The sequence below is a fragment of the Herbaspirillum sp. RV1423 genome (assembly GCF_000577615.1).
In the GTDB taxonomy this organism is placed as follows: domain Bacteria; phylum Pseudomonadota; class Gammaproteobacteria; order Burkholderiales; family Burkholderiaceae_D; genus Herbaspirillum.
Genome location: NZ_CBXX010000024.1, coordinates 1 through 57,671 on the forward strand (window position 1 = coordinate 1; position 57,671 = coordinate 57,671).

The 57,671-nt window shown below is 57.7% G+C and carries 47 protein-coding genes; 26 read left to right on the top strand and 21 right to left on the bottom strand.

Features of this window, described 5'->3' with window-relative positions; genetic code table 11:
* The coding region (locus RV1423_RS18930; RefSeq protein ID WP_051516780.1) for a type VI secretion system Vgr family protein at positions 1 to 2,407 on the bottom strand (2,407 nt) is incomplete at its 3' end.
* Between the two features lie 362 nt (positions 2,408 to 2,769).
* Here RV1423_RS18930 and RV1423_RS18935 point away from each other — a divergent pair.
* Positions 2,770 to 3,930, top strand: coding sequence for an MFS transporter (locus RV1423_RS18935; protein ID WP_034299994.1), 1,161 nt, complete (start codon positions 2,770 to 2,772; stop codon positions 3,928 to 3,930).
* A gap of 318 nt (positions 3,931 to 4,248) precedes the next feature.
* Complete coding sequence (locus RV1423_RS18940; protein ID WP_034299995.1) at positions 4,249 to 4,911, top strand: hypothetical protein; 663 nt, start codon at positions 4,249 to 4,251, stop codon at positions 4,909 to 4,911.
* A gap of 191 nt (positions 4,912 to 5,102) precedes the next feature.
* Here RV1423_RS18940 and RV1423_RS18945 read toward each other — a convergent pair whose 3' ends face one another.
* The 4 genes from RV1423_RS18945 to RV1423_RS18960 form a co-directional block, all read right to left on the bottom strand.
* On the bottom strand, positions 5,103 to 6,257 hold the full coding sequence (locus tag RV1423_RS18945) for an ABC transporter ATP-binding protein (protein ID WP_034299997.1): 1,155 nt from the start codon (positions 6,255 to 6,257) through the stop codon (positions 5,103 to 5,105).
* 157 nt (positions 6,258 to 6,414) lie between these two features.
* Positions 6,415 to 7,314: a carbohydrate ABC transporter permease gene (locus tag RV1423_RS18950; protein WP_051516781.1), complete on the bottom strand. Its 900-nt coding sequence runs from the start codon at positions 7,312 to 7,314 to the stop codon at positions 6,415 to 6,417.
* Positions 7,304 to 8,257, bottom strand: a complete 954-nt coding sequence (locus RV1423_RS18955) for a carbohydrate ABC transporter permease (protein WP_034299999.1) — start codon at positions 8,255 to 8,257, stop codon at positions 7,304 to 7,306. The genes RV1423_RS18950 and RV1423_RS18955 overlap by 11 nt, the downstream gene beginning before the upstream one ends.
* 164 nt (positions 8,258 to 8,421) lie before the next feature.
* Positions 8,422 to 9,675, bottom strand: a complete 1,254-nt coding sequence (locus tag RV1423_RS18960; protein ID WP_034300001.1) for an ABC transporter substrate-binding protein — start codon at positions 9,673 to 9,675, stop codon at positions 8,422 to 8,424.
* Between the two features lie 250 nt (positions 9,676 to 9,925).
* Between RV1423_RS18960 and zwf the strand changes: the two genes are divergently transcribed.
* Both zwf and RV1423_RS18970 read left to right on the top strand, forming a co-directional pair.
* Positions 9,926 to 11,401, top strand: a complete 1,476-nt coding sequence (zwf, locus tag RV1423_RS18965) for a glucose-6-phosphate dehydrogenase (RefSeq protein WP_034300004.1) — start codon at positions 9,926 to 9,928, stop codon at positions 11,399 to 11,401.
* 151 nt (positions 11,402 to 11,552) lie between these two features.
* Positions 11,553 to 13,514 carry a glucokinase gene (locus tag RV1423_RS18970; RefSeq protein WP_051516782.1) on the top strand — a complete coding sequence of 654 codons (1,962 nt, stop codon included), beginning with the start codon at positions 11,553 to 11,555 and terminating at the stop codon, positions 13,512 to 13,514.
* 361 nt (positions 13,515 to 13,875) lie between these two features.
* On the opposite strand, the gene RV1423_RS18975 is transcribed toward RV1423_RS18970, so the two are convergent.
* Positions 13,876 to 14,976: a porin gene (locus tag RV1423_RS18975; protein WP_034300005.1), complete on the bottom strand. Its 1,101-nt coding sequence runs from the start codon at positions 14,974 to 14,976 to the stop codon at positions 13,876 to 13,878.
* 532 nt (positions 14,977 to 15,508) lie between these two features.
* Positions 15,509 to 16,234 carry a GntR family transcriptional regulator gene (locus RV1423_RS18980; RefSeq protein ID WP_034300007.1) on the bottom strand — a complete coding sequence of 242 codons (726 nt, stop codon included), beginning with the start codon at positions 16,232 to 16,234 and terminating at the stop codon, positions 15,509 to 15,511.
* A 562-nt stretch (positions 16,235 to 16,796) separates the two neighbouring features.
* On the opposite strand from RV1423_RS18980, the gene RV1423_RS18985 reads away from it, so the two are divergent.
* From RV1423_RS18985 to RV1423_RS19015, 7 genes are all read left to right on the top strand, one after another.
* Positions 16,797 to 17,879 (top strand): porin, encoded by a 1,083-nt coding sequence (locus RV1423_RS18985; RefSeq protein WP_034300009.1) that lies wholly within the window; start codon positions 16,797 to 16,799, stop codon positions 17,877 to 17,879.
* A 59-nt stretch (positions 17,880 to 17,938) separates the two neighbouring features.
* Positions 17,939 to 19,129: an ABC transporter substrate-binding protein gene (locus tag RV1423_RS18990; protein ID WP_034300011.1), complete on the top strand. Its 1,191-nt coding sequence runs from the start codon at positions 17,939 to 17,941 to the stop codon at positions 19,127 to 19,129.
* Between the two features lie 201 nt (positions 19,130 to 19,330).
* Positions 19,331 to 20,197 (top strand): branched-chain amino acid ABC transporter permease, encoded by an 867-nt coding sequence (locus tag RV1423_RS18995; RefSeq protein ID WP_034300013.1) that lies wholly within the window; start codon positions 19,331 to 19,333, stop codon positions 20,195 to 20,197.
* Positions 20,198 to 20,241: 44 nt separating this feature from the next.
* Positions 20,242 to 21,192 (top strand): branched-chain amino acid ABC transporter permease, encoded by a 951-nt coding sequence (locus RV1423_RS19000; protein ID WP_034300085.1) that lies wholly within the window; start codon positions 20,242 to 20,244, stop codon positions 21,190 to 21,192.
* Complete coding sequence (locus RV1423_RS19005; RefSeq protein ID WP_034300015.1) at positions 21,189 to 21,980, top strand: ABC transporter ATP-binding protein; 792 nt, start codon at positions 21,189 to 21,191, stop codon at positions 21,978 to 21,980. The genes RV1423_RS19000 and RV1423_RS19005 overlap by 4 nt, the downstream gene beginning before the upstream one ends.
* The gene (locus RV1423_RS19010; RefSeq protein ID WP_155835164.1) at positions 21,977 to 22,756 is read left to right on the top strand and encodes an ABC transporter ATP-binding protein; all 780 of its coding nucleotides are present in this window, start codon (positions 21,977 to 21,979) and stop codon (positions 22,754 to 22,756) included. Before RV1423_RS19005 ends, RV1423_RS19010 begins: the two co-directional genes overlap by 4 nt.
* Before the next feature lie 24 nt (positions 22,757 to 22,780).
* Positions 22,781 to 23,488 carry an aspartate/glutamate racemase family protein gene (locus RV1423_RS19015; RefSeq protein ID WP_034300017.1) on the top strand — a complete coding sequence of 236 codons (708 nt, stop codon included), beginning with the start codon at positions 22,781 to 22,783 and terminating at the stop codon, positions 23,486 to 23,488.
* Between the two features lie 155 nt (positions 23,489 to 23,643).
* On the opposite strand, the gene RV1423_RS19020 is transcribed toward RV1423_RS19015, so the two are convergent.
* The 7 genes from RV1423_RS19020 to RV1423_RS19050 all read right to left on the bottom strand — a co-directional run bounded on the left by RV1423_RS19020 (position 23,644) and on the right by RV1423_RS19050 (position 33,307).
* Positions 23,644 to 25,227 (bottom strand): methyl-accepting chemotaxis protein, encoded by a 1,584-nt coding sequence (locus tag RV1423_RS19020; RefSeq protein ID WP_051516783.1) that lies wholly within the window; start codon positions 25,225 to 25,227, stop codon positions 23,644 to 23,646.
* Between the two features lie 129 nt (positions 25,228 to 25,356).
* Positions 25,357 to 26,124: an ABC transporter ATP-binding protein gene (locus RV1423_RS19025; RefSeq protein ID WP_051516784.1), complete on the bottom strand. Its 768-nt coding sequence runs from the start codon at positions 26,122 to 26,124 to the stop codon at positions 25,357 to 25,359.
* Positions 26,124 to 27,914 carry an ATP-binding cassette domain-containing protein gene (locus RV1423_RS19030; RefSeq protein WP_051516785.1) on the bottom strand — a complete coding sequence of 597 codons (1,791 nt, stop codon included), beginning with the start codon at positions 27,912 to 27,914 and terminating at the stop codon, positions 26,124 to 26,126. The genes RV1423_RS19025 and RV1423_RS19030 overlap by 1 nt, the downstream gene beginning before the upstream one ends.
* 10 nt (positions 27,915 to 27,924) lie before the next feature.
* On the bottom strand, positions 27,925 to 28,977 hold the full coding sequence (locus tag RV1423_RS19035; protein ID WP_034300094.1) for a branched-chain amino acid ABC transporter permease: 1,053 nt from the start codon (positions 28,975 to 28,977) through the stop codon (positions 27,925 to 27,927).
* A 229-nt stretch (positions 28,978 to 29,206) separates the two neighbouring features.
* Positions 29,207 to 31,264, bottom strand: a complete 2,058-nt coding sequence (paaZ, locus tag RV1423_RS19040; RefSeq protein WP_034300019.1) for a phenylacetic acid degradation bifunctional protein PaaZ — start codon at positions 31,262 to 31,264, stop codon at positions 29,207 to 29,209.
* Between the two features lie 128 nt (positions 31,265 to 31,392).
* Positions 31,393 to 32,547 carry an ABC transporter substrate-binding protein gene (locus RV1423_RS19045; protein ID WP_034300021.1) on the bottom strand — a complete coding sequence of 385 codons (1,155 nt, stop codon included), beginning with the start codon at positions 32,545 to 32,547 and terminating at the stop codon, positions 31,393 to 31,395.
* A gap of 112 nt (positions 32,548 to 32,659) precedes the next feature.
* Positions 32,660 to 33,307 carry a TetR/AcrR family transcriptional regulator gene (locus tag RV1423_RS19050; protein ID WP_034300023.1) on the bottom strand — a complete coding sequence of 216 codons (648 nt, stop codon included), beginning with the start codon at positions 33,305 to 33,307 and terminating at the stop codon, positions 32,660 to 32,662.
* A 425-nt stretch (positions 33,308 to 33,732) separates the two neighbouring features.
* On the opposite strand from RV1423_RS19050, the gene paaY reads away from it, so the two are divergent.
* From paaY to RV1423_RS19115, 13 genes are all read left to right on the top strand, one after another.
* Positions 33,733 to 34,335: a phenylacetic acid degradation protein PaaY gene (gene paaY / locus RV1423_RS19055; RefSeq protein WP_034300025.1), complete on the top strand. Its 603-nt coding sequence runs from the start codon at positions 33,733 to 33,735 to the stop codon at positions 34,333 to 34,335.
* A 124-nt stretch (positions 34,336 to 34,459) separates the two neighbouring features.
* A complete protein-coding gene (gene paaA, locus RV1423_RS19060) occupies positions 34,460 to 35,449 on the top strand; it encodes a 1,2-phenylacetyl-CoA epoxidase subunit PaaA (RefSeq protein WP_034300027.1) in 990 nt (329 codons plus the stop codon).
* A gap of 94 nt (positions 35,450 to 35,543) precedes the next feature.
* Complete coding sequence (gene paaB / locus RV1423_RS19065) at positions 35,544 to 35,828, top strand: 1,2-phenylacetyl-CoA epoxidase subunit PaaB (protein ID WP_007878524.1); 285 nt, start codon at positions 35,544 to 35,546, stop codon at positions 35,826 to 35,828.
* A 22-nt stretch (positions 35,829 to 35,850) separates the two neighbouring features.
* Positions 35,851 to 36,603 carry a 1,2-phenylacetyl-CoA epoxidase subunit PaaC gene (gene paaC, locus RV1423_RS19070; protein ID WP_034300030.1) on the top strand — a complete coding sequence of 251 codons (753 nt, stop codon included), beginning with the start codon at positions 35,851 to 35,853 and terminating at the stop codon, positions 36,601 to 36,603.
* Positions 36,600 to 37,130 carry a 1,2-phenylacetyl-CoA epoxidase subunit PaaD gene (gene paaD, locus RV1423_RS19075; protein ID WP_034300032.1) on the top strand — a complete coding sequence of 177 codons (531 nt, stop codon included), beginning with the start codon at positions 36,600 to 36,602 and terminating at the stop codon, positions 37,128 to 37,130. Before paaC ends, paaD begins: the two co-directional genes overlap by 4 nt.
* Positions 37,131 to 37,172: 42 nt before the next feature.
* Positions 37,173 to 38,246 (top strand): 1,2-phenylacetyl-CoA epoxidase subunit PaaE, encoded by a 1,074-nt coding sequence (paaE, locus tag RV1423_RS19080; RefSeq protein WP_034300034.1) that lies wholly within the window; start codon positions 37,173 to 37,175, stop codon positions 38,244 to 38,246.
* A 47-nt stretch (positions 38,247 to 38,293) separates the two neighbouring features.
* Positions 38,294 to 39,952 carry a phenylacetic acid degradation protein PaaN gene (paaN, locus tag RV1423_RS19085; RefSeq protein WP_034300037.1) on the top strand — a complete coding sequence of 553 codons (1,659 nt, stop codon included), beginning with the start codon at positions 38,294 to 38,296 and terminating at the stop codon, positions 39,950 to 39,952.
* Positions 39,953 to 39,969: 17 nt separating this feature from the next.
* Entirely contained in the window at positions 39,970 to 40,761 is a 792-nt protein-coding gene (gene paaG, locus RV1423_RS19090; RefSeq protein WP_034300039.1) for a 2-(1,2-epoxy-1,2-dihydrophenyl)acetyl-CoA isomerase PaaG, read from the top strand.
* 2 nt (positions 40,762 to 40,763) lie between these two features.
* Positions 40,764 to 42,311, top strand: a complete 1,548-nt coding sequence (paaH, locus tag RV1423_RS19095) for a 3-hydroxyacyl-CoA dehydrogenase PaaH (RefSeq protein WP_034300041.1) — start codon at positions 40,764 to 40,766, stop codon at positions 42,309 to 42,311.
* A complete protein-coding gene (gene paaI / locus RV1423_RS19100; RefSeq protein WP_034300043.1) occupies positions 42,304 to 42,810 on the top strand; it encodes a hydroxyphenylacetyl-CoA thioesterase PaaI in 507 nt (168 codons plus the stop codon). The genes paaH and paaI overlap by 8 nt, the downstream gene beginning before the upstream one ends.
* Before the next feature lie 70 nt (positions 42,811 to 42,880).
* Positions 42,881 to 44,224: a phenylacetate--CoA ligase PaaK gene (gene paaK, locus RV1423_RS19105; RefSeq protein ID WP_034300045.1), complete on the top strand. Its 1,344-nt coding sequence runs from the start codon at positions 42,881 to 42,883 to the stop codon at positions 44,222 to 44,224.
* Between the two features lie 78 nt (positions 44,225 to 44,302).
* Positions 44,303 to 45,505, top strand: coding sequence for a 3-oxoadipyl-CoA thiolase (pcaF, locus tag RV1423_RS19110; protein WP_034300047.1), 1,203 nt, complete (start codon positions 44,303 to 44,305; stop codon positions 45,503 to 45,505).
* 14 nt (positions 45,506 to 45,519) lie between these two features.
* A complete protein-coding gene (locus RV1423_RS19115; RefSeq protein WP_034300049.1) occupies positions 45,520 to 46,314 on the top strand; it encodes an enoyl-CoA hydratase-related protein in 795 nt (264 codons plus the stop codon).
* Positions 46,315 to 46,374: 60 nt separating this feature from the next.
* On the opposite strand, the gene RV1423_RS19120 is transcribed toward RV1423_RS19115, so the two are convergent.
* The 6 genes from RV1423_RS19120 to RV1423_RS19140 form a co-directional block, all read right to left on the bottom strand.
* The gene (locus RV1423_RS19120) at positions 46,375 to 47,739 is read right to left on the bottom strand and encodes a response regulator (protein ID WP_081768892.1); all 1,365 of its coding nucleotides are present in this window, start codon (positions 47,737 to 47,739) and stop codon (positions 46,375 to 46,377) included.
* A complete protein-coding gene (locus RV1423_RS19125) occupies positions 47,736 to 49,904 on the bottom strand; it encodes an ATP-binding protein (RefSeq protein ID WP_034300051.1) in 2,169 nt (722 codons plus the stop codon). Before RV1423_RS19125 ends, RV1423_RS19120 begins: the two co-directional genes overlap by 4 nt.
* Before the next feature lie 47 nt (positions 49,905 to 49,951).
* Positions 49,952 to 50,926 carry a TRAP transporter substrate-binding protein gene (locus tag RV1423_RS19130; protein ID WP_034300052.1) on the bottom strand — a complete coding sequence of 325 codons (975 nt, stop codon included), beginning with the start codon at positions 50,924 to 50,926 and terminating at the stop codon, positions 49,952 to 49,954.
* A 341-nt stretch (positions 50,927 to 51,267) separates the two neighbouring features.
* A complete protein-coding gene (locus tag RV1423_RS19135; protein WP_034300054.1) occupies positions 51,268 to 52,848 on the bottom strand; it encodes a tetratricopeptide repeat protein in 1,581 nt (526 codons plus the stop codon).
* 228 nt (positions 52,849 to 53,076) lie between these two features.
* On the bottom strand, positions 53,077 to 53,214 hold the full coding sequence (locus tag RV1423_RS29940; RefSeq protein ID WP_155835165.1) for a hypothetical protein: 138 nt from the start codon (positions 53,212 to 53,214) through the stop codon (positions 53,077 to 53,079).
* Between the two features lie 280 nt (positions 53,215 to 53,494).
* Positions 53,495 to 54,682: a porin gene (locus tag RV1423_RS19140; protein WP_034300056.1), complete on the bottom strand. Its 1,188-nt coding sequence runs from the start codon at positions 54,680 to 54,682 to the stop codon at positions 53,495 to 53,497.
* Positions 54,683 to 55,193: 511 nt separating this feature from the next.
* On the opposite strand from RV1423_RS19140, the gene RV1423_RS30400 reads away from it, so the two are divergent.
* Both RV1423_RS30400 and RV1423_RS19145 read left to right on the top strand, forming a co-directional pair.
* Positions 55,194 to 55,712: a hypothetical protein gene (locus tag RV1423_RS30400; RefSeq protein ID WP_197034964.1), complete on the top strand. Its 519-nt coding sequence runs from the start codon at positions 55,194 to 55,196 to the stop codon at positions 55,710 to 55,712.
* A gap of 143 nt (positions 55,713 to 55,855) precedes the next feature.
* Positions 55,856 to 56,263 (top strand): hypothetical protein, encoded by a 408-nt coding sequence (locus RV1423_RS19145; RefSeq protein WP_155835166.1) that lies wholly within the window; start codon positions 55,856 to 55,858, stop codon positions 56,261 to 56,263.
* A 720-nt stretch (positions 56,264 to 56,983) separates the two neighbouring features.
* Here the strand turns inward: RV1423_RS19145 and RV1423_RS29945 are convergent.
* The gene (locus RV1423_RS29945; RefSeq protein ID WP_155835167.1) at positions 56,984 to 57,604 is read right to left on the bottom strand and encodes a hypothetical protein; all 621 of its coding nucleotides are present in this window, start codon (positions 57,602 to 57,604) and stop codon (positions 56,984 to 56,986) included.
* Positions 57,605 to 57,671: the final 67 nt, after the last annotated feature.

A 57,671-nucleotide genomic window follows, 5' to 3' on the forward strand; every position in this document is an offset into this window, starting at 1 on the left:
CGCCGCCGTGATTGCCGATGATCGTTTTTGTCGCCTGACGGATTGTCGATTGTTGGCTAAATCCCCAACGCACGCCGAATTGCTCGTCGAACTTGGCCTGCGTCCAGGTGTTCATTTGCCGCATCAGGCTGGTCGGCCCCTCCTTGACGACGCTGCGAATCTTGAGATTGAGCTTGCCGTCTCCGCCGATCTCGACGTTGTCGCCGAGGATCTTGATGTAAGCGCTGCCGCTGTGCAGGACGATGCCGTTGGCGGCATTGACAATGGCCTGACCGGCGGCACTGGTAATCTGCACATCCCGTTGACCGACCATTTCCAGATTGTCGCTTTGGGCCTGTATCTGTACCTTGCCTTGGGCGGCGAACAGTTTGATGCCCATCTTGTGGGCGAACATGGACATCCCTTGGCTGGCGGCTAACAAGAAACGCTTGCCGACGCTGATGCTGTGGTCGTCGCCGCTGTGCTGCATGATGTCTTGTCCAGCCGACAGATTGATATGGCTGGGCGTGGCGGCGGCAATGCCTTCCGGCGAGGACAGCAGCAGCACGGCTTGTTTGAGTTCGGCCACGCTGTTGGCGAGCCAGTCGTTGTGCTCGCGCAATGCGGCGACTTCGGCCTTGGCGACGGCGGCGGCTTGCGCGAGCCCTTGTGTGTGGGCTTGCAGTTGTTGCAGCAAGGTTTGCGCAGCTTGCATGTCCAGTTGCTGACCGTTGGCCTTGCTTTGCGCATCGGCGCTGATCAATACGCCCTTGCCGCCCCGGATGGCGCCATGACCATCGGTCCTCAGTTCAAAGCCTTGACCGCGCTCCTGACGCTGGCTGTCGACCAGATGCCCCAGGTTCAATTGACTCTTGCCATGCTCAGTAGCCAGCTTGATGTGCTCTTGCCCCTTCCAGTCTTCCATCCTGAGCTTGTTGTTGCTTTGCGTGCGAATGACGTTGCGGCTCAGCCAGCGGTTCTCGGTGGTGATGTGGTCGGGCTGGCGGCTGTTGTGGTGCAGGTGGGCGATGTAGGGTTTATTGGGATTGCCGTCCATGAAGGCAATCGCCGCTTCGGTGCCGTCGATGATGGGGAAGTGGAAGCCGGTTTCGTTGGCGCCGGCAAACGGTTTGGCAAGGCGCAACGGCACGCTCTCCTGGCCCGGATGCCATTCGTCGAAATCAAGATCGAAGCGCACCCGGTAATGACCGTGCTTCGTGATGTAGGCATGGGGATATTGGTTCGGCGAGGTGACTCTTGCCGACAGCGTGCCGGCGATCTTCGGCCAGTTGGCTTCGTCTAGGGGGATGCGGAAGCGCCGGTCGCTGGGGATGGCTGTGTAGCTGTTCCTGTAGGCAGCATCCCGTGCGCCGCTGTGGGTGACGCTGACGATGACCTGGCCATTGGGCGCATCGGGCAGGGACTGATCCATGCGCAGGATGCGCGCCGGACGCAGTTCGAGGATGTTGCTCTGGCCGGTGTAGGTGATTTGATGGGCGATGGCGGCTTCGTGGCGCAGTTGCGCTTCCCATTTGGCCTCTTTCTGATCCAGATGGTGGCTGCCGTAGACGTAGGGTTGTCCATAGGTGGTCTTGTCGGCGCGGGCGATGTTGGCTTCTTCCTTGAAACGCTCCCAGGCTGCGTTGGGATGATAATCGGCCACCAGATACGAAGCCGGCACGGTTTGCGATTGCGTTTGCAGGCTGAAGACGGTTTCCGTATTCGCTTCCAGTCCGGCGGTTTCGCGATACGGCACCTTGAGTTCGGGCAGATAAATGTAATGGTCGATATCGTCGCCGAAGACGATGATGTCGCCGAACTTGCCGGGGGTGAAGTAGCTATACAGGCCTTCCTGGCGCATGAGCAGATGGATGTAGTCCCAGTCGCTCATCTGGTATTGCAGGCGAAAAGCATGCAAAGAATAGGTTCTGCGGGTCTTGAAGAGGAACTGGTTGCCGTTGAAGTCGTGTCTGCGCAGGATGGCTTCGATGATCTGCGGTGCGGTCTTGTGTTGGAATACACGGCTGGCGTGGGTCAGGCGCAGACGCGCGACCAGCGGTTCGATGACGAATTCGTAGCTGTGGAAGTCGGCGGTCTGTTTGAGTTTGTTGAACCGGGTAATGCAACCGGCGAAGGTGCGGCCCTCGGGGGCATCGTTGGCGTAGCCGGTGAGCGCATCGATGACGGACGGCGTGATGGTGAAGCTGGCATCCTTGCCGAGGTAGTCGGCGCGATGCAGTTCCTGCGGATGGGTGAGTTGGATGGTGATGCGGTAGGGCTCGCCCAACTTCTCGACGGCTTCGAAGGAGACGACCGATAACTGTGCCGCAGAGGCGGTGCCGGGAACGATCACATGGTATTGCTGCTGACCGGCGAGGGTCTTGAGAAACGATGTCGCGAAGTGATTCGGGGTGGGCAGATCGGGCATGGCGATGCTCCTTGGAAAGGAATGGTGTTCGCCATGCTAGGGGGATTTGTTTTAAAGATGAATGGGCTGAATCGAGAAAAGAATTCTATTTTGTAAATATTTCAAAAAATGAAAATATGTCGATGACCTTCTTAGTAACAATACGATTGAATACCGAGTAAAAATTTGTATAGACCACCTGATAGAAAAGACTGAGTAAAAATACCAGTAAAATTTTTCTCTCGATTCTTTCAAGAAAATTATTCCGAACAGCAGCAGTCGTCCTGACGAAATTCAGGCCCCGCGGCGTCCGTCACACAGAACAAACGTTTGCCACGTAAAATGTCTGCTTTCCCCCCGTCGCCCCTCTTCAGGATCTCACTATGCATTGGCCCCTCTTCGCCCTCGCCGTCGCCGCCTTCGGCATCGGCACCACCGAATTCGTGATCATGGGTCTGCTGCCCGACGTCGCCCGCGACCTCGGCGTTTCCGCTCCGGCGGCCGGCATGCTGGTGTCGGGCTATGCGTTGGGCGTGGCCGCCGGCGCGCCGGTGCTGGCCATCCTCACCGCCAAGTGGCAGCGCAAGCGCGCGCTGGTCGGTCTGATGTGCCTGTTCATCCTCGGCAATGTGCTGTGCGCGATTGCGCCCAATTACAACTTCCTGATGGTGGCGCGCGTGGTCACGGCGTTTTGCCATGCGGCGTTCTTCGGCATCGGCGCCGTGGTGGCCGCCGAACTGGTGCCGCGCGAAAAACGCGCCCAGGCCGTGGCGCTGATGTTCACCGGCCTGACCGTCGCCAACATCCTCGGCGTGCCGTTCGGCACCGCGCTCGGCCATGCCGCCGGCTGGCGCTCGACCTTCGGCGTGATCACGCTGATCGGCCTGGCCGCCGTCATCATGCTATGGATCTGCCTGCCGAAAAAGATCGCCATGCAGGGCGGCAGCATCTTCAAGGAATTCCGCGCCATCATCCATCCGCAAGTCCAGCTCGCGCTGCTGACCAGCACGCTGGCGTCGGTCAGCATGTTCAGCGTGCTCACCTACATCGCCTACATCCTGCTCGACGTCACCGGCTTCACGGCCCATCAGGAAAGCTGGGTGCTGCTGCTGTTCGGCGCCGGCATCACGGTCGGCGGCCTGATCGGCGGCCGTCTGGCGGACTGGCGCCTGATGCCGGTGCTGTTCTCGATGTTCGTCTGCATCGCGCTGATCCTGGTGCAGTTCTCGTGGAGCAGCCATTACCAGTTGCCGACGCTGATCACCATGTTCGTCTGGGGCGCATTCTCGTTCGCCGTCGTGCCGGCTGCGCAGATCCGCGTGCTCGACAAGGCCAGGGAAGCACCGAATCTGGCATCCACGCTCAATCAGGGCGCCTTCAATGTCGGCAACGCGACGGGCGCATGGCTGGGCGGGATGGCGATTTCGGCGGGCTTGCCGCTGACGGATTTACCGTTGTTGGGGGCCGGCGTGTCGGTGCTCGGCTTCCTGACCGTGCTGACTTCCGCGATGCTGGATCGGCGGGCGGTGCGGATTGCGGCATAGTCCGGAACCGCTCCAGAGAGCTGAAACGCCTGTCAGCCTCTCGACGATTCATTCCATCCAATTCGCATTGGACGGGATGTCCTGCTTTGACCTACCTTGGCTCACTTGCTTATTTTCCAGTTCCCGCACGCGTGCAACTGAATCTCCGACGCGACGGCTGGCGAAATAAGCCAACGGCAGATAAACAATGAAATCAGGAAGGCGCAAGATTTTGTCGACTCAACATTAAAAAAGGAAATCTCTGAAGATCAACGAACAGCAAGTGCACGCGGCACAGGATTCAGTTCAGAAAACCTGAAGCTTTCGATACCTCAACGGATGCGTGAATTGCAAAGTGCAGTGGAAGGTACTGACGTCGCGGAGAAGACAGATACCCAGAAGTCAGACGGCCAGGAATTGGCCGTTCAGCATCATTCGTCAACGCCTTTTGGTCTTTTGGCAAAGCGACGGATGACGACAGAAGCCAAGAAAAAGGCCAAGGCAGATCAGCGCGCACATTGGGAAAAGGATTTTCATGCAGCCAGGACAGCGTTTCATCGTCAATTAATTGACAGATTCAACCAACGTAAAACGTTGAATGACGCCGCTCTTGCTGATTACAACAGCAAGCAATTCAATGTCCTTCAAAAGGACATTGCGGACACGCACCACAACTATCAAGAGCAACTTGATCATTTCGTCAAATTTATTCGTCCGGATTTGGAATCGCTTGAAATACATGTTCCCAGAGGAACATTGCGCGGTTTGCTCAGGACGAAAAGAAGAAAGCAACGAATTAACAAATGGGTCGATTTTTATTATGGGAAATACCTGATCGATTTAATGAAGGACGAGACGGTAACGACAGAAGAAATTCGTGGCATTCGCGACTCTTTCGAAGCTAGACTCGACGCGATTTCACAAAAAGAAGACGCCAATAAACAGGCCAATATCGATAGAGCCGTGCGATTGGCAACCACTGCGAAGGGAATTGCGAAATGATCCACAACACGGTGAATTGCCCGTCTGCGTTCAGCTCGCTTCCGCCATCGTTCAATGCGCTGAACAAATCACTGTTCTGGCGTCACGACTGTCGTGACCGTCGCGACGCATCGCACGTATGTGCAGTAACGGCGAAAAAAAGCCCCGCAACAATCGTTGCGAGGCTTTTCCATGCAGGCAAAGCGTGCAACTCAGGCGATGCGCTGCTCCGAGGATGGATCGAACAGTAAAGCCTTGGTCAGATCGAAGGCCAGTTTCAACGGCTGATTCGGCAATGCGCCGGCGCGCGGATGCGTACGGCAGGTCACCGGCGCTTCATTGAAGCGCGCCACCACGAGCGTGTCCGGGCCGGTTGGCTCGGTCAGCTCGACAATGCAGTTGACTTCGGTCGGACGATAGCCGCCGACGTTCACCTGATCGCCGCTGCTGTTGCGCGCGCTCATGGCGTCGGTGACATGTTCCGGACGGATGCCGAGCACGATGTCGCGGCCGACCCATTTCGAGACCGCGTCGGCATTGCCGTTACCGTTGACGAGCGGCAAGCTCAGCAGCGTTTTCTGGCCGTTGTGGTCCAGCTCGAATGCCGGTACCGCGCCGTCGGTGGTCAGCTTGCCGCGCAGGAAGTTCATCGACGGCGAGCCGATGAAACCGGCCACGAACAGGTTGCTGGGTTGGTCGTAAATCTCTTGCGGACTGCCAAACTGCTGCACCACGCCATCCTTCATGACGGCGATGCGGTCGCCCAATGTCATCGCTTCGATCTGGTCGTGCGTGACATAGACGATGGTGCTGCCCAGGCGCTGGTGCATGCGCTTGATTTCGGCACGCATTTCCACGCGCAGTTTGGCGTCGAGATTGGACAGCGGTTCATCGAACAGGAACAGCGAGGGATCGCGCGCGATCGCGCGGCCCATCGCCACGCGCTGGCGCTGGCCGCCGGACAGCAGGGCCGGCTTGCGATCCAGCAGATGGGTGATTTGCAGGATGTTGGCGACGCGCTCGACGATCTCGTTCTGCTCGGCCTTGGGCACCTTGCGGATGCCCAGGCCGAAGGAGATGTTCTCGCGCACGGTCATGGTCGGGTACAGCGCATAGGATTGGAACACCATGGCGATGTCGCGTTCTTTCGGCGCGATGTTGTTGACTACGCGGTCGCCGATCATGATCTCGCCTTCTGAAACGCTTTCCAGTCCGGCGATCATGTTGAGCAGGGTCGACTTGCCGCAGCCGGAACCGCCGACCAGGATCAGGAACTGGCCGTCTTCGATTTCCAGGTCGATGCCTTTGAGGACTTCATTGCCGTTCGGGTAAACCTTGCGTACGTTGCGAATTGATAAGCTTGCCATTGTCTTACATCTCCATGAATTCTTTTCTGTTCAGTTAAGCCCAACTGTATAACTGTCGTCCTGACGAAAGTCAGGACCCAGCGTCGTATCGACCGCCTTCACGACACTGGGTCCCAGCGTTCGCCGGGACGACGGCCAGGAACTGAGGATTAACTGCTTAACCTTTGACTGCGCCAGCCGTCAGGCCACGCACAAAATATTTACCAGCGAGGATATACACCAGCAGCGTCGGCAGCGCGGCGATGATCGCCGCCGCCATATTGACGTTGTACTCTGTCACGCCGGTCGATGTGTTGACCAGGTTGTTCAGCGCCACCGTCACCGGTTTGGCGTCGGAACCGCCGAATACCACGCCGAACAGGAAGTCGTTCCAGATCTGCGTGAACTGCCAGATGAAGCACACCATGAAAATCGGCAGCGACAACGGGAAGATGATCTTGCGGTAGGTCAGGAAAAATCCGGCGCCGTCGATGCGCGCCGCCTTGACCAGTTCTTCCGGGACGGTGACGTAGTAGTTGCGGAAGAACAGCGTGGTGAAGGCGATGCCGTAGACGATGTGCACGAACACCAGGCCGGTGGTGGTGTTGGCCAGGTCGAAGATGCCCAGCAGACGCGCCATTGGCAGGATCACGACCTGGAACGGGATGAAGCAGCCGACCATCAGTCCGGCGAACAGCGCTTCCGAACCGCGGAAACGCCAGTGCGCCAGCACATAGCCGTTGAGCGAACCGATCAGCGTGGAGATCAGCACGGCCGGGATGGTCATCTTCAGCGAGTTCCAGAAATACGGCGCCAGGCCGCCGCAGTCGACGCCGGTGCAGGCGCTGTCCCAGGCTTTACCCCAGGCTGCTGCGGTCGGCGAGATCGGCGGCGCCAGCAGGTTGCTGGTGCGGATCTCGTCGAGCGACTTCAGTGAAGTGGTGATCATTACATACAGAGGCGCGAGGTAATACAGCGCCACCAGCACCAGCAGCACATAGATCAGCACGCGGCCGACGGTCAGCGGCTTGCGCTCCTGATTCGGCCCGCCCTTGGGGGCAAAAGTATCAACGGCCATTGCTGGTTCCTTTCGTTTCCAGATACATCAAAGGCACCAGCACAGCCAGCACGGTGGCCAACATCATCACGGCGGAAGCGGCGCCCAGACCGAGCTGGCCGCGCGTGAAGGAGAACTGATACATGAAGATCGCCGGCAAATCCGACGAGGTGCCGGGACCGCCCGCCGTCAGCGCCATCACCAGGTCGAAGCTCTTGATGGCGATGTGGCCGAGCACCAGCATCACGCTGAAGAACACCGGGCGCAGCGCGGGAATGACGATGCGGCGATAAATGGTCGGCAGGCTGGCGCCATCGACCATCGCCGCCTTGATGATGGCGTCGTCGATGCCGCGCAACCCGGCCAGGAACAGCGCCATCACGAAGCCGGACGATTGCCACACGCCGGCGATGACGACGGTGTAGATCGCCATGTCGGAATTGACCAGCCAGTCGAACGTGAAGTTGGCGAAGCCCCAGTCGTGCATCAGTTTTTCCAGGCCGAGGCCGGGATTGAGAATCCACTTCCAGGCGGCGCCGGTGACGATGAACGAGAGCGCCATCGGATAGAGGTAGACGGCGCGCAAGGCGCCTTCGGCGCGGATCTTCTGATCCAGCAGGATTGCCATGAACAGGCCGATGACCAGGCACAGCACGATGAACAGGCCGCCGAAGATGCCGAGGTTGGCGGCGGCCGTCCACCAGCGGTCAAGGCCGAACAGGGCCTGGTACTGGTTGAAGCCGGAGAATTCATAATTGGGCATCAGGCGCGAATTGGTCAGCGACAAATACGCGGTGAGGCCGATGAAGCCGTACACAAAAACCAGCGACAAAATAATAGTCGGCGATAAGACCAGGCGCGGCAGCCAGTTGTCGGCCAGCGCGGCGAATTTCCCGCTGCGTCGACGCGGTGCGGATGCTGCGCGCGAACCCGTCGGCGTGAGGGAAAGAATACGATCGGACATGCATGTCTCCTGAACCAGGGGTGGCATTGCGACGGGACTGCCGGGATGATGTCGCAATGCGGCTGCGCCATGCTGCGGCGCCGCCCCCACAAGTGACCTTCCCGCAGACGCGCCGGAGCGCGCGGCGGAACGGGTCGTTGATTACACTTCTTTTACGCTTTTTGTTATTGCGTCTTGGCTGCTTTTGCCAGCGCCTGCACCGCGGCTTGCGAAGTCATGTTGGAATTCATGAACTTGGCAATCACGTCGAAGATGGCGCCCTGGGCCGCCGAGCTGACCGCCATGCCGTGCGCCATGCTCGGCTCCAGTGTATTGGCTTTGCTGGATGCGGCAAAGTCGTCCATCGATTTGGTCGCGCAACTGTCGAACTTGGTGCGCGGCACATCAGGGCGAACCGGGATGGAACCCTTGTTCAGGTTGAACACTTCCTGGAATTCCGGGCTCATGATCGCGGTCGCCAGGGTCAACTGGGCTTTTTGCGTATCAGAATTCTTGACCTTGAACATGGCGATCGAGTCGATGTTGAAGGTGTAGGACTTGTCGGTGCCCGGCGCTGCTACGCACAGATAGTCCTTGCCTGCCTGTTTGCCGGCGGTGGTGAATTCACCCTTGGCCCAGTCGCCCATGAACTGCATGCCTGCCTTGCCGTTGATGACCATGGCGGTTGCCAGGTTCCAGTCGCGGCCTGCGGCGTCCTTGTCGATGTAGGTCTTGATCTTGCCCAGCGTGTCGAAAGTCTTGACCATGTTGGCGCTGGTCAGCGCGGTCTGATCCAGTTTCACCAGCGCCTTCTGGTAGAAGTCGGCACCGCCGACGCCCAGCGCGACGGTTTCAAACATCGTCGTGTCCTGCCATGGCTGGCCGCCATGCGCAACGGCGATGAAGCCGGCCTTCTTGATCTTTTCCGCAGCGTCGAAGAATTCATCCCAGTTGGTCGGGGTCTTGGCGCCGGCTTTCTTCAGTACGTCCGGGTTGATCCACAGCCAGTTGACGCGATGCACGTTGACCGGCGCGGCGACGTAGTGGCCCTGGTATTTCATGACGCTGGACACCGACTTCGGCAGCAGCGAATCCCACTTGCCGGCGGTCGCGGCGGCGTCGATATTCGCCAGGACGCCTTCCTGGCCCCACTCCTGGATCGCCGGTCCCTTGATCTGCGCTGCCGCTGGCGGGCTGCCGGCGATGACGCGCGCCTTCAGGGCGGTAGTAGCGTTTTCACCTGCGCCGCCGGCAACCGCGAAATCTTTCCAGGTCACGCCCTTGGCTTCCATGATTTTTTTCAGCTCGGCAACCGATTTCGCTTCGCCGCCGGAGGTCCAGTAGTGCAGCACTTCCACTTCCGCGGCATACGCTACGGTGGAAGCTGCAATCAGACTGGTGGCGATCAGACTTTTTTTAATGGCGTGCTTCAACATCATTTTTATCTCCTGTGTTTTAAAAATTTGCCGTCGGCTTGCACCGCGGCAAGGTCGTCGTTCCCGGGGGAGAGAACTTGCTGTGGGTACGGCGGTGCTTTCAGAGCACTCTTTTCTACATCATTTTAGTAAAACTACAAAAACTGCCTTAATAAATTTAATTATTAGGGCGAACTCCCGTCGCTCGCTTGTAATTGTAGTAATGCTACAGTAACATTGCAATATAAGTTTTGTTTAATTACATAGAAATTACATGCAATTCATTCAAGAAGAAGCGACCCCGTTCAATTTCGTCCTGTTTGGAGCAACAGGCGACCTGGCGATGCGCAAGATCATTCCTGCGCTGTTTTCCGCGCATCTTGACGGCAAACTGCACCAGGCCGGCCGCATCATCTGCGTTGCCAAACAGGACTTGAATCAGGCCGCTTATCTTGACTGGGTTCGCACGCAGGCCGGCGCCCATGTCAGCGAAGGCATCGCCGGTCAGAATGCGAACAAATGGCAGGGGTTTCTCGATCGCATCAGTTATGTCGCGCTCGATGCGACCCGCCCCGCCGACTACGCCTTGCTCGGTGAACAACTGAATATCCAGGCCGTCACGGTTTTTTACCTGGCTACCTCGCCCAAGCTGTTCGAGCCGATCTGCAACCATCTGGCCGCCAGCGGCATTGCGTTGGACAACGCCCGCGTGGTGCTGGAAAAGCCGCTCGGCCACGACCTGCAATCCTCGCGCGCGATCAACGACGCCGTCGCGCGCGTGTTCGCCGAAGACCAGATCTACCGCATCGACCATTACCTCGGCAAGGAGTCGGTACAGAACTTGCTGGCGTTACGATTTGCCAACAGCCTGTTCGAGCCGCTGTGGCGGCGCGACTCGATCGAGCATGTGCAGTTGACGATTGCCGAGCAGCTCGGCGTGGAGGGCCGCGGCGAGTTCTATGACGGCACCGGCGCGCTGCGCGACATGGTGCAGAACCATTTGCTGCAACTGTTGTGCATGGTGGCGATGGAACCTCCGACCTCGCTTGATGCCAATGCCATACGGGATGAAAAAGTGCGCGTGCTGCGCGCATTGAAACCGTTCAGCCGCGAAGACCTGGAAACCCGGGGGGTGCGCGGCCAGTACGCAGCCGGTGCGGTGCGCGGCCAGCCGGTGGCCGGTTATCACCAGGAGGCCGGCATCCCGGCGCAGTCGACGACCGAGAGCTTCGTTGCACTGCATGCGGAAATCAACAATTGGCGCTGGGCCGGCGTGCCGTTTTTCCTGCGCACCGGCAAGCGCCTGGCAGAGCGCACTGCGGAGATCGTGATCACTTTCCGTCCGATCCCGCACGCGATCCTGCCCATGCCCGGTGGCGTGGAAAGCCGCAATCGCCTGGTAATCCGCCTGCAACCGGAAGAATCGATACAACTGCATTGCTTCGCCAAGCAGCCCGGCGACAGCATGACGATACAGCCGGTGGCGCTGGACCTGGCCTTCGACCAGGCCTTCAAGCAAAAGCGAGCCGATGCTTATGAACGCCTGCTGCTGGACGTCATTCGCGGCAATCTGTCGCTGTTTGTGCGGCGCGATGAACAGGAAGCCGCGTGGCGCTGGGTTGAACCTTTACTGCATCACTGGCAGACCACCGCGGCGCTGCCGAAATCTTACCTGGCAGGAAGTTGGGGACCCAGTGCATCGTCGGCGATGATGTCGCGCGCCGGCGCGCACTGGCCAGAAGACCGGTGATTGGAACGCATTTTCACGGATATTGATGAAATGAATTCTGAAAACGGATTTGCGCAAAGCGAGCTAATATACGCCCACAAAAAATAAAAGCACGCCTCCGAACCGCCTCACCGATAACGCATAACAGTTTTTTTTCGGAAAGTTTTACTACATGTCTTCAGCATCGCTCATACATGGCAGTTACAACCCGTCGAACATCTTCATGGATGGCCCGCGTCTGTTGGCTGACATCGGCGGCACCAACGCGCGCTTCGCGCTGGAACGCGCACCGGGACAAATAGACACGATCCAGACGCTGCGCTGCGCCGATTACGCCGAGTTTTCGCAGGCGGTCAAAGCCTACCTGGAAACCAACGACCATCCCGCGATCCACCATGCGGCGATCGCCATCGCCAATCCGGTGCAGGGCGACCAGATCAAGATGACCAATCATCACTGGGAATTCTCGATCGAGGAAACGCGCCGCCTGCTTGGCCTCGACACGCTGCTGGTGGTCAATGACTTCACCGCGCTGTCGATGGCATTGCCACACCTGGAACAATCCCATTGCGTGCAGATCGGCGGCGGTCATGCGCTCAAGGGCGGCGTGATCGGCCTGGTCGGCGCCGGCACCGGCCTCGGCGTGGGCGGCCTGATCCCGAGCGAAGGACGCTGGATCGCCCTGGGCAGCGAAGGCGGCCACGTCTCCTTCTCGCCGGCCGACGAAAAGGAAGCCGCCATCCTGCAATATTGCTGGCGCACCTATAAGCACGTCTCGGCCGAACGCCTGATTTCCGGCCCCGGCCTGGAGGCGATCTATAAGGCCTTGTGCGAGATCAATCATGTCGGGAACCCGGAAGAACTGGCGGCGCCCCAAATCGTCGACCGCGCGCTGAACCGGCAGGATCCGCTCTGCATGGAAGTAGTCGACTGCTTCTGCGGCATGCTCGGCACGCTGGCCTCCAATGTCGCAGTCACACTCGGCACGCTGGGCGGCATCTACATCGGCGGCGGCGTGGTGCCGCACCTGGGCGACTACTTCGCGCGTTCGTCGTTTCGCGCACGCTTTGAAAGCAAGGGGCGTTTCGACGCCTACATGCAAAAGATCCCGACCTACGTCATCACCGCGCCCTACCCGGCTTTCGTCGGCGTCGCCGCGATCCTGGCGGAACGCCTCGGCGGCGGCAACGCCGTGCCTTTCCTGGAACGCATCCGCAAGGCGCGCTCGCAGTTCTCGCCGGCCGAAGAACGCGTGGCCGGCCTGATCCTGGCGCACCCGCGCGCCGTCATGAGCGAACCGATTTCGGAAATCGCCCGCCGCGCCAACGTCAGCCAGCCGACCGTGATCCGCTTCTGCCGCACCATGGGCTGCCAGGGCCTGGCCGACTTCAAGCTCAAGCTCGCCTCGGGCGTGACCGGCACCGTGCCGGTGGCGCACAGCCAGGTGCACGTCGGCGACTCGTCGCTGGACGTCGGCGTCAAAGTGGTCGACAACACCATCGCTGCCATGATGGAAGTACGCGACAGCCTCAATTCGGACACGCTGAGCAAAGTCATCGAAGTACTGAGCCATGCCACGCGCGTGGAATTCTACGGCTTCGGCAGTTGCGGCCTGGTGGCCGAAGATGCGCAGCAGAAGTTCTTCCGTCTCGGCATACCGTCGACCGCCTATACCGATCCGCAATTGCAGGAAGTGTCTGCCTCGCTGCTGAAGAACACCGACGTCGCCGTGATCATCTCCAACTCGGGCCGCCTGCGCCATCTGGCGACCACGGTCGAGGTCGCGGTCAATTCCGGCGCCACCATCATCGCGCTGGCGCCGAGCAATTCGCAACTGGCCAAGCGCGCCGACTTCACGCTGGCGGTCGAGCATGATGAAGGCAGCATGATGCACATCCCGATGGTCTCGCGCATCCTGATGCTGCTGCTGGTCGACGTGCTGGCGGTAGGGGTCTCGCTGAACCGCTCCAGTCCGTTCGCCGAATTGCAGCGCCAGGCCAAGCGCGGCATCCTGGCGCATATCGCCTCCACGCACGACGTCATCGGCGACAAGGTCGCCGCAGCCGACGAACGCAGCGCCGACAAGCGCGGCGACGACGGCAACAAGCCCAACCTGATCTCGCATACGAAATAAGCGCTACCGTTTTCATGGCGGAGACAAGGAAGGCCGACGGCTGACATGAGCCTTCCGCACCACAAGATGACCGGCAAGGCCTGTATGGCTTGCCGGTTTTTCTTCACCCTCGGCAGCGGCCCGACGACAGCATGGCCGCGCAGACAATAAAAAAGCCCGCTCAACGTCGAACGGGCCAAGAGGGGGAGTTCCTCAGGATGTCACTACACCTACAACTACTCTGCGTTACGTGTGCCGCCCGACTAAAGTACAGCACGTTTGCTTGCAGATCCTCGCAGGATGACCTTGCCGCGACTATTTACGACAACGTCATGCCTGCGTGGAGGGTGCCGGAATCGCGGGACTCCGGACTTGTCTTACATCAGAACGAGTGGCTGATACCGAGGTACAGCGCATTCATATTCTGACCGACGGCGCCGCCGGAATCGCCATACTCAACCGAAAAGTCCGAAGTCGAGCTGTTGCGAACGGTGCCGACGGTTGCGTACAATAATGTGCGCTTGGACAGGTTGTAGTTGCCGCCGATAACGAACAAATTGGCACTACCCAGGCCACCATTGACGTTGACGTGATAGGCCGCACCGATCAGCGTCAGAGCCGGGGTGATCTGGTAGTTGGCGCCCAACCAGTAATGGTTGGCGCGGTCAGGCGTACCGGCGACTGCGGCCGGAGCGCGCAGGTTTTCGTAGCCGGCGAACAGCTTGAGCTTGTCGATCGTCACCGTGCCGCCCAGCGTCAGTTCCTTGGACGATTGGAACAGCGTGGAGAATTGGCCATTGGCGTCGCGCTGCACATCATAGATTGCGCGCAGTTCATAAGTCGGCTGCACATAAGCCAGAGAAATACCGTCGCGGCTGCCTGTCGCGCCAACGCTGCCGGTAGGGCCCTTCGTGAACGAACCGGCTTGCTCGCCGAAACCGTGCATGGCCAAGGCGGTAAAGCCGCCGAAGCTAGGTGTTTCATAGCTGACCATATTGTTGGTTTGCGGCCAGTTGCGTTCCTTGACCAGGGTCGCGGTGCTCAATGCTTGCTGACCGGTTGGATCGAGCGCCCAGATCGGATCGCTTTGGATCGCCAGGTCCTTACCCATCTTCAGCGTACCGCCGGAACCGGTCAGTCCTACCCAAGAACGACGCGTCCACAAACCAGTACCGCCATTGACGCTGCCTGTAGAAGCGTCAAAGCCGCTTTCCAGGGTAAAAATCGCCTTCAGGCCGCCGCCCAGATCTTCAGTGCCCTTGACACCGAACATGCTGGTGCCCCATTCGTTGCCGTCGACGCTCCATTTGCCGCCACGGGTGCCATTGGCATTGGTGAAGTTGCTCTGGTAGTTGATACCGGCATCGATCCGGCCGTAGATGGTGACGCTGGTTTGAGCCTGAGCGCTTGCACATGCGCAGGCCATGACGGCCGCAATAGCGAGCGGCTTCGCAATGAATGCGACTTTTGATGCTTTTTTCATTTCATCTCCTAAATTTGCTTGTGGAACTTCCACTATTTTTCGAGCATTGCACCCGAATTCTTTTTTATTGGCATTGTTTCTGTACATCCATGTGACGGCTGTACGTCTTTTTGCCTCTCTACATTTTATGTAGTTTTACTAAAAATTTTATTTAATTCTACACATTAAAAATTTTATTTCCATTATTTTTTTACCGTAACTACACAGATTTCATAGATTTATTGAGAATTACAACAGTTATCTCCCATAACGACAAATAATATGTGTACTAATGTTACAAGTAGCTTTGCTACTTATACTCAGTTTTAAAACTACATTTCCGGGTGAAAAGTGTTCCGACTTGAATCAAGTATTGCCCGGAAGAAAAATTACTGAATCACCGAGGAATGCGATACCCCCAGGCAATCCCGAAGGCAACCCGACCTGTTTGTGTAAAGACGATGGAAAAACAAAGGCTTAGCAAGAACTGCCAAGCCTTCTGAATGGGTATAGGGACGATGCTGCGCGTCCGTCCGACGAGGCAGCGCTTTCTTTATCGGACCGGTGCGAACAGTTTGCCGAAATCGATTTCCACCGGCTGCGCCGGCTCGGCCAGCAAACCCAGCGCGTATTCACCCAGATGATGCTCCATCAGGCGCGCGGCCAGCGCGGGCTGGCTTTGCTCGATGGCGTCCAGGATGGCAATGTGCTCGTCGGCCGAGCAACTGTTGCGCTTGGGTGTTTCGTACAGGCCGATCAGCAACGAAGTGCGCGCAATCAGCGTGCGCAAGTAGGATGTGACGATGTCGTTCCGATTGACTTCCGCCAGCTTGATATGGAATTCGCCGGACAGGCGGATCCAGTCGCGCCAGTTGCCGTCTTCGCGCAGCGCATGTTCCTTCTTGATCATTTCGCGCAGCTCGGCAAAGGCTTTGCTCTTGTTGCCGGGCTTGGCGGCGAGCCCCTTGACCGAACCGACTTCCAGGATCACGCGCGCCTCGAAGACTTCGCGCGCCTCATTGATATCGTGCAACGCGATGATGGCGCCGCGATTAGGCTGCAGTTCAATCACACGCTCATGCGCCAGCTTCACGAACACGCGCCGCAAGGTGCCGCGCGTGACGCCGAAAGCTTCGCACAGCGGCGCCTCCACCAGGCGCGTACCCGGCGGCAGCTTGTGATCGAGGATGGCGTCGATGATCGACATATATATACGGGCGTCGACAGCGTCGTTGGTCAAGTCCTTGTTCTTGAGCTTTTCCGCCCTCGCCTCACTCATCCCGCCTCCGGAAAAAGGACAGGCAAGCATCGTATTGTGCTCAATCTCTGCATAAATCGTGAAAACTTCCTGAAAGATATCTGACGTAAGGCCACAGTATAAGTGGTAAGCAGCCGCTCTGCACGGCAGGCGGATGAGGATGAAACACATGTACGCGGCCTTACGGAGCACTTTCCACTCCGACGGGCGCACATTCTGATTGCGCATGCCTCCCGATTATTGTGCACAATCCTTATTTAAAGGTGCACAACATTGCTCTACACCGGTGTCCTGCAAGCTTCGCATCCATCCAGACCGCATTCCAGCCATTCTACAAAGCCTCTGTCGGCGGGCTTTTCAAGCCTATCCACTGGCGCCCCGATCTCCCCTGGCACACTTCTCGCTTATCGACAACCTCAAGATTGTGCACAATCTGGATTTGAATTGTAGTCACCGACGCTCGTTTCATCGCGCCGGCCTCGCAGCAAGCAAGACATGCAGTGCAGGTAATCCTCATGACAGAAGCTGGTCCGGCAGGGAACGGGTGCCGGGCCGACACGATAACCATATCAGGAAGGACAACATGAACACATTCAGAAAACTCGGCGCGGCGACCCTGCTGCTGGGCGCCAGCGGCGTCGCGTGCGCCCAATCGAGCGTGACGATCTCGGGCGTCATCGACACCGGCTTCGGCTACACCACCAACGTCGGCACCGGCACCCAAAGCAAGGTTGGCATGCTCAACAGCATACTCGGCGTCTCCAACGTCGGTTTCCGCGGCAAGGAAGATCTTGGCGGCGGACTGGCGGCGGTCTTCAATCTGCAAGCCGGCTTCAATCCGACCAACGGAGCGCAATCGGCCAGCGGCCAGTTGTTCTCTCGCAATTCTCTGGTCGGCCTGGAAAGCGCATCGGGTTCTTTGACCGTCGGCAAACAATGGAATTTCAACGATGACTGGCTGGTCGGCAGCGTATTCAAGGGCGGTTACAACTCGGGCGCGATTTTCAAGTTTTCCGAATTCGACGCCGTCAGCGAAATCTACAACAACACCATCAAATACGTCTCGCCGGAATTCGGCGGCTTCCAGGCCGGCGCCATGTACGGCTTCGGCGAAGCCGCCGGCAGCCTGCGCACCGGCCAGGTCTACAACATCGGCGTGAAATACAGCCAGGGTCCGCTATTCCTCGGCATCACCTACGACCACGAGCAGGACGGCACCGCGAGCGTGGCCAGCAACGGCAGCGTACTCAAGCTGACCACGCTGGGCGGCAGCTACAGCATCAACGCGCTCAAGCTGCGTCTCGGCGCCGCCTACAGCGATGTCTCCGGCCCCGGCGTGTTCCAGTCGATACCTTCGTTGCCGACCAGCCGCAAGGCGTATGCCGTCGAAGCCGGCGTCGACTATGCCTTCACACCCGCCTTCACCGGTTCGGCCGATGCGATCTATCGCAAGAACACCACGCTGTCGAACGACACCAAGGTCTATCGCCTGCTCGGCATTTACAGCCTGTCCAAGCGCACCAGCCTGATCGCCAACCTGGCCTACCTGAGCAACGGCGACGGCGCCACGGAATCGCTGATCAGCACCAACTCGACAGCCATCGGCGGCGGCTACGCCAACCAGCACCAGACCGCGCTGGCGCTCGGCATCCGCCACACCTTCTGATGCAGCATCGGTCCTTTGAATCCGCTTTTCTGTTTTCACCTTTCCAAACGGGAGTAAAGATGAACAAACGCATGTCCCTGAAAACCCTGGTCGCACTGCCGCTGGCCATGTTCGCCGCGGCACCACTGGCCCACGCCGCCGACAATGTCCTGAAGATCGGCGTCAACGGCGTCATGTCGGGCGCCGCAGCATCGTGGGGCCTGGTCAACAAATACTGTGCCGAGACCACCGCCGAGATGTACAACGCCAAGGGCGGCGTCGATATCGGCGGCAAGAAGTACAAGATCGAAATCGTCGCGCTCGACGACAAGAACGATCCGAAGATCTCGATTTCCAACGCCGAAAAACTCGCCAGCGACGGCATCAAGTACATCATCGGCCCGAACATCGACACCACCGCGATCGCGGTAAAGCCGGTGATGGAACGCGCCAAGGCGATCAACTTCCCCTACGCCTTCTCCAAGGAGTTGTACACCGCGCCGGCCAATTCCTCGGTACTCGGCATGGTCGCTTCCTACCAGGTCGGTCCGGTGGTCTACAAATACCTGATGGACAAGAAGGGCGTGAAGAGCATTTCCTTCGTCGCGCGCAACGAATCCGACGCCAAGAACCAGCAGGAAGAGGGCGTGGCCGCTGCCAAGAGCCTGGGGCTGAAGGTGCTGGCCGACAAGGAAAGCTACGAACCGGGCACCACCGACTTCATGCCGATCATGTCCAAACTCGTGCGCGCCAAACCTGACGCCATCGTATTGTCTGGCGTGGCGCCGTCGGATGCGCCGCTGCTGATCAAGGCCGCGCGCGACCTCGGCTTCAAAGGCCAGCTATCGACCGAAACGGGGCAGGACGCCAAGATCCTTGAGCAGGTCGCCGGCGAAAAAGCCAACGGCTTCCTCTCGGTCGGCGGCGCGTCGACGCCGGCCATCCAGTCGGATTACATGAAGCAGTTCGTCGAGGTTTACAAGAAGCGCGTCGGCGAGTGGAATGACGAAGCCGGCACCAAGGCATATGCACTGGAGCTGATCCTGGCCGTGCTGCAAAAAAATCCGAAGGCATTGACCGATGTCGAGCAATTCCGCAAGGAGATGCCGTCATTCAAGATGCCGAATCCATTCGTGAAAGAAAAGACCACGCTGCAATTCGTCGGCAAGAAAGACTTCGGCCGCCAGTCGCAGGTGGGCGTGCCGCTGGTCGTCAATGCCTATAAGGGCGGCGGCTTTGAAGCGGTGTATGTGGGACAGGTAGCGAATTGATGCCGCACCGGGCGTTGTTGTACCCCGCCGAGCGCCATCCCTGCGCAAGGCGGATTCAGTAGTAGAAGCAGGCAGTAACAAGCAGCAAATGCAGTCGCTGTAGAAATAGTCTGTCTCACCCATTGCCCGCACCGGCTTCCCTTCCGGTGCGGGCAATACCCTGACTCCATGCATGCAACAACAGAGGATTCATCAACCGCCATGCTGCAAATCATCATCAACGGACTCATACTCGGCTCGGCCTATGCGCTCATCGCGCTGGGACTGACCATGGTCTTCAGCATCATGCGCGTCGTCAACTTCGCGCATGGCCAGATGTACATGCTGGGCGGCTTCGTCATGTACTACCTGTATGGACAATTTGGCTTTCCGTTCTGGCTGGCGCTGCTGCTTGCGGGCGTAACGCTGGGGCTGATCGGCATGGCCTTCAACCGCTACCTTTTCCAGCCCGTGCTGGCGACATCCAAGCGCGAAGAAAGCAGCATGCTGATGGCGGTCGGCACCGCCCTGCTGCTGGAGAACGTTGCACTATCGTTATTCGGCGAAAAACAGCGCGGCGTGCCGACGCTGATTGACGGCGTGCTGATCCTCAACGACGGCGACGCTTACCTCCCTTACTCCAACCTGGCCGTGGCGGCGCTGTCGATCAGCTTCATCCTCGCGCTGCTGCTGTTCGTTCAGTTCACCAAACCCGGCCGCGCGCTGCGCGCCGTCGCGCAAGACAAGGAAGCTGCGCTGCTGCAAGGCGTCAACGTGAAGTTCATCACCACGATGGGCTTCGCCATCGGCGCGGCGCTGGCCGGCATCGCGGGCGGCCTGCTGGTGACGCTGTACGGCGTCAACGCCGGCGTCGGCACCAACATCTCGACCAAGGCTTTCATCATGATCATGATCGGCGGCGCCGGCGTGACCTCGGGCGCGATCGTCGGCGGCTTCGTGCTCGGCATGGCCGAAGCGGTAGGCTACGACATGCTGCCGAGCAGCATGACTTACCTGCTGATCTTCGTCGCCATGATCGTATTCCTGATCTTCAAGCCGAACGGCCTGTTCGGCAAACCCTGGGGCTGACCATGACCGCATCCATTACCTCTTCCCTGCTTTCGCGAGGCTCCATGAAGCGCGATAAACGCCGCGACTTCTCGGTAATCCTGCTGGTACTCGGCGCGCTACTGGTACTGCCGCTGAGCATCGGCCACTCACGCTACCTGATGTCGGTGCTGATGAATTGCGCCGGCGTCGCGGTCATCGCCAGCGGCGTATGGCTGACCTTCTGCATCGGCCGCATCAACATCTGCCAGGCCGGGTTCGCGCTGATCGGCGGCTACGTCACGGCGATCCTGATCGCCAAGGCCGGCCTCAGTTTCTGGATCGCGCTGCCCCTGTCGTGCCTGGTGTCGGCGCTGTGCGGCGCGCTGATCGGCAGCGTCATCCTCAAGCTCAAGGGCATCTATTTCTCGATGCTGACGATTTGCCTGACCGAAGCGATCCGGCTGGCCTTCCTCAACGGCGGCGATCTGACGCAAGGCTCCAAGGGCATCACCGGTCTGCCGCAACCGTTCGCGGGCGACTCCGCGCTGCCGCTGTACTACCTCGGCGTGGTGCTGCTGGCGGTCGCGCTCGCGGTGGTCTGGCGCGTGCACTATTCACGCCTGGGCGGCATCTTCCGCGCCATGCGCCTCAATGAAGACCTGGCCGAGAGTTTCGGCGTCAACGTCTGGCGCTATCGCATCATGGCCTTCGCCATCGCCTGCGCGCTGGGCGGCCTGGGCGGCAGCTACTTCGCGGTATTCACGCAGAGCGTGTACCCGCAAAGCTTCACGGTCGAGCACAGCATCTACTACATGTTGTTCTGCTTCCTCGGCGGACTGGAGTATGTCAGCGGCGCCATGATAGGCGCGTTCGCGCTGACCATCCTGTTCGAACTGTTGCAGGATTTCCAGCAATATCAGTCGCTGATTTATGGCGTGCTGATGATCGTCGTCATGCTGACGCTGCCGAACGGCCTGATGGCGCTGCGCGGTTTCCCGTTCGCGGCACGGTTCCGCCAAGGAGCGGTGGAATGAGCGCGCGGATCATCCTCGAAGCCAGCGGCCTGAGCAAACGCTTCGGCGGCCTGCTGGCCAACGACAACGTGTCGCTCTCGCTGGGTACGGAAACCGGCACGATCACCTCGGTGATCGGGCCCAACGGCGCCGGCAAGAGCACCTTCTTCAAGATGCTGGCCGGTTTCTGCACGCCCACCGCTGGCAAGGTGCGCCTGTTCGGCGAGGACATCACCGGCCTGACACCGCACAAGATCTCCGCCCGCGGATTAGTGCGCACGTTCCAGGAAACCACGATCTTCCCGGAACTGAGCGCGCTCGAGCACGTCGCCCTCGCCCGCCAGCTATCGCGTACGGCCAGCGACATGCAGGTGTTCGCCAACACAGCCTCGGCGCGCCGCGACGAAGAGCGCATGCGTTCCGACGCGCTCGACATCCTGCGCTTCCTCGATCTCGACGGCGTTGCCGACAGCGTCGCCAAGACCTTGCCGCACGGTTACCTGCGCCTGCTCGGCATCGCCATGGGCATGGCGGCCGGTCCGAAGGTTCTGCTGCTCGACGAACCTTACGCCGGACTCAATCCCGATGAAACAGACCGCGCCGTTGAACTGACGCGCAAGATCGCCGCCAGCGGCGTTTCCATTCTGCTGGTGGAACACGACATGAAAGCCGTCATGAAAATCTCCGACCACATCCATGTCCTCTACTTCGGCAAGAAAATCGCCGAAGGCAATCCCGAACAGATCCGCAACAACGAGCAAGTGATCGAAGCCTACCTTGGCAAGGAAGACGAGGACCTCGGACTATGAACGCAACATTGGAAACTGCTGCGTCCGGCGCAGCCACAACAGCAAACACAGCCGCGCTCGCCATCCCGCATCTGCAACTGCAGAACGTCTCGCTCAACTACGGCCAGGTGCGCGCGCTGCAGGACGTCAGCCTGCGCATCGATCAGGGCAGCGTGGTGGCGCTGATCGGCGCCAACGGAGCAGGCAAGTCGTCGACGCTGCGCGCCGTCACCGGGCTGTCGCCGATCTGCGGCGGCAAGGTGCTGCTCAACGGCAGCGACGTCACCGGCACTTCGGCGCACAAGCTGGTCGAACAGGGCGTAGCGATGGTGCCGGAAGGCCGCCGCGTATTCCCTTTCATGTCGATCAAGGACAACCTGCTGATGGGCGCCTACACGCGCTCGGACAAGGGCGGCATCGCGGCGGACCTGGACAAGGTGCTGACGCGATTCCCGCGCCTGAAGGAACGCTTCGGCCAGCAGGCGTCGAGTTTGTCGGGCGGCGAGCAGCAGATGGTCGCGATCGGGCGCGCGCTGATGGCGCGTCCGTGCCTGCTGCTGCTCGACGAACCGTCGCTCGGCATCGCGCCCCAATTCATCCGCCTGATCGCGCGCACCATCCTCGAAATCAACCGCGACGAAGGCGTCACCATCATGCTGGTCGAACAGAATAGCCGCATGGCGCTGATGATCTCGCGCTACGCCTACATCCTCGCGACCGGACGCATCGAACTGGAGGGCGCGTCGCGCGAGCTGCTCGACCACCCCGACATCAAGCGCCTCTATCTTGGCGCCTGAGGTAGACAACAACTGCGAGACAACGTGAAAATCAATATCGTCAATCCCAACACCACCGCCAGCATGACCGCCAAGATCGGCGATTGCGCGCGGCAGGCCGCTTCGCCAGGCACTGAAATCCAGGCCTGCAACCCGGCCAGCGGCCCGGTCTCGATCGAAGGCCATTACGACGAAGCCATGTGCCTGCCCGGCCTGCTGGCCGAAATCCGCCGCGCCGAAAACGCCGGCGCCGATGCGCACATCATTGCGTGTTTCGGCGACCCGGGTCTCGACGCCGCGCGCGAAATCGCCCGCGGTCCGGTGTTCGGCATCGCCGAAGCGGCCATGCACGCCGCCAGTTTCGTCGGCAAACATTTCAGCATCGTCACCACGCTCGGCAGGACCCGCAGCATCGCAGCCCATCTGGCCGAACGCTACGGCATGCAACGCTTCTGCCGCAACATCCGCGCCTGCGAAATCGCCGTGCTCGAACTGGAGAACCCTGCGTCGCAGGCTTACGCCTCCATCATGCAGGAATGCCGTCTCGCGCTGGCCAAGGACGACGTCGACTGCATCGTACTCGGTTGCGCCGGCATGGCCGATCTCTGCCAAGCCATCGGCAAGGAGCTCGGCGTGCCGGTAATCGACGGGGTCAGCGCGGCGGTGACCTTTGCCGAAGGCCTCGTCAGGCTCGGGCTGCACACCAGCAAGCGCGGAGACTGGAACTATCCGCTGCCCAAGCAATACCTCTGAGATATTTCTGAAAAGCGGCGCCCACCCAGCCGGACCCGGCTCGTGGCGTCGGGCGATCCGACGTCGCCTCGGCCGATATTGACCTGATCCAAGCGTTCAGTGGATCTGACTGAAGCAGATCAACAGATCAATAGATCCACTGCATCGAGGGGATCTCAGCCCTTGTAAATCCCACAGCCGATGACAAGACCGTTGATCTCTTCAATATAAGTGGTTTTTTCTTCCAATATCGCTGTCACCGGATTGGGCCACCGATAGTCGATCCATCCTTTTCCTGCGCTTTTCGCCGTATCCACAAAATGCTTGATGAAGAGCTTGCCGTCCGCGTCTTTCAGATCGATCAGATTGCGTCCGATCAGCTTGGCATTTTCGCCGTGCGCGAGCGTGTTGCCGTCGAGGTCGATGACATTGATATAGAGATCTCGTTGCTTGAACTCCGGCGCTGGGCGGCTGAAATCCTGAAGTGCGGCTTCCTTGCCTTTCTGTCTCACGTGCTGCACCGCTCGCTGGACCATGGACACAGCGTCTTGAGCATGATTTTCCAGTCTAAACGCGCTGACAGATTGCGCCAGCGACGTCGCCAGCTCCTGCATCTTCATTGCGGATGATGCAGCCTGTTCGACCATGGCTGCATTTTTTTGCGTCATTTGATCCATTTGTGTCACCGCCTGATTGATCTCGGCGATACCGCTGCTCTGTTCTTTACTGGCTTGAGTTATCTCGACAATGATGCGTTCGACATGCTGCACTGAATCAACGATCTCCAGTATTGTGCTGCCTGCTTGATCAGCCAGCGCATTGCCGCTCTGTACTTTCTGCACCGAGTCGTTGATCAATAATTTTATCTCTCTTGCAGCGACAGCCGAACGCTGCGCCAGGTTGCGCACTTCCGAAGCTACCACGGCAAAGCCCCGTCCCTGCTCACCTGCGCGCGCAGCTTCCACCGAAGCGTTCAGCGCGAGAATATTGGTCTGGAAAGCGATGCCATCGATGACTCCGATGATATCCACTATCTTGCGCGACGAATCGTTGATCGAACCCATGGTCTCAAGTACCTGACTTACCACTTGCCCGCCTTTAGCGGCAAATCGAGAGGCTGCTTCGACGATCTGATTGGCGCGCATGGCATGATCGGCATTCTGCGTTACGGTAGCGGTCAGTTGCTCCATTGACGCAGCGGTCTGCTCCAATGAACTCGCCTGCGCTTCTGTGCGTGAAGACAGCTCACTGTTACCCAATGCAATCTCGCTGGACGCGCCGGAAATCACCTGCGTGCTGGAACGGACCTCCCCGACTATTTTCAGCAAACTCTGATTCATGGCCGATAGTGCACGCAGCAATTCGGTGATCTCGTCACGGCCGACAACAGTCACTTGGGACGATAGGTCGCCTGTCGCGACGCGTCGGGCAATGGATACTGCGGCTTGCAACGGCGAAGTGATGCTGCGGCTAAGCCGCCATACAACAATACCGCAAATCAAAATGAGAGCGATGCTGCTGACGACGGCCAATTTCGCCAGTACATGGTAGGCCGCATCGGAATTGGCCAATGCCGCAGCAATGGCATTCCTGTGCAAAGGAGACAGATCCCTCGCGATGTGTCCGAGCTGCGCCGACAATCCGCTTTGCAATGAAGAAACCTGAACGGAAATCGCAATGCCGACTACGGCCACCAGTGCAAACAGCAGGACGAATCCGCCGCTTAGACGCAAACCAATCGAAAACTGACGCAAGTTCATTTTTCTCACTCCCTCATTGCAGCTTGTTCTCTTAGCTTTTTTCGATCGCAGTTCGTTTCGTTGTTGATTGCGCGTTCTTGATTACTCATTTTCCGATGATCTTTTCTGCGATAATTTTCTTGCCTGGCTTCAATGCTTGGAAAATCCCAGATAGCTCTCGACAATCTGCTTATTCGTCGCAAGCTCGGCTGCGGGACCTTCCATGACGGACTCCCCCATCTCCAGCACGTAGGCATAATCTGCGACCTGCAAGGCAGCGCGCGCGTTCTGCTCAATGAGCAAAGTCGCGACGCCCGTCTTGCGCAAGTCGCTGATGATGTGAAATATCTCCTTGGTGATCAGTGGCGCCAGTCCGAGACTCGGCTCATCCAGCATCAGCACCCGCGGCTTCGACATCAACGCGCGGCCGACCGCCAGCATCTGGCGCTCGCCCCCCGACAGCGTGCCGGCCGCCTGCCTGCGGCGCTCCAGCAAGCGCGGGAACAAGTCATAAACCGATTCGAGCTGGTCCATGTAATTGGCTTCGCCGTTCTTCTTGCGCTTGTAGGCGCCGAGTTGCAGATTGTCTTCGACGCTCATGGTGGCGAACAGCTCACGCTTTTCCGGCACCAGGCACAAGCCGCGCGCGACGCGGTCTTCCACTTCCATGCTGGCCAGCTCCTGGCCGAGATAGTTGACCTTGCCGCTCGCTGTGCCGCTGGTCGGCAAGGCGCCCATGATGGCGTTCAGGAGCGTCGACTTGCCGGCGCCGTTGGGGCCGATAACGGTAACGATCTGACCGGCGCGCACCTGCAGCCTGGCGCCGTGCAGCGCTTCGACCTTGCCGTAATGAGCGTGCAGGTTGCTGACGTCGAGCAGGATTTCCCCGCCATTGTTATTCGCTGCATTGGCGCTCATCACTCCACTCCTCCCAGATAGGCTTCCAGCACCGCAGGATGTACCTGAATCTGCGCCGGCGTTCCCTCGGCGATCTTGGTGCCGAATTCCATGACCACGATGTGATCGGTCAGTTGCATCACGAAGTCCATGTCGTGCTCGACCAGCAGCACGGCCATGCCTTCGGCGCGCAGTTTTTTCAATAGCTCGGACAAGGCCTGCTTTTCCTTGTAGCGCAAACCGGCGGCCGGCTCATCAAGCAGCAGCAAGGCAGGATCGCAGCATAGCGCGCGGGCGATTTCAAGAATCCGCTGCTGACCCAGTGCCAGACTGCCTGCCGGGCGATAGAGCATGTCGCCGAGGCCGACGCGTTCGAGCTGGCGTTTGGCTTCGAGCAGGATCTTGTCTTCTTCCTTGCGGTTCAGGCGCAGGATGCTGGCCAGCGCGCCGCCCTGATCGGCATGATCGCCGCGCAGATAAGCACCCATTGCAGCGTTCTCGAGCACACTCATTCCCGGGACCAGACGCACATGCTGGAAAGTGCGTGCGATGCCGCGGCTGGCAATCTGCCGCGACGACAGACCGGCGATCGAGCGGCCGCGATAGTTGACCTCGCCGCTGGTGATCGGCAAGACCCCCGTTACCAGATTGAAGGTGGTCGATTTGCCCGCCCCGTTGGGACCGATCAGCCCGACCACTTCGCCAGCCTTGACCGAGAAACTCACGTCGTTGACCGCCACCAGGCCGCCGAACTGCTTGCGCGCAGCCTTGACGTCGAGAATGACGTCACCGGCGGCGGGCTTGCTTTTCTGCGCCAAAGCCGGCGCCCGGTCTGGAGCCCTGGCCGACGGCTTGCCGGGAAAGCGCGCCTGAATGAACGGCCACAAGCCTTCGTTGGCATATTGCAGGAACAGCACCAGCGCGATGCCGAACACGATCGCCTCGAAGTTGCCGCCGGTGCCGAGCAAGCTCGGCAGCCACTCCTGCAAGAAGTTTCCCAACAAGGTGATCAGACCGGCGCCAAGCAGCGCACCCCAGACGTAGCCTGCCCCGCCGACGACCACCATCAGCAGATAGTCGATGCCGTATTTGAGGCCGAACGGCGTCGGGTTGACCGCGTGCTGCAAATGCGCGTACAGCCAGCCGGATACGCCGGCCAACATGGCGGCGTAGGCGAAGATGACGATCTTGATCCAGGCAGTATTGACGCCCATCGCTTCCGGCATGACATAGCCGAACTTGAGCGCGCGCACTGCCCGACCGGTACGCGAATTGAGGAAGTTCCTGACCGAGATCAGCGCCAGAATCACCACCACCCAGATCAGTACATACATCGATCGACCGCTGCTGAATTCAAAATTGAACAGCGCAATCGAAGGAATGCCGCCGATGCCGTCGTACTTGCCGAGGCTCTCCAGGTTGCCGAACAGGAAGTACAGCGACAAACTCCAGGCAATCGTCGACAGGGGCAGATAGTGACCCGAAATGCGCATCGTGAACACGCCGATCAGCAGCGCCGACGCGCCGGTGATGAGCAAGCCGGCCAAGAGGCCGATCCACGGCGACAAGCCGAACTGGGTAGTCACATAGGCCGTCGTATATGCGCCGATGCCGACGAAAGCCGCCTGGCCGAAGGAAGTCAGGCCGGCCACGCCGGTCAGCATCACAAGGCCGAGCGCGACGATACTGTACAAGCCGACGTAAGAAAGCAAGGTGATCCAGAACGGCGGCACCGACATAAACGGTAAAGACAGAACCAATAAAAGAACGACGGCCGGTGCGACGCCGGAGAGAACGAATTTGTTTTTCATGTGTTCCACCTCAGGCTTCTTCGTCGATGTGATTGCTGGTCAGCGAGCGCCATAGCAATACGGGGATGATCACGGTGAAGACGATGAGGTCCTTGAACGAACTGGCCCAGAACGAGGAAAAGCTTTCGATCAGACCGACGCCGATGGCGCCGATGGCGGCAATCGGATAACTTGCCATGCCGCCGAAAATCGCCCCAACGAACCCCTTGAGGGCAATCAGAAAACCTGACTCGTAATTGATGATCGTGAACGGCGCGATCAAGATGCCGCACAAGGCGCCGATGCCGGCGGCGAGCGTGAATGAAAGCTTGCCGGCCTGGTTGGTGCCGATACCGACCAGTCGCGCGCCGAGACGATTAACCGCAGTGGCTCGCAATGCCTTGCCGGACAACGAACGCTCAAAATAGAAATAGATGCCGACGATCAACGCGATCACGGTGCCGATCACGATCAGGCTCTGACCGGAAATCGTCATCCCGCCGATACTGAATTGCACATCGGTGAACGGCAAGGTGTTGGAACCTTCCGGGCCGAACATCAACAGGCCAAGACCGACCATTGCCAGATGCACACCCAGCGACACGATCAGCAGCACCAGAATACTGGCGTGTGCCAGCGGCTGATACGCGATGCGATACACCATCGGCCCCATCGGCACCACGATGGCCAGCGCCAGAGCGATTTGCGCCAGCATCGACAGTTCCTTAAGCGGGACATGCAGCGTGACGGTGTACAAAGCAGCGGGAAACAGCAGATATTTAGCAACCAGCGCCGGCAACAAGCCGGGCAACTTGCTGCGGCGATCGGCGCTGCGGAGATTGCTCGCCAGTTCGCACAAGAGCGTCGCCACACCCAGCGCCACCAGCAGCAGCGCAGTCCGCGGCGCATGCCCGCCCTGAATCGCAGCGAGGGTCAATGCACCAAAGGCGACAAATTCGCCTTGCGGCAACAAGATGACTCGCGTCACCGAAAAAACCAGTACCAATGCCAGCGACAGCAAGGCGTAAATTGCACCCGTCGTCATGCCGTCTTGCACCAAGACCGCAACAATACTTGCGTCCACGTCCATCCTCCCTAAGTTGCACGTTGCAGGCGCAGGGCTCGGAATATGCGAAAAATCCCTTGCTCTTGCTGCCTGCCGCACAGATTGAAATGTCTGTATGCGAAAGCGGCGTTGCCGCCGCTTTCGCTCCTGCTTGCCATCGCTACGCTGCACGGCGCAGTGAACGATGCCGCAGGATTTTTGTTGTTGATCGTTGTCGCTGGTCTTTGCGCTTCGTGATCGATGGCGATCAGGAATTCTTCTTCGCAACCAACGTCAGGATGTCGTACGACGCCACCAGCTCACCGTCCTGGTTGGTCACCTCGACATCCCATGCAACCACCCCCTGACCGACGCCATTGGCGTCTTTCTTGTTGCGGTCGATCTTGCGTTTGCAGGTCAGGCGTGCGCGGATCGTGTCGCCGATGCCGACCGGTTTGACGAAGCGCAGCGTGTCCAGACCGTAGTTGGCCAACACGGGGCCCGGCGCCGGCGATACGAACAAGCCGGCTGCTGCCGACAGCACGAAGTAACCGTGGGCGATGCGCTTGCCGAACGGCGATTCCCTGGCGGCGATCTCGTCGAAGTGCATATAAAAATAGTCGCCCGACAAGCCCCCGAAGTTGACGATATCGGCTTCACTCACGGTGCGGCGGTGCGTCAGCAGCGAGTCGCCGATCTGCAGGTCGTCAAAATAATGACGGAATGGATGGATGTCCGATTCGCGCACCGTCGCGCCGCGCACATGTTCTCCGGTGACGGCCGCCAGCATGGTCGGCGAGCCTTGCACCGCGGCGCGTTGCAGATAGTGCTTGACCGCACGGGATCCGCCCAACTCTTCGCCGCCGCCGGCGCGACCGGGGCCGCCGTGTTTTAGCTGCGGCAAGGGCGAGCCATGACCAGTGGATTCCACCGCCGCTTCGCGGTCCAGGATCAGCAAGCGGCCATGCCATGCCGCCGCGACAGGGATCGCTTTGGCCGCAACCTTGGGATCGTGCGTAACCAGGCTGCCGACCAGACTGCCCCGGCCGCGTGCGGCCAGATCGAGGGCGCTGTCGAAGTCGTCATACGCGATCAGGGTGCTGACTGGGCCGAATGCTTCGACGTCGTGTACCGCCGGATTGGCGATGCCGTCACGGCACAGCAACAGCGTCGGAGCAAAGAACGCACCGTCGCCGACGGCGTCGCCGACCGGGTTGAAGCCGTCGCCGGCACCGAAGATCTGTTCGTTGCCGGCTTTCAGCAAAGCCAGACGTTCAGCCACGTCGTGCTGCTGCGCTTTGGAAGCCAGCGGCCCCATGCGCACTTGCTCGAGCGAAGGATCGCCGACGACGGTCTTGGCCAGACGCGCGCGCAAGCGTTCGGCCACGGCATCGATATGCCGGCGCGGCACGATGGCGCGACGGATGGCGGTGCATTTCTGACCGGCTTTGGTGGTCATCTCGCGCGCCACTTCCTTGACGAACAGATCGAACTCTTCGTCGTCGGGCGTGACGTCCGGGCCGAGAATCGCACAGTTTAGCGAATCGGCTTCGGCGTTGAACGGCACCGAATTGCGGATCAGGTTCGGATGCGCGCGCAACTTGGCAGCGGTGTCGGCCGAGCCGGTGAAGGTGACCACGTCCTGTCCTTGCAGACGGTCGAGCAGATCGCCTGTGCCGCCGATGATCAGTTGCAGGCTACCGGCCGGCAACAGGCCCGAGGCATCGATCAGGCGTACTGCAGCTTCCGTCAGATAGCTGGTTGCCGTGGCCGGCTTGACCAGGCAAGGCATGCCGGCAAGGAAAGTCGGCGCGAACTTCTCCAGCATGCCCCAGATCGGAAAATTAAACGCGTTGATGTGCACGGCCACGCCGCGGCGCGGCACCAGAATATGGGTGCCGGCGAACTTGCCCTGTTTGCCCAGCGGGATCGCAGGACCTTCATGCACCAGATTACCCGACGGGAATTCATTGCCGCCCACGCTGGCGTATGCGAACAAGGTGCCCGAACCGCCTTCAATGTCGATCCAACTATCGGCGCGCGTCGCGCCGGTATGGGCGGAGACGGCGTAAAGCTGTTCCTTGTGTTCGTTGAGGTACTTCGCCAGCGCGCGCAAGATGCCGGCGCGCTGTTGAAAGTCCAGCGCCAGCAGGGCGGGCAGTCCCTGTTTGCGGGCATAGGTCACGGCTTCGTCGAAATCGATGCGCTCGGCATGCGTAGAGGCGACGAGGCGGCCGTTGACGGCGCTGTTGAGCGGCTGGGCGGCGGAGGCCCCGACCCAGCGACCGGCGATGTAGCTTTGCAATAGTGTGGATTGTGCTGTCATTGCTGTTTCCGTTGTTGACTCTGATGAACTGAAGTACTGAGATATCGATGCAACCGATAGAAAAACGGCCAAGGCGCTGATCCAAGCCGCCCTGCCCGTCGGTCAATGCGTTGCTGATGAAGTCGTTTTTAAGGCTGGTATTTCCACGCGCCATTAACGATCTTCACCATCACGCGGGCGCGCTGGTCGAGACCGAGATGGTCGGTGGCGGACATGTTGTAGACGCCATGAACGCCGTTGACGTTCTTGCTGGCTTCCAATGCGTCGCGCAACGCAGCGCGGAATTCAGGCGTACCCGGCTTGCCCTTCTTGAGCGCGGTCGGCACGGCGGCTTGCAGCAGCAGGCCTGCATCCCAGGCGTAGCCGCCGAACAGCGAGACGGAGTCCTTGCCGTTGGCAGCTTCGTACCTGGCCACATAATCCAACGCCACCTTGCGCACCGGATGATCGGCCGGCAATTGCGCCGCAACCAGCACCGGGCCGGAGGGTAGCAGCGTGCCTTCCACAACCTTGCCGCCGACGCGCAGGAAGTCTGCGTTGGCCACCCCGTGGGTCTGATAGATCTGGCCTTGATAACCGCGCTCCTTGAGCGCGCGTTGCGGCACTACCGACGGCGTACCCGAGCTGGCGATCAACACGGCGTCAGGCTTGGCGGACATGATCTTGAGCGCTTGCGCGGTGGCGGATGTATCGGTCGGCGCAAACCGTTCGTTACTGACGATTTCGATTTTCTTCAGCGCTGCCGCCTTGCTGAATTCGCTATACCAGCCTTCCCCATACGCGCTTGAGAAACCGATGAATCCAACCCGCTTTACGCCGCGCGCCACCATGTCCTGCACGATCGCCAACGACATCATGATGTCGTTTTGCGGAGTCTTGAAGACCCATTTCTTCTTCGCATCCATCGGCTCGACGATACGCGACGAGGCCGCCAACGAAATCATGGGCGTCTGCGCTTCCGCGACCACTTCGATCATCGATAAGGAGTTCGGAGTGACAGTCGAACCGATAATGACGTCGACGTTGTTTTCAGAAATGAAGCGGCGAGTGTTCTTGACCGCTTGCGTAGTGTCGGACGCGTCGTCCAGCACAATGTAATTGACCTTCTGCCCGCCGATGACGGCAGGCAGCAAAGCAATAGTATTCTTCTCGGGAATACCCAGCGATGCAGCGGGTCCGGTAGTCGAGAGTGTGACGCCGACGTTGATGTCGGCATGAGCAAGGCTTGCACAACTCAGCATCAATAACGCCGCGAGCGCACCTGCTTTATGGGCGAATTTCATTCTTGCAGTCTCCTTGGTTGATTTTGTGGTTACTTCTGTTCGAACGGATCGGCTTATGGCCGTCCGTTCTTGTTCTTCTCAGAAGTGACCGATTCTCAACCTGGAGTCCGGATCACCTCTGCTGCTTCTGCTCTTTTTGCGGTTTATCTTTACCGCTCGTATCGTCCAGATTCACTGCGCCGATGCCGCCGAACAGTAAATCGGACACCACCACCGCCATTCTTTCGTGCGTTAACTCGCCGCCCGGCTTAAGCCACATGAACATCCAGTTGATCATGCCAAACAACAGCATGGCCAAAGGCTTGGCCATCCTGCTGGCGTCCAGATCGGAGCGCACCCCGATCATGGCCTGCGCCATGGCTTCCACCACCTTGCGTTCACCGCCAAGAATGCGTTTCTGGTCCTTGGCTTCCAAAAAGCGCACGTCTTCCGTCAGTACCCGATGCTCGTTCTGAGCGTCGGCATATTCTTCGACGAAGCGCTGAACCATCAGACGCAGACGCGGCTCCGGAGCCAAGTCCAACTCACCGACTTCATCGACCAGCGCACACAGACGCTCAATGTGCCCTTCGCAGATGTACATCAACAACTGGTACTTATCCGACACATAGTGGTACAGGGAAGCCTTCGATAAACCGCAGGCTTCCGCCACTTCATTCATTGAGGTGCCGGGAAAACCATTACGCGCAAACAATATCGCGGCGTGCTCAATGATGAGCTCGCGTTGGTTGTCAAATCTTGCTGCACGCTTGCGTGGCATAGTTTTCGTCCTTTCAACAATTTCCAAGAAGCCATGATTGTGCCGCAAATCAAGGCTTATTTCGCGGTGTTACCGGTTGACAGTCACTTGTCGCTGCTCAAGTTCGTGCTGGCATTCCGGCATGTCGCGTCATGCTGAAAGAACGCAAAACCATTTTCCGACCGAATCAAAACATCTCTCTCTTCCGCTCTGGACGTGGCTTCAGCGCGTACTACCAAACGCAAAAAAGACCGCACAACTAGCGAAAAATCTTAAAAACATTATTGACCGACCGGTCGGTTGAATTTATTATTAACCAAAATCCGGTGCCAGGCAAATGTTTTTTGAAACGCCCGGCGAGCCAGAAACAAACGTCTCAAGACGTTAAAAATCCCTGCACCTTGCCAGAGCCAAGGCCGGGCAACAGGTCATATAAGGAGACAGCAGTGCCGTGTTATTCGATAGAAGGCGTGATTCCGGTCGTTGCTCCGAGCGCCTATGTCCATCCGACAGCCGTGCTGATTGGCGACGTCATTGTCGGACCGGACTGCTATATCGGACCGGCCGCCTGTCTGCGCGGCGATTTCGGTCGTATCGTGCTGCACCGTGGCGCCAACGTGCAAGACACTTGCGTGGTCCACGGTTTCCCCGGACACGACACGATCGTGGAAGAAAACGGTCACATCGGCCACGGCGCCGTGCTGCATAGCTGTGTGGTCCGTCGCGATGCGCTGGTTGGGATGAATGCCGTCGTCATGGACGACGCCGAAGTCGGCGAAGAAGCCATCGTCGCCGCCAGCGCATTTATTCGCGCCGGCATGAAGATTCCACCGCGTTCGCTGGCCGCCGGGGTACCGGCGAAGATCCTGCGCGAACTCAGCGAACAGGAAATCGCCTGGAAGCGCGAAGGCACACGTACCTATCAGGACCTGACCAGGCGCTGCCTCGCCAGCATGCAAGAAGTACAGCCGCTCAACCAGATCGAGGCCGACCGCCCGACCTTGAAACCGCCCGCCGTAGAGCCCCTGATCGCAGCGAAACGGGGCTGAAAACACAGCTTGAAAATATATTGAACAACGCAGCCCGAACCGGCCGCAACAAAATTCAGCCGCTATCCGAGTCGCCGAACGACTCCTCCAGCGGCCCGATTATTCCTTTGTGGAGATAACCATCATGTATGCACAACTGGTAGAAACCGGAGTCAAAACCGTGCGTTCGCTCGACGAAATGAGTCCTGAAGAACGCGCCTTCCAAACGCGCATCGACGAAGGCATCAAGATCGAACCGAAAGACTGGATGCCGGAAGCCTATCGCAAGACGCTGATCCGTCAAGTATCGCAACACGCCCACTCTGAAATCGTGGGCCAGTTGCCGGAAGCAAACTGGGTCACGCGCGCGCCGACGCTGGAACGCAAGGCGGTCCTTCTGGCCAAGATCCAAGACGAAGCCGGGCACGGCCTGTATTTGTACAGCGCCGCCGAAACCCTCGGCGTAGCGCGCGATCAGTTGCTGGCGGATCTGCATTCGGGCAAGGCGAAATACTCGAGCATCTTCAACTACCCGACGCTGTCCTGGGCCGACATGGGCGCGATCGGCTGGCTGGTCGACGGCTCTGCGATCATCAATCAGATTCCGTTGTGCCGTTGTTCTTACGGCCCTTATGCGCGCGCCATGGTGCGCGTGTGCAAGGAAGAATCCTTCCATGCACGCCAAGGCTACGACATCATGATGGCGTTGTGCAAAGGCACACCCGAACAGAAACAGATGGCGCAGGATGCGATAAATCGCTGGTGGTGGCCGGCACTGATGATGTTCGGTCCGTCCGACGCGGCCTCGGTCAACAGCGCCCAGTCGGCACAGTGGCGCATCAAACTGTTCTCCAACGACGAGCTGCGTCAGCGCATGGTCGACCAGACGGTGCCGCAAGCAGAATATCTCGGTCTCACCATCCCCGACCCGGACCTTAAATGGAACGAAGAAACCGGCCGCTACGATTTTGGCGAGGTCGACTGGGAAGAATTCCACAACGTCTTGCGCGGCAACGGGCCTTGCAACCGCGAGCGCCTGCAAACCCGCAAGAAGGCCTACGACGACGGCGCCTGGTTCCGCGATGCGCTGGTTGCCCACGCCGACAAGAAACAGACGGCGCAACAAGCCGCATGAAAATCGACAGATAGATCAACCGATACAACAAAGCCACGACCGGCTTGCACGGATTCTCTCAACGCAAGGCCGGTCCAGTTAAAAGGAAAAGATGATGAGTAAAGAATGGCCGCTATGGGAAGTTTTCATCCGCAGTCAGCACGGTCTCGCGCACAAGCACGTCGGCAGCCTGCACGCACCCGACGGCGAAATGGCGATCAACAACGCGCGCGACGTCTACACGCGCCGCAATGAAGGCGTCGGCATCTGGGTCGTGCGCGCTGCCGATATCGTTTCCAGCAGCCCCGGCGACAAAGGGGCGCTATTCGAGCCGGCCAACAACAAAGTGTATCGCCACCCGACCTTCTTCCCGATGCCGGAAGAAGTGAAGAACCTTTAAACCTCGCGTTCAGGATATCGGCATGTCAGATAAAGCAACTTATGTGCGCCGCCTCGGCGACAACGCGCTGATCCTCAGCCAGCGGCTGTGCGAATGGTGCGGCAAGGGACCGGCGCTGGAAGAGGATATGGCCTTGACCAACGTCGCACTGGATTTGATCGGCCAGGCGCGGCTGTGGCTGTCGTACGCCGGCGAACTGGAAGGCGCTGGGCGCAATGCAGACCAGTTGGCCTTTCTGCGCGATGCGCATCAGTTCAGCAACCTGCTGCTGGTGGAACAGCCCAACGGCAACTACGCCGACACGCTGGTTCGTCAGTTCTTCTTCGACGTATGGCATTACTTCCTGCTCAACGAACTGGCGAAGTCGAGCGATGCGCGCATCGTTGAAATCGCGCTCAAATCGATCAAGGAAGTGACCTATCACGTCCGTCGCAGCAGTGACCTGATCGTGCGACTCGGCGACGGCACCGAACTGAGCCATCGCATGGTGCAGCAGGCGATCGATCAGTTATGGATGTACACCGGCGAAATGTTCAACAGCGACGCCGCCGACCAGGCCGCGGTGCAAGAAGGCGCCGCCCCTGCCCTGGATAAGATCCGCGCACAATGGTTGCAACACGTGCAGGAAATTCTTAGCGAAGCGACTTTGCAAATGCCGTCGGCCGACGCGTGGATGCAAAGCGGCGGCAAGCAAGGCAAGCACACCGAACATCTCGGTTACCTGCTGGCGGAAATGCAGTTCCTGCAGCGCGCCTATCCTGGAGCGACCTGGTGAACGCCTGCGCTTCCGATCGACAGCTACAGGAACAAATCTGGAGCTGGCTGCACCAGGTCTCCGATCCTGAAATCCCGGTGATTTCGGTGGTGGACCTGGGCATCGTGCGCGAAGTACAACTGAGCGCCGCCTCCGGTCAGGAAGTGCACTGCACCGTCGTGATTACGCCGACCTACTCCGGCTGTCCCGCCATGAACGTGATTTCGAGAGAAATCATCGCCGTGCTTCAACAACACGGCATATCCGACGTCGCCATCCAGACCAAGCTGTCGCCGGCCTGGAGCACCGACTGGATGAGCGAGCACGGCAAGAGCCAGTTGAAGAATTACGGCATTGCACCGCCGGCGCAGCAGGTCATCGACATCAGCGGCATCAGCCGCAAGCGCTCGCAGGCGCCCAAAGTGGCATGCCCGCATTGCGGTTCGCTGCACACCGTCTGCGTCAGCCAGTTCGGCTCGACCTCCTGCAAGTCTTTGTATCAGTGCAAGGACTGCCTGGAGCCGTTCGATTATTTCAAGGCCCATTGATTTATCAATAGGCAACCCAGCACATCAGGAAGACCACTCATCATGAGCAAATTTTATCCCCTGACCGTCGGCAGCGTGAAGAACGACACCCGCGACACCATTGTCGTCTCTTTCGACGTGCCGGCAGAACTCAAGGATACCTTTCGATACAAGCAAGGCCAGCACCTGACGCTGCGCTCCGAGATCAACGGCGAAGACCTGCGCCGCTCCTACTCGATCTGCTCCGCCGTACAGGACGAGCAATTGCGCGTGGCGATCAAGCGCACGCAAGGCGGCATCTTTTCGACGTGGGCCAACGACACGCTCAAGCCCGGCCAGAGCCTGCAAGTAATGCCGCCGATGGGGCACTTCAATCTGCCGCTGGACGCCGGCAACGAGAAGCACTACCTGGCCTTCGCCGCCGGCAGTGGCATCACGCCGATGCTGTCGATCATCAAGACCACGCTGCTGACCGAACCGCACAGCCGCTTCACGTTGATCTACGGCAACCGCGCCTCGTCGTCGGTGATCTTCAAGGAAGAGCTGACCGATCTGAAGGACATCTACCTGGAGCGCCTCAACATCGTCTACGTCATGAGCCGCGAGCAACAGGACGTCGAATTGTTCAACGGCCGCATCACGCGTGAGAAATGCGACCAGTTCTTCAAGTCGTGGATCGATCTCGACGATATCGACGCCGCCTTCATTTGCGGTCCGGAAGACATGCTCAACGCCGTCAGCGAATCGCTGCAAGCCAACGGCATGAACAAGGCCGACATCAAGGTCGAACTGTTCGCTGCCAGCATCCCGAAACACAAGGCCGTGGCGGCCCGTCCGGTCGTCGGCAAGCAGGAATGCGAGGTCACGGTGGTCGTCGACGGTTATCACACCGTCTTCACGATGGAGAAAGAAAAAGAGTCGCTGCTCGACGCCGGCCTGAAGCACGGCATCGACATGCGCTACTCATGCAAGGGAGGCGTCTGCGCCACCTGCCGCTGCAAGATCGTCGAAGGCAAGGTCGACATGGACGCCAACTACTGCCTGGAAGACTACGAAATCGCGCGCGGCTTCGTGTTGAGCTGCCAGAGCTTCCCGGTCACCGACAAGCTGCTGATCGACTTCGACCAGGACAACTGAATCGGCATCGATTCCGCGACGACACCACAAATCATTCAGGAGACAGCATGTCGACCACCTTATTTGAACGCCACCGCGCCACGCTGGACAAGGCGTTGCAAGCCATCGCCGAGCGCGGCTACTGGAGCCCGTACAGCGAAAGCCCGAGTCCGCGCGTCTACGGCGAGAGCGCTGCCGAGGACGGCAAGGCCGCTTTCGACGCGCGCCTGAATCGTCCTTTCGAGATCGATCAGGTCGGCACTGTCGGTCGCGTCGGCAACGAAGTCTCGCCTTACGGCCCGGCGCTGGGCATCAGCTATCCGAAAGCCGACATCGACCAGTTGCTGCAAGGCGTCACCGCAGCCGGCGCGGCATGGCGCAAAGCAGGACCGGAAATCTGGACCGGCGTCGCATTGGAAATCGTCAGTCGCCTCAACGCGCGCAGCTTCGAAATCGCCCACGCCGTCATGCATACCACCGGCCAGGCCTACATGATGGCGTTCCAGGCCGGCGGCCCGCACGCGCAGGACCGGGCGGTCGAGGCCATCGCTTACGCCTGGGAAGAAACCCGCCGCATTCCGGCCGAAGCGCATTGGGAAAAACCGCAAGGCAAACACGATCCGCTGAAGATGCGAAAAACCTTCCGCATCGTGCCGCGCGGCATCGGCCTGGTGATCGGCTGCTGCACCTTCCCGACCTGGAACAGCTATCCGGGCCTGTTCGCCGATCTGGCGACCGGCAACGCTGTCATCGTCAAACCGCATCCTGGCGCCATCCTGCCGCTGGCAATCACCGTCGAGATCGCACGCGCGGTCATCGCAGAAGCCGGCTATGACCCGGACATCGTCACGCTGGTCGCGCATGAAGCCGGCGACCAGGTCGCGACCGATCTGGCCCTGCGTCCGGAGATCAAGCTGATCGACTTCACCGGCAGCGCCGCCAACGGCAACTGGCTGGAGCGTAACGCGGTGCAGGCGCAAGTCTTCACGGAGAAATCCGGCGTCAACCAGATCGTCATCGACTCGACCGCAGATTTCAAGGGCATGGCGCGCAACATCGCCTTCTCGCTGGTGCTGTATTCCGGCCAGATGTGCACCACGCCGCAAAACATCTACATTCCCAAAGACGGCATCGACACCGCCGAGGGTCACGTGAGCTTCGACGCCGTCGTCGCCGCCATCGGTGAAGCCGTCGGCAAGCTGACCGGCGACCCGGCCAAGGCGGTGGAACTGCTCGGCGCGATCCAGAACACTGCGGTCCTCGACCGTATCGCCGCAGCCCGCTCGGTCGGAGCAGTGGTGCTCGACAGCATGACGCTGCTGCATCCGCAATTCCCTGACGCGCGCATCCGTACACCGTTGCTGGTGAGGGCAGCGGATGACAAGGCGGTTACGGAGGAATTCTTCGGACCGATCTCGTTCGTCATCGCCACCGACAGCACCGACGTCAGCATCGCGCTGGCGCAGAAGACTGCGCACGACCACGGCGCGCTGTCGCTCTCTACCTATACGACCAGCGCCGTCGTCAAGGAAAGACTGGGCGACGCCGCGGCCGATGCCGGTGTGGCGCTGTCGCTCAATCTGAGCGGCGGCGTGTTCGTCAATCAATCGGCGGCGTTCAGCGACTACCACGGAACCGGTGCGAACCCGGCGGCCAACGCTGCGTTGTCAGATTCTGCTTTTGTCGCCGGTCGTTTCCGAGTGGTGCAGACCCGCGAGCCCGTTTGAAAATCAAGGAATCAGCCATGCAATACGAATCCATTCTGTTCGAAAACACCGGCGGCATCGCGGTCATCACGCTGAACCGGCCCGACAAGCTCAACAGCTTCACCGTCGCCATGCATCTTGAAGTACGTGATGCGCTTGACAGGATCAAAGCCGACGCCGGCGTGCGCGTGCTGCTGCTGACCGGCGCCGGACGCGGCTTTTGCGCCGGCCAGGATCTGTCGGACCGTGCGGTGAAACCGGGCGACAGCGCCGTCGATCTGGGCGAGTCGATTGAAAAGTACTACGGTCCGCTGGTGCAATCGCTGCGCGCGCTGCCCTTCCCCGTGATCTGTGCGGTCAACGGTGTGGCGGCAGGCGCCGGCGCCAATATTCCGCTGGCTTGCGACATTGTGTTGGCGGCTCGTTCGGCCAGCTTCGTCGAAGTGTTCTGCAAACTCGGGCTACTGCCGGATACCGGCGGCACCTACTTCCTGCCGCGTCTGGTCGGCACCGCGCGGGCGATGGGCCTGGCCATGCTGGGCAACAAACTCAGTGCAGAACAGGCTGAACAATGGGGCCTGATCTGGAAATGCGTCGACGACGATCAACTGCAAACGGAAGCGCGCGCGATGGCGCAGCATTTCGCCACGGCGCCGACCAAGGGGCTGGCGCACACCAAGGCGGCGATCTATCAAAGCCCGGCCCATACGCTGACAGAACAACTTGCGCTGGAACGCGACAGCATGCGCGCCCTCGGCCACAGCCGCGATTACAAGGAGGGCGTCGCCGCTTTCCTTGAGAAGCGTGCGCCGCAATTCACCGGAGAATAAGCATGCCTGGCACGAGTAATTCAAAAGCGCTGGCGCGCTCGCGCACCGTTGCCGTCATCGGCAGCGGCGCGATGGGAGCCGGCATTGCACAGGTGGCGGCAGCAGCCGGCTACGCCGTGCAACTGTTCGACACGCGGCCCGAGGCGGTCGCCAAGGCGATCGTCGATATCGGCGAGATGTTCGGCAAGCTGGCAGGCAAAGGACGCATGACCGCCGACGAGGCGAGCGCAGCGACGGGCCGCCTGCGCGCGGCAGCGGTGTTGTCGGATCTGGCCGAAGCCGGTCTGGTGGTCGAAGCCATCGTGGAAAATCTTGACGTCAAGCGCAAGCTGTTCGCCGAGCTCGAAGCCGTGGTTGCGGACGATTGCATCTTCGCCAGCAACACCTCATCGATTTCCATCACCAGCATCGGCGCAGCCCTGCGCCTGCCGCAACGTCTTGTGGGCATGCATTTCTTCAACCCTGTGCCGTTGATGGCGCTGGTCGAGATCATCAGCGGACTGGCCAGCGATGCGGCCGTGGCCGCCTGCGTGTACGACACCGCGCTGGCCTGGGGCAAGAATCCGGTGCACACCAAATCGACGCCGGGTTTCATCGTCAATCGCGTGGCGCGTCCCTACTATGCCGAAGCATTACGCGTGCTCAATGAGCAAGCCGGCGAGCCGGCCACCATCGACGCCATCATGCGCGAAGCCGGAGGCTTCCGCATGGGGCCTTTCGAGTTGATGGACCTGATCGGCCATGACGTCAATTTTGCGGTGACGCAATCGGTGTTCCAAGCCTACTTCACCGATCCGCGCTTTACACCGTCGCTGATTCAGCAGGAACTGGTCAACGCAGGTTTTCTTGGTCGCAAGAGCGGACGCGGTTTTTACCGCTATGGCGAGAACGCCGCTGCGCCGGCGCCGATGACCGAAGCTGCCATGCCGCTGCCCATGCATCCTGTACAAGTCTTCGGCGCCAGCCCGTTGGCTGAAGCGCTGGCGGCACGCCTGACAAACGTCAGTGTAGAGCGTAGCGACGCCCTCTTTGGCGCCGACAATCTGGTGCTCCGGTGCGGCAGCGCCAAAGCCTATTTGACGGACGGCCGCAGCGCCACCCAACGTGCCGCCGACAACCGTCACGCCGACACCGTGCTGATCGATCTGGCGCTCGACTTCAACAATGCCGGGCGCATCGCTGTGACGCGCGCTGATCAATGCGGCGACACGGCCTATTCCGACATCGTCGCATTGCTGCAGGCGGCAGGCTTTGCCGTCTCGCGCCTGGACGACGTCCCCGGGATGGTAGTCATGCGTACCGTGGCGATGCTGGCCAACGAGGCCGCCGATACTGTAAATCAGGGTGTGTGCAGCATCGCTGACGCCGACATGGCAATGAAAAAGGGCGTCAATTATCCGCGCGGTCCCCTGGCGTGGGCCGATGCCATTGGCCTTGATACGATCGCCGACGTGCTGTTGCATCTGGCCACCGCCTATGGCGAAGACCGTTATCGCGTCTCGCCGCTGATTACGAGAAAAACCTCAAGTGGAGGACGATTCCATGTCTGAAGTTGCAACCAACCCCGCCGCTGCCTTAAGTCCTGAAGACGCTCAGGCGCTGGCGGAAGCCACCGCGAAAGCGATGTATGCACGCGACAACGCCACCCAGTCGCTGGGCATCAAGATTCATGAAGTGCGTCCAGGTTATGCGCGACTTTCCATGTTGGTACGCTCGGACATGCTCAACGGTCATTCTTCTTGTCACGGCGGATTCATCTTTGCACTGGCGGACAGCGCGTTTGCGTTCTCTTGCAACAGCCGCAATCAGACCACCGTCGCTTCGGCGTGCAATATTGAGTATCTGGCGCCAGGCGCCGTCAACGATGTACTGACGGCAGAGGCCATCGAACAAGCGCTGGCAGGGCGAACGGGCGTCTATGACATCACCGTGAGCAACCAGCACGGAAAACGCATTGCCTTGTTTCGCGGCAAGTCTTATCGCATCAGAGGCGATGTGATTGCGGGACTCGATGCGACCCTGTTATCTCGGGCCCCCGCTGCATCCTAATTAGCTTCAAATTGTTATAACAAAGCGCACTCAATAGAGTGCAAGATAGAGTAGAAAAACGGAGATTACTATGCCCCAACGCACCCCACAACCAGGCGACTTGGAAACCATCGAAACCGCCAGCAAAGACGAATTGCAAGCACTGCAACTGGAACGGCTGAAATGGTCCCTCAAGCACGCTTATGACAACGTTCCCCACTATCGTGCCTCGTTTGACGCCGCAGGCGTCCATCCGGACGATCTGAAGACGCTGGCTGATCTGGCCAGGTTTCCATTTACCGGAAAGAAAGATCTTCGGGAAAACTATCCCTTCAATATGTTCGCCGTGCCGCGTGAACAGGTTGTTCGCGTACACGCCTCAAGCGGAACCACGGGAAAACCGACGGTGGTTGGCTATACCCAGAACGACATCGACACTTGGGCCACTGTGGTGGCGCGCTCGATTCGCGCAGCCGGCGGCCGTAAAGGCGACATCGTTCACATTTCTTACGGATACGGGTTGTTCACCGGTGGCCTGGGCGCGCATTACGGCGCCGAAAAGCTGGGTTGCACGGTGGTCCCCATGTCGGGCGGACAGACGGAAAAGCAGGTCCAGCTAATCCAGGATTTCAAGCCCAGCGTCATCATGGTGACGCCATCCTATATGCTCAACATCATTGAAGAGTTCCAGCGCCAGGGACTCGACGCCGTCGACAGTTCTCTTAAAGTCGGTATCTTTGGCGCCGAACCGTGGACTGACGCCATGCGCGCCGAAATCGAGGCGCGAGCAGGCATCGATGCGGTCGACATCTACGGTTTGTCGGAAGTCATGGGGCCGGGCGTGGCCAGCGAATGCATCGAAAGCAAGGACGGACCGGTAATTTGGGAAGACCATTTCTATCCGGAAATCATCAACCCCGAAACCGGCGAAGTGCTGCCCGACGGTTCCGACGGCGAGCTGGTGTTCACCTCGTTGACCAAGGAAGCGCTGCCGATCATCCGTTACCGTACACGCGACCTGACGCGCCTGTTGCCGGCGACTTCGCGTTCAATGCGCCGCATCGGCAAGATTACCGGCCGCTCCGACGACATGTTGATCATCCGCGGCGTCAACGTGTTCCCCACCCAAATCGAAGAGATCATTCTAAAAATGCCGAAGCTGGCACCGCAGTACCAACTCCTAGTGGGGCGTAACGGCCACCTGGATACGCTCGGTGTGACTGTGGAACTGCGTCCTGATGTGTCGTTGTCATCCGGCGATATTGAAGTGCTCGCCCGCGAACTGCAGCACCACATCAAGACCTATGTGGGTGTTACGACGATGATTCAAATTGTTCCGAGCGGAAAAATTGAACGCTCCGCCGTCGGCAAGAGCAAGCGCGTGATAGACCAGCGCCCGAAGGTGGTGCATGAACCTCCCGTTGGTGCGATCTGAACCCGACTGCCGACTGTACTGCAGCACATGGTCACGCTTTTCACTCATTAACCTATCTGGCAACAAGCAAGGAATAACATGGAAGCTTTTATCTGCGATGCCATACGCACCCCTTTCGGCCGCTTCGGCGGCGTTCTTTCCGGCGTGCGCGCTGACGACCTCGCTGCGCTGCCGATCCGCGCGCTGATGGAACGCAATCCTGGTATCGACTGGACCGCCGTCGACGACATTATCTACGGCTGCGCCAACCAGGCCGGTGAAGACAACCGCAACGTCGCGCGCATGGCCGGCCTGCTGGCAGGGTTGCCGGTGGAAGTTCCGGGCACCACAGTCAACCGCTTGTGCGGCTCAAGCATGGATGCGGTCGGCATGGCCGCGCGCAGCATCAAGGCAGGCGAATGCAATTTGGTCATCGCCGGCGGCGTGGAAAGCATGACGCGCGCACCTTTCGTGATGCCGAAGGCGGAATCCGCTTTTTCGCGCACATCGAAAGTCGAAGACACCACCATCGGCTGGCGCTTCGTCAATCCGCTTATGAAGGCCAAGTACGGCATCGATTCAATGCCCGAAACCGCTGAAAACGTTGCAGATGAATTCAAGGTCGGCCGCGCCGACCAGGACGCGTTTGCCGTGCGCAGCCAGCAGCGTTGGGCGGCAGCTCATGCGGCGGGATTTTTCAACAACGAAATTGTGCCCGTCGTCATTCCGCAAAAGAAAGGCGACCCGAAGATCGTCAAGGACGACGAACATCCGCGCCCTGACACTACCCTCGAAACGCTCGGTCGCCTCAAGGGTGTCGTCCGTCCCGACGGCACCGTCACTGCTGGCAATGCCTCAGGCGTCAACGACGGCGCTTGTGCCGTGCTCCTGGCATCGGCCGCCGCAGTCGATCGTTTCAAGCTGAAGCCGCGCGCCAAGGTTTTGGGCATGGCGACCGCGGGTCTGGCGCCGCGTATCATGGGTTTCGGCCCATCGCCTGCGTCGCGCAAGGTATTGGCGCAGACCGGCCTGAAGCTGGAACAGATGGATGTGATCGAGCTCAATGAAGCCTTCGCCGCGCAAGGTCTGGCGGTGACACGCGATCTCGGCCTGCCGGACGACGCCGCGCACGTGAATCCGAACGGCGGTGCGATCGCCATCGGTCACCCGCTGGGCGCATCGGGCGCGCGCCTGATCACGACCGCGCTCAATCAGCTCGAACGCACCAATGGCCGCTACGCGCTGTGCACCATGTGCATCGGCGTGGGCCAGGGCATCGCCATCATCATCGAACGCGTCTGATCGCTTGCTTCGCCATGATCGATCAAGCCACTTCAAGCCGCCAGGACATCCTGACTGAACTCGGCGGCGCGCACGTCCTGCTGATCACGCTCAACCGTCCGGACGTGCGCAATGCGCTGCGCAACAACAGTCTGCGCGAAATCGCCGCAGAGCTGACACTGGCGGAAGCCGACGACAGCATCCGCGCCGTGATCATCACCGGCGGCGCGAAAGTGTTTGCCGCCGGCGCCGATATCAATGAAATGGCACATACCGATGCCATCGGCGCCCTGCTCGATGTGCGCCCGCAATACTGGAAAACGATCGCGAATTTCTCCAAGCCTTTGCTGGCGGCGGTCAACGGCTACGCGTTGGGGGCTGGCTGCGAAATGCTGATGCATGCAGACATCGCGATTGCCGGTCGCAGCGCCAAGATCGGCCAGCCGGAAATCAACCTTGGCACCATCCCTGGCGCAGGCGGCACGCAGCGCCTGATTCGCACTGTCGGCAAGCCGCTGGCGATGAAGATGGTGCTGAGCGGAGAGTTCCTGTCGGCCGACGCAGCGTTGGCCGCAGGGCTGATAGCCGAAGTCGTCGACGACGAGCAGACCTTGGAACGTACGCTGGCGCTGGCCAATACTATTGCTGCGAAGTCCCCGCTGGCGTTGCGGCTGGCGAAGGAAGCCATGCTCAAGTCTTATGAACTGGGATTGGAGGCGGGATTGAATCTGGAGCGAAAATCTTTTTCTTTGCTGGCGGCCAGCGAGGACCGGCGCGAAGGAATTGCTGCATTCAAGGAAAAACGCGCGGCGCAGTTCACCGGGCGCTGATGGTGAATGATCGATCAAGGACTTCCATGCGGAAGAGTTAAGCGCCGTTCCGCTGACGGTTCAATCCTCTTTAACGTCGACAAAGAGTGGATCTATCGGCAAATGAATCGTGAAAGACGTACCGACATTGAGTTCGCTGCTCACTTCGATTCTTCCGCGATGATTACTGACTATTCCATAGGATAAGGACAAGCCAAGCCCAGTACCGCTGCCAATAGGTTTGGTAGTAAAAAACGGGTCGAAAATTCGCGTCAAATTCTCGGGAGGAATACCTGCACCGTTGTCGCTGATTTTTATCCAGACCTGGTCCCCTTCAGTGCCGGTGCAAATGGTGATCACTCCACGTTTTTCAATCGCATGTGCAGCATTGACGAGCAGGTTCATGAAGACCTGATTTAGTTGGGATGCAATGCATTTGACCGGAGGCAGAACGCCGTATTTCTTGACCACACTGGCTTTATATTTGATTTCATTGTTAACAATGTTCAAGGTGCTGTCCAAGCCATGATGCAAATCCGCAAACACCCACTCGCTGACCCCTCTATGCGAAAAGTCTTTTAACGATTGCACGATATCTTTGACGCGTTTCAAACCATCCTGCGACTCTGCCATCAATTCATCTGTATCCGTTTTCAAAAAAACCATGTCGGCATGTTTTTTGAGTTGCTCTATTTCCGGTGCTGTCGACGGATACTGCACAAGGAGTTTCTCGTAGCTGTCAATCAGGCCGAACAAGACACCAACGTATTGACGCAAGGAGTTGAGATTTGAACTGACAAAGCCAATCGGATTGTTTATTTCGTGAGCAACCCCTGCCGCCAATTGTCCGAGTGACGCCATTTTTTCCGATTGAAGCAACTGGTTCTGCGCCTCCTGCAATTGGAGAATGAGCTGATGCTGCTTATTGCTTTCCACTTGCAAAGCCTGTTCTGCAAGGACACGCGTACTCACCTCCTGCTGCAATTTGGCATTTTGCGTACTCACTTGTTTTTGCATTTCTTGTAATCGAAGATGCGTTCTGATACGTACCAACACCTCTTCGATTTCAATCGGTTTGGTGACGTAGTCGATCCCTCCGACGTCAAATCCGGTCACTATATTCGTCGTATCGGTTAACGCTGTCATGAATATCACTGGGATATCGCGCGTTGCTTCGTTCTTTTTTAATCGGCGACACATTTCAAATCCGTCCATCCCCGGCATCATGACATCGAGCAAGATCAGGTTTGGCAAGACATATTGAGCCCGTTGCAAACCTTCTTCGCCGTCTTGCGCCACTACCACCGTGAAGTCCTGACTTTCCAGGAAATCGGTCAATACGCCAATATTGGCGAGCGTGTCGTCCACCACCAGAATAGTGGCTGATGCTGACGGGATTGACAGGCTTGCTGGCTCTACCATAGTTGACATATCGACATTAGTCATTGCGACGATGTTCGGCGCACATATTTTTCTATCACGCTCAATAGCGTCTTCGATTGATAGGTTTTGGCCAATTGGCGCAATTTTTCAGCAAAGGGATGATATGCGCGGTCCAAGGTATCAAGATAATCCGCACGTTGACGAATTTTTCGCATGTCGCCGGCTAATGCCATTTGATACAAGATATCAATCTCCTCCATGGGAGGAATGATCAGAATACGCTCATCGCTCTCTGCTTGTGGAGCAATCGCGGCAAGCGTATGGTCATAAACCAGCGGTACTTTGAGATACTCGTTCATTTTATGTACAAGAATTTCCTGCTGCACGGGTTTTTTCATAAAGAAATTAACGCCGGCATCCAGACTCTTCTGTTCATCTTCCGAGGTCACGCTGGCGGAAATGGCAATGACTGGGATATTGCCCGTTTCCGGCAATTCTCGAATCTTGCGCGTCGCATCGAGTCCGTTCATCACCGGCATCACGATATCCATCAGGATCAGATCGGGGTGCAGTTGCTGCGCCTGTGTTACACCGTCTTGGCCATCGACCGCAAGGTAGATTTCGAATCCGAGTCCACCCAGCATATCACTTAGCATTTCCCTGTTTGCTGCGATATCGTCTACCACCAGGATTCTTTTCCGTGGTCCTTGATAAGCAATGACCGGCAAGGTTGGCAGCGGAGCGGCAACATCAGCGGTCGCGATCGGAAGCAGTAAAGTGAACTGAAATATGCTGCCGACGCCAAGTTGGCTCGATATGGTGATATCGCCATCCATCAGTCGCACAAGTTGCCGACTTATCGACAGACCCAAGCCGGTTCCGCCGAAGCGACGTTGCGTTTCGCCAACTTGTTCGAACGGCTGGAAAATGGTCTCAAACTGACTGGGATCCATGCCGATGCCGGTATCTTCAACGGCAAACCGCAACTGTATGGCATTCGCATCTTGGGACAATACCGACACGCGCAAAGTAACTTGGCCGGCATCGGTAAATTTCACTGCGTTACCCAGCAGGTTCAGCATTACCTGTCGCAACCGTTTCTCATCGAGCATAAGCGTCGGTATTGTCTGATCGCTATCGAGAATATAACGAAGCCCCTTTTGTTCGGCCTTGACGCGAATGATATTGCCAATGCCGTCTAAAAATTCGTGCAAGTTAAGTGGATAAGGAAACAGTTCGAACTTACCGGCTTCGATTTTCGATAAATCCAGCAGGTCGGTGATTAACATCAAGAGATGTTCGCCGCTATCGTAAATCGTATTGAGACCAACGAGTTGGCGTTCGCCAAGGTTTTTGTTGCGCTTGAGAACTTGTGCGTAGCCGAGAATCGCGTTGAGCGGAGTGCGTAGTTCGTGCGTCATACTTGCCAAAAATGTACTTTTTGCACGATTGGCTACTTCGGCACGTTCTTTTGCAATGGTCAGTTCCGAAGTGCGTTCGTCGATCAGTTCTTCGAGATGAATGCGGTGCTGTTTAAGCTCTTCCTCGATACGTTTTCGTTCCTTGATTTCGTTGAGAAGCGACAAGAGAGATTTTTCTTTTTCCTTTATGTACTGTCTTATCAGATACATCACCAGCAGCGCCGTCAGAATAGTGGCAAGTAACGAAATCGACATTCCCAAATACAGGCCTTCCCTGCTCGAACGTAGCAAATCGATGATGTTTTTCGTTGCGCTGGCTGTCTTGCTGGCACTGAAACTGGTCAGCTTTTGCAATACCAGTTCAATCAGTTTGTTTTCCTCTCCTTGCGCGGAAAACTCAAGTATGCGCGGATCGACGCCTGCTCTGCGCTGTTTGATCACCTCTTGCATCGACTTGCGATATAACTGCGTCAACGCTTCCGCCTTGTCGAGCAATAACCGTTCGTCTTGCATCATATCGGCGGTGCTTCGATAGGCGTGGAGCTGCTCGTCGAGCAGATTCAATTCCAGCATGAAACGTTCGTCGTAATTGCTGCCGCGATGGATGTAATCGACAAAATCCAAGGCCGCAGCACTAAGATGGATAGAGCTTTTCAGAAGCAATTCATTGCGTTTGACAGTTACCGTGGACATTTCCGTCCATTGCTCGGACAACCGTGAAAAAATAGTCAACGAAAATATGACGATGCCAATGACCGTCACGATGATGACGCCGAAGCCACTGCCCAGCACGGTTTTTATTTTCATGTCAGCATCATGTTCGCGATTGCAGGCGAGTGTTTTGTCTTATTGATTCAGTTCGCTCGGGCCGCTTTGACGACGCGTTTTGTAAAATCCCCGATGGGACTGGCAAACCATTTCTCAGTCACGCCACTGGTGGCATCGACGAAAGGCTTCAATTGCACCTTGTTGATACTGACACCCTTATTCTTCAATTCCACCAGCAGTTTTTCTTCTTCTTCCTTGGCCAGCTTGCGTTGCAGTTGTGTAGCTTGGGTTGCGGCATTCAAAAGAATCCGACGATCGTTCTCCGATAAACCATCCCAGGTATGTTTGCTCATCAGAAACGGAGTCATTTCATATTTGTGATTCGTCAGTGAAATATATTTTTGTACCTCGTAGAGCTTGCCTGCATTGATATTCACCAGCGGATTTTCCTGACCATCGACAATGCCTTGCTGTAATGCCGCATACAGATCGGAAAATTTGATCTGCTGAGCCTTCGCCCCCAGGGCCTCCATGATGTCTATGGTCACCTGATCAGGAGGAGTACGGATATTCATTTGTTTCATATCCGCAGGCGTGCGGATTGGTTTCTTGTTATTCGTCATCTGACGAATACCGTTGTCCCAATAACCTAAGACAATCATTCCCTTGGCGGCGGTTTTTTGCGCCAGTTCTTTGCCCAGAGGCCCATCCAGCACCTTCCAGGCCTGCGTCACGTTGGCAAAGAGAAATGGCATGCCAAACGCATTATATTCAGGGACCACTGCGGAAACCGCGCCTTGACTGTTGGCCGACATGTCCAAAGTCCCGGCCAACAGCGCGTCGACCATGGCAGCGTCATCGCCCAGCCGCGCTGCGCCGGCAACTTCGACTTCAATGCGATTATTGCTGTCTCTTTTAACGATTTCCGCGAAACGCATCGCCGCTACCTGGCGCGGACTGTTTAGCCCGGTCCCGTGTCCCAACACCAGCTTGATTTGCGCGAACGACGATAAGGAAGAAAATGACAGCAATATACCGACGATTATTTTATTGATTCTCATGGCCGGTCACCTTTGGTTGAGTTCCGATGTTTTTTTAGCACCACTTCAAGTCAAACCACTACCAGACCACATTATTCTAATGATTACTTGTGAGATTGTCGTTACATGAATGTCGGCAATAACCTGACCGCCAATCCTGCTGGCCTTTCGCTACGGAAGGTCTGTGGGACACCATGGTCTAACCAGGATCATTCGGTATGCGCCTCTTTCCTGGCCATTTACAAGAGACAAAATGCCCCTACCCACAGAGCGCACCAATCGCAAATTGGCAATCGGGCTGTGCGACCGAAGAAAGAGTCCGAAGAGAGATGGGAAGCTTCGCTACGCTGCGAGGTAAAGAACTACGTGAGTTCTGGAAACGTTGTCTTCAACCGATATTGGCGTTGTCGGTAATTTCCCTCAAGACCGTTGAAACTGCAATCCACGTCATTGAACAGACGACTGATTCGATTCAGGGTGGAACGTTGCACCTCGGTCTCGATGGACACCAGGCGCCGCTTGCTCCTCGCATAGTAGTCGCAAATGTCGACGACCAGGCAATGACCATAGTCGGCGTTCTTAACATCGATCAGCAGGGCTTCAGGCTTGCTCAAGCCAAACGTCGCAGCCAACTCAACCCGCGCGCTAAGAAATGGATTGGAATTCTTTAATTTTTCGCTCAAGTGAACGGTTGCATCCCTTGCCCAGGTATTTGGACTCGATTGCACGGAAAATTCCTGCAGGGCTATCCTTGCGTTTTCATTGCCTTGCTCCGCCGCCTTTTGCCACCAATAAATTGCTTTGACATCGTGGAGCCGATCGTCGCGTCGGTTTCTCCAATAGGTTTGGGCGAACTCATATTGCGCTTCCACCTGGCCGAGGCTAGCGGCCTTTTCAAGGTATTGCAAAGCGACGTCCAGATTTCGCTGTGAATAGATAGAGCGTGAGTGGATTCTGGCCAGCGCATGCCATGCCAAAGCTGAGCCGCCGTCGCCTGCGAGGGCGAGCCATTTGAGCGCTTTCTTGAAATTTGCGAGGCCATGTTCCATGAAGACTCTGTTGCCATCGCGATCAATTTTTGCGTAGAGCAGCCCGAGTTCAAGCTGTGCCTCAGTGTTTCCAGCCAGGGCGGCCAATTCTAGGATATGTCCGATCTCGACGAGATCCGGCTGGTTTTCCAGCAGACGCCATTGCCCAAATCGCAGCAACAGGACCGACTCCTCGGACGAGAGGAATACGCCGCCGGTTACCTCCGCATCTTTTTTCAGTTGTGTTACCGCGACAGCATTTCGTTTAAATGACTTCTCGACCAGTGAAACAGCGCCACGGGAAAAACCGGTGTAATCGGATTTTCTCCAGGCTTTATCCAGCAGGGCATATTGCGCTTGCTCGATGCCGGCATGCGCCGCCTTCGTTATCAATCGTTCTTCAAGCGTAAGGACGCCATTCGGAGGCATCGCCTCCGGGTTTCTGCCCGTATCATCATCGTCGCCGGCACTGTCGCCATCCTGACTGTGCTGCCGTATTTGCTGCGCAAGAAGCCACTGCGCCTGATGATCGTCTTGACTGGCCAAAAATGACAAGGCGCCGATTGCTCTTGCCTGACTATTGCTGTCGAACTGCTCTGTATTATCCAGTACCAGACGGGCAAAAGTGAGCCCGGCGTGTGTAATGCCGGCGTCGAAGGCCTTCTCGTACCACACTGCAGCTTCGCGCGGAAGTGACAGCTCCTTTACCTGCTCATAAGAGATACTCTTTCCTATCGTCATCCAGGCGTCATCAACTCCCTGCTGCGCCGCTCGTTTCAACCAATAGAACGCAGTGCTATTGCTTCTCGGCAGACCAGCTCCGCCATACAGGTAGCGATTTCCCAATGCCAGTTGAGCTATGGATTCGCCTGCGCGTGCGGCTTTGATAAGCGCCATTTCCTCTCTTGTTGCCATGATGGTCAGTCGTTTCTTGCTTGAGCGTAGTGAAGGTGGAGATTGGGGAAGGAAGGAGACAGACAAATGAATCGGAGCGGCCAGGCATCAGAAATTTCAAACATGAAATCGTTATGACGATGAATGGATTTACAAAAGACAAAAGGAGTCTCCGCCGACGCAAATAATTGCGTCGGTTTTTTAAATTTCCTTGATGGGTAAATCGACCCGGAAGTTGGCTCTGGCGCTTTAAAAAAAAGCAGTAGCCAAGCTACTTAAATGCACATTGATGCAGACGCCGATGGTTTGAAAAGCAAGCAGCGCCTGAGCAAATAACTCGCTGGCGAAATGGATTTCCATCGCTGCCGAAGGCTGATGAAAATCCATGCCGATGCGTGGTTTCTATCATGGTTAAAAGTTGAAAAGGTCCGCCTGAAATCTGACATCGTCATATTGGAATCCACATCTTCAACGCGAGATGATGAGACTTGATTGTAGTGGATATCAATCGTCTTATTAGGCGCGTATTTCTCAATACATTATTACGAAAGCAGAAATGATTTTCTATTTTTCGTCGATGAAAAAAATGAAAAAGGGCACCGCATGAAATCCATGCAGTGCCCTTCTCTTGCGTCCCGACTACTGTCGAACGAACTACGACAATAGATTAGAACTTGTGGCGAATACCTACTGCCACAGCCGCTTGGTTACCAGCGACGCCAGTGCTGTCGGATATACCGGTGTTGACGATATCTGTGGCGCGAATGTATGTTGCGAATGCATACAGATCCGTACGCTTCGACAGCGAGTAATCGGTACCCAAGTTGTATGCTGTCAGCTTGCCTTTGCCCGACACGCCGTCAAATTGAGCGCGGGTGTGTTGCACGGCACCCAACAGCTTCAACGCTGGAGTCAGCGAGTAGGCAGTACCGATTTCGTACACGTCAGCCTTGTTCGAACGAGCCAGTGTACGGTTGGTCACGATGGACAGCGAGCCGACGCTGGAAGCGGTCAGGTTCGCCTGGGTATTCAGGTCTTGCTTGACGCGCGACCAGTTACCATACACACGTGCTGGACCAAACTGGTACGAAGCAACCAGGTTCCAGCCTTTGTAAGCTGTGCTGCCTTGGTTCGCGGCCAGAGTATTTGGGGTCACGGTAGTTGCAGTTGCTGGAATCAAGCTGACATCAGAGGGCGAGCTACCGTTAGCCTTGGACTGGTAGTAACTCAGGCCGAGACCCAGTGGGCCATTATCGTACTTCAGGCCGGCACCGAAGGATTGGCCAGCGGAAGTCTTGCCTGCTTGTTCGCCGAAGCCGTACAGCAGGTTACCGGTGATGCCACTCAGGTTAGTAGTGGTGTAAGAAATCGAGTTATTGGTACGGGTGCCTTCCACGCGATCCAGGTTGTGGCCGACATTACCTGTCCAGCCACCGAATTCGTTAACCGAGGTGTAAACGGAGAGCGTGTCGGCGAAGTCGGTTTGACGACCAAGCAACACAGTGCCGAAGTCGCCGGACAGACCCACCACCGACTTGCGGCGGAACAGGTTCGAGCCGCTGACGGCGTCCGATCCTTGCAGGCCGCCGGTGTCGTTAGAGAAACCGGTTTCCAGGTTGAACACTGCGTTCAGACCGCCGCCCAGATTTTCAACGCCCTTGAAACCAATACGCGAACCTTGGATGACGCCGGAGTTGAGGCTGAACTTGCTGCCGGTGTCGCCTGCGGTGGTTGCCACCTTGCTTTGGTAAACAACGCCGGTATCAATGATGCCGTAGATGCTTACAGTACTTTGCGCTTGAGCAGCGCCTGCGAATGCGCCCAGAACAGCGAGTGCCAGCAAAGATTTTTTCATTTGAAATCCTTCTATAAAAATAGTCTTGAGGATCCGTACTTCAGTCGGATGCACAGACATTAAAGCTTCTGATGCTGCATGACTTCAACTTGGTTTATAGAAGTATTTTTTTAGATCAGATCAATAAAATAAATGGCATATGTTGTATTTTTTTCTCGATGAGATTCTCAATCTACGACGATGCATATGGTCCGTCCTGTGCGCATATCCGGTCGCGAAATACACGCTTCATATGGTTCATATCCGATGCCGAAAAGCGAATAGACATCTGCTCAGGCGCCTGAATATCAGCAGGGGTTTTGACGCCATGATGGACATTTTTGGCGACATCTTGGGTCACATCACCACCGAATGGCTACGACAGACGGAACCCGATCCTTCTGATGCTACACGCAGTCGCTGGCCTATTCATGCCCTGTGGACCTTGCCTGCCTCGATTGATTGAAAAGAGGAAGACGGCGAGCTATCGCACACCGTTCCTGTTTCCCGAAAGCCGGGAAAGGACTGGCTAATGACACCTGGTTTGAGTTCGCTGACTTCGTTCATGGCATCGCAATGCATCTGCGATTCCAATCAAGGCTTGGCGCTCTTTGGAGAGGAGCTTTGCATCTATCGCGAAGAGAAGGCGCGCCTCTTCGGTCGGTCGTTCTTCGATTATATTTGGGATAAGGTCGCGCTCAAAATCTGCCAGTACAACCAAGCAATGAATGCGACTCAACTCTCGGAACAGGAGAAGAACGCCAAGCAGATCTCGGCTGCGACTCTGCGCAATCGCATTCGCTATCTCACGTCGGCGTGCCGGTATGCTTTGAAGCGCCACGGCATGTGTGAACACGATCCGGCGGAGCCCGTGATTGCTCCGATGGCGCGAAACCAACGGCGGCGTTACATAGAAAGGAGGGAAATGTTGCAATTACACCGTGCATGCAGGCATATGAACGCATACCGCTCAACGAGCCGCACTATGACAAGAAGCGCGGCGAGCTTTACGACCGTATCCGCTTGCTCCAAATGGCGTTGGAAGCCTTGACGCTGCAACTCAACGAGGCCAAGCACAAGGATCGTGATACGGCTAAACTAAGAACGTGCTGAAATTCTTTCGGCACCCAGCCACTCGCAGAGATAAGGAGAGCAGCTCGCCGCTTTCCCATTGATAATTTGATGGAGGTAAGCATGCAGGCAATCAAGCGTTTCTGGTCTCTTTGGCGATACGCGATTCCGTCTGGTATCAATGTGATAATTTCGATTACTTGTTATGCAATCGGCTGGCATCTTTCAGATCAGGCATCAGGCGTGCCGTTAACACGCGCTGCCGCAGCGGCAACGGTTTTCTCTATTGGTTTTACCCTTTATGACTATCGCCAGGTGCTGGAAACAAGTGAGAGGGCCACCGCAGAAAAATTCAAGCGAGTCACAGATAATTTACCAATTACTGGCCCCAAATCTCAAGAGGCAGTCGAGGAGAAGTTGAAGCGCAACACCACGCAGGTTGTGAAAGTAGTCCGGGTGGTTGATTCTGTTGCACTAATGCTTGCCACTTTCGTTTGGGGTTTTGGCGATCTCGCGAACCGTTGGATGTAACTGCCGCAGTGCCCTGTAGAGATACGCAGGGTCTCTCGCGTGACGTTGATTTAGTCAAACGCTTCATGCTCCAGATAGGGTATGAGCACACTGACCGCAATCAGCGCACTCAACGACTGCCCGACCTTGACCGTAGGCAACGGCTAGCCCGCCTTCTCACCCGGGCTGGCGACAGCCAGGCGATCAAGAAGGCGAAAAAAAGCCACTTCAAAGAGTGGCTTCTAGGGTGTTTGGTGGCCCCCTCGGAGTCGAATCGAGGTACCAATCGATTATGAGTCGACTGCTCGGGGCTGAGAGGTGAAAACTATTGCATTTGTAGCCTAAAGCCACAAAAACCACCTTCGCTGCGCCTACTGACCTACTGATTTACGACGAAATTCTGGAAACATAACAACAAAAAAGGAAAAAGCGGCTTAGCGCGATAAGGCACTAAGCCGCTTCTGTACTGGTGCCCCCCCCGTGAGTCGAACACGGCACCAACGGATTATGAGTTTGGTTAACTCATTGATTTTATTGATTATTGGCTCGCCCTCACTCGTCACGTTTCGCCAACAAACGGGGGAAGTCGTCACGTTCCACGTACAGAAAATCGAGTTTTACAGAGATACCTGCATCGAATAATTCCAAGTAGGGCCACGTTTAAGACTTGCCCCTATCTAGCAGGAAGACGCCACCATTAAATACTTCAGGGACTGCGACAAGACGGCAATGCATTGACATTTACATATAGACGTATGCGCGATCTTGAACGAAATCCACTCGGTATATGTACTGGCCACGGTCACAAATGACCATTGCAGAACCGGGGCCGTTATAAGTTACCTGAGAAATCGAATTGCAACGAACTTGGTAACTGGCTACCGCAGCAACAGCGCGGACCAAGTTTATTTGGCTATCGCTACCTGGCAGAGATATGACAGCGGACTGTTCAAATGGGATGATGCTAGATGCGTCCTTACGCTGATTCTTATTGAAATCTTTTAAAGCAGCGAGTTTTTCAGCATTTTCATAGTCGCGTTTTTCTAGCAAGTCGTTTTCTAGCGGGATGTTTTTTGTTTTGGAGTTTGAAAAAAGAGTAGGCTCACTCCAAACGACTACATTGTTCCCTTCCAATCGAATATTGTATTGTTTTCCTGAGCACACTATCGAGTCAAATAGTTCTCGTTTGTAAAAGTCATATTTGCCTTCACATGTGAATCCAGCGCGCTGTATTCTGGAGACTGCAAGTTCTGCTTCTTCTTGTTCTTTTGGAGTTGCATGCGCTTCGTCTATATGGATAGAAGCTGTTAGGAAAACAGCTATAGCGACTAAAACAAGGCTCTTAAACTGAGTCGTTTTCATTCAAACTCCCAAGCTAGGCTAACGAATATCAATGACCACCATTCCACGAGTCTCGATAGTAGTCTCC

Coding starts and splice junctions, on each gene's coding strand:
- RV1423_RS18935 (WP_034299994.1), top strand. CDS start 2,770: ATGCATTGGCCCCTCTTCGCCCTCGCCGTCGCCGCCTTCGGCATCGGC.
- RV1423_RS18940 (WP_034299995.1), top strand. CDS start 4,249: ATGCGTGAATTGCAAAGTGCAGTGGAAGGTACTGACGTCGCGGAGAAG.
- RV1423_RS18945 (WP_034299997.1), bottom strand. CDS start 6,257: ATGGCAAGCTTATCAATTCGCAACGTACGCAAGGTTTACCCGAACGGC.
- RV1423_RS18950 (WP_051516781.1), bottom strand. CDS start 7,314: ATGGCCGTTGATACTTTTGCCCCCAAGGGCGGGCCGAATCAGGAGCGC.
- RV1423_RS18955 (WP_034299999.1), bottom strand. CDS start 8,257: ATGTCCGATCGTATTCTTTCCCTCACGCCGACGGGTTCGCGCGCAGCA.
- RV1423_RS18960 (WP_034300001.1), bottom strand. CDS start 9,675: ATGATGTTGAAGCACGCCATTAAAAAAAGTCTGATCGCCACCAGTCTG.
- zwf (WP_034300004.1), top strand. CDS start 9,926: ATGCAATTCATTCAAGAAGAAGCGACCCCGTTCAATTTCGTCCTGTTT.
- RV1423_RS18970 (WP_051516782.1), top strand. CDS start 11,553: ATGTCTTCAGCATCGCTCATACATGGCAGTTACAACCCGTCGAACATC.
- RV1423_RS18975 (WP_034300005.1), bottom strand. CDS start 14,976: ATGAAAAAAGCATCAAAAGTCGCATTCATTGCGAAGCCGCTCGCTATT.
- RV1423_RS18980 (WP_034300007.1), bottom strand. CDS start 16,234: ATGAGTGAGGCGAGGGCGGAAAAGCTCAAGAACAAGGACTTGACCAAC.
- RV1423_RS18985 (WP_034300009.1), top strand. CDS start 16,797: ATGAACACATTCAGAAAACTCGGCGCGGCGACCCTGCTGCTGGGCGCC.
- RV1423_RS18990 (WP_034300011.1), top strand. CDS start 17,939: ATGAACAAACGCATGTCCCTGAAAACCCTGGTCGCACTGCCGCTGGCC.
- RV1423_RS18995 (WP_034300013.1), top strand. CDS start 19,331: ATGCTGCAAATCATCATCAACGGACTCATACTCGGCTCGGCCTATGCG.
- RV1423_RS19000 (WP_034300085.1), top strand. CDS start 20,242: ATGAAGCGCGATAAACGCCGCGACTTCTCGGTAATCCTGCTGGTACTC.
- RV1423_RS19005 (WP_034300015.1), top strand. CDS start 21,189: ATGAGCGCGCGGATCATCCTCGAAGCCAGCGGCCTGAGCAAACGCTTC.
- RV1423_RS19010 (WP_155835164.1), top strand. CDS start 21,977: ATGAACGCAACATTGGAAACTGCTGCGTCCGGCGCAGCCACAACAGCA.
- RV1423_RS19020 (WP_051516783.1), bottom strand. CDS start 25,227: ATGAACTTGCGTCAGTTTTCGATTGGTTTGCGTCTAAGCGGCGGATTC.
- RV1423_RS19025 (WP_051516784.1), bottom strand. CDS start 26,124: ATGAGCGCCAATGCAGCGAATAACAATGGCGGGGAAATCCTGCTCGAC.
- RV1423_RS19030 (WP_051516785.1), bottom strand. CDS start 27,914: ATGAAAAACAAATTCGTTCTCTCCGGCGTCGCACCGGCCGTCGTTCTT.
- paaZ (WP_034300019.1), bottom strand. CDS start 31,264: ATGACAGCACAATCCACACTATTGCAAAGCTACATCGCCGGTCGCTGG.
- RV1423_RS19045 (WP_034300021.1), bottom strand. CDS start 32,547: ATGAAATTCGCCCATAAAGCAGGTGCGCTCGCGGCGTTATTGATGCTG.
- RV1423_RS19050 (WP_034300023.1), bottom strand. CDS start 33,307: ATGCCACGCAAGCGTGCAGCAAGATTTGACAACCAACGCGAGCTCATC.
- paaA (WP_034300027.1), top strand. CDS start 34,460: ATGTATGCACAACTGGTAGAAACCGGAGTCAAAACCGTGCGTTCGCTC.
- paaB (WP_007878524.1), top strand. CDS start 35,544: ATGAGTAAAGAATGGCCGCTATGGGAAGTTTTCATCCGCAGTCAGCAC.
- paaC (WP_034300030.1), top strand. CDS start 35,851: ATGTCAGATAAAGCAACTTATGTGCGCCGCCTCGGCGACAACGCGCTG.
- paaE (WP_034300034.1), top strand. CDS start 37,173: ATGAGCAAATTTTATCCCCTGACCGTCGGCAGCGTGAAGAACGACACC.
- paaN (WP_034300037.1), top strand. CDS start 38,294: ATGTCGACCACCTTATTTGAACGCCACCGCGCCACGCTGGACAAGGCG.
- paaG (WP_034300039.1), top strand. CDS start 39,970: ATGCAATACGAATCCATTCTGTTCGAAAACACCGGCGGCATCGCGGTC.
- paaH (WP_034300041.1), top strand. CDS start 40,764: ATGCCTGGCACGAGTAATTCAAAAGCGCTGGCGCGCTCGCGCACCGTT.
- paaI (WP_034300043.1), top strand. CDS start 42,304: ATGTCTGAAGTTGCAACCAACCCCGCCGCTGCCTTAAGTCCTGAAGAC.
- paaK (WP_034300045.1), top strand. CDS start 42,881: ATGCCCCAACGCACCCCACAACCAGGCGACTTGGAAACCATCGAAACC.
- pcaF (WP_034300047.1), top strand. CDS start 44,303: ATGGAAGCTTTTATCTGCGATGCCATACGCACCCCTTTCGGCCGCTTC.
- RV1423_RS19115 (WP_034300049.1), top strand. CDS start 45,520: ATGATCGATCAAGCCACTTCAAGCCGCCAGGACATCCTGACTGAACTC.
- RV1423_RS19120 (WP_081768892.1), bottom strand. CDS start 47,739: ATGACTAATGTCGATATGTCAACTATGGTAGAGCCAGCAAGCCTGTCA.
- RV1423_RS19125 (WP_034300051.1), bottom strand. CDS start 49,904: ATGAAAATAAAAACCGTGCTGGGCAGTGGCTTCGGCGTCATCATCGTG.
- RV1423_RS19130 (WP_034300052.1), bottom strand. CDS start 50,926: ATGAGAATCAATAAAATAATCGTCGGTATATTGCTGTCATTTTCTTCC.
- RV1423_RS19135 (WP_034300054.1), bottom strand. CDS start 52,848: ATGGCAACAAGAGAGGAAATGGCGCTTATCAAAGCCGCACGCGCAGGC.
- RV1423_RS29940 (WP_155835165.1), bottom strand. CDS start 53,214: ATGGATTTTCATCAGCCTTCGGCAGCGATGGAAATCCATTTCGCCAGC.
- RV1423_RS19140 (WP_034300056.1), bottom strand. CDS start 54,682: ATGAAAAAATCTTTGCTGGCACTCGCTGTTCTGGGCGCATTCGCAGGC.
- RV1423_RS30400 (WP_197034964.1), top strand. CDS start 55,194: ATGACACCTGGTTTGAGTTCGCTGACTTCGTTCATGGCATCGCAATGC.
- RV1423_RS19145 (WP_155835166.1), top strand. CDS start 55,856: ATGCAGGCAATCAAGCGTTTCTGGTCTCTTTGGCGATACGCGATTCCG.
- RV1423_RS29945 (WP_155835167.1), bottom strand. CDS start 57,604: ATGAAAACGACTCAGTTTAAGAGCCTTGTTTTAGTCGCTATAGCTGTT.